This is a genomic window from Aeromonas sp. ASNIH7, from assembly GCF_002903485.1.
Lineage (GTDB): Bacteria > Pseudomonadota > Gammaproteobacteria > Enterobacterales > Aeromonadaceae > Aeromonas > Aeromonas caviae.
The window spans coordinates 2747850-2802124 of sequence record NZ_CP026226.1 but is presented as its reverse complement, the minus strand read 5'-3'; the positions used below and the strand labels follow the sequence as shown (position 1 = coordinate 2802124).

At 62.0% G+C, this 54275-nt stretch carries 59 protein-coding genes and 2 pseudogenes (2 of these 61 cut by a window edge); 19 read left to right on the top strand and 42 right to left on the bottom strand.

The features are described from left to right. The 5 genes from mdh to C2U47_RS13145 form a co-directional block, all read right to left on the bottom strand. Window positions 1-761: the 5' portion of a malate dehydrogenase gene (gene mdh, locus C2U47_RS13165; protein ID WP_010673076.1), read on the bottom strand. It extends 175 nt beyond the left edge of the window; 761 of the gene's 936 nt are visible here — the first part of the coding sequence; it begins with the start codon at window positions 759-761; its stop codon lies beyond the left edge, outside the window. Between the two features lie 242 nt (window positions 762-1003). Beyond that, a complete protein-coding gene (gene artM, locus C2U47_RS13160) occupies window positions 1004-1666 on the bottom strand; it encodes an arginine ABC transporter permease ArtM (RefSeq protein WP_010673075.1) in 663 nt (220 codons plus the stop codon). 2 nt (window positions 1667-1668) lie between these two features. Beyond that, window positions 1669-2319 carry an arginine ABC transporter permease ArtQ gene (gene artQ, locus C2U47_RS13155; RefSeq protein WP_042014905.1) on the bottom strand — a complete coding sequence of 217 codons (651 nt, stop codon included), beginning with the start codon at window positions 2317-2319 and terminating at the stop codon, window positions 1669-1671. A 3-nt stretch (window positions 2320-2322) separates the two neighbouring features. After that, the gene (locus C2U47_RS13150) at window positions 2323-3060 is read right to left on the bottom strand and encodes an arginine ABC transporter substrate-binding protein (RefSeq protein ID WP_010673073.1); all 738 of its coding nucleotides are present in this window, start codon (window positions 3058-3060) and stop codon (window positions 2323-2325) included. A gap of 24 nt (window positions 3061-3084) precedes the next feature. Beyond that, entirely contained in the window at window positions 3085-3825 is a 741-nt protein-coding gene (locus C2U47_RS13145; protein ID WP_041214472.1) for an ATP-binding cassette domain-containing protein, read from the bottom strand. A gap of 200 nt (window positions 3826-4025) precedes the next feature. Here C2U47_RS13145 and argR point away from each other — a divergent pair, with 200 nt between their 5' ends. Beyond that, on the top strand, window positions 4026-4496 hold the full coding sequence (argR, locus tag C2U47_RS13140; protein WP_005308670.1) for a transcriptional regulator ArgR: 471 nt from the start codon (window positions 4026-4028) through the stop codon (window positions 4494-4496). A gap of 79 nt (window positions 4497-4575) precedes the next feature. On the opposite strand, the gene C2U47_RS13135 is transcribed toward argR, so the two are convergent. The 5 genes from C2U47_RS13135 to glnK all read right to left on the bottom strand — a co-directional run bounded on the left by C2U47_RS13135 (window position 4576) and on the right by glnK (window position 9885). After that, window positions 4576-5481 (bottom strand): Dyp-type peroxidase, encoded by a 906-nt coding sequence (locus tag C2U47_RS13135; protein ID WP_042864452.1) that lies wholly within the window; start codon window positions 5479-5481, stop codon window positions 4576-4578. Between the two features lie 89 nt (window positions 5482-5570). Beyond that, on the bottom strand, window positions 5571-6605 hold the full coding sequence (locus C2U47_RS13130; protein WP_069784308.1) for an ABC transporter ATP-binding protein: 1035 nt from the start codon (window positions 6603-6605) through the stop codon (window positions 5571-5573). Window positions 6606-6645: 40 nt separating this feature from the next. Beyond that, entirely contained in the window at window positions 6646-8271 is a 1626-nt protein-coding gene (locus tag C2U47_RS13125) for an ABC transporter permease (RefSeq protein WP_069784309.1), read from the bottom strand. 39 nt (window positions 8272-8310) lie between these two features. Then, on the bottom strand, window positions 8311-9318 hold the full coding sequence (locus C2U47_RS13120) for a Fe(3+) ABC transporter substrate-binding protein (protein WP_042864454.1): 1008 nt from the start codon (window positions 9316-9318) through the stop codon (window positions 8311-8313). A 228-nt stretch (window positions 9319-9546) separates the two neighbouring features. Then, window positions 9547-9885, bottom strand: coding sequence for a P-II family nitrogen regulator (glnK, locus tag C2U47_RS13115; protein ID WP_005332325.1), 339 nt, complete (start codon window positions 9883-9885; stop codon window positions 9547-9549). A gap of 201 nt (window positions 9886-10086) precedes the next feature. On the opposite strand from glnK, the gene arfB reads away from it, so the two are divergent. Together arfB and C2U47_RS13105 are read left to right on the top strand one after the other, a co-directional pair. Further along, window positions 10087-10503, top strand: coding sequence for an alternative ribosome rescue aminoacyl-tRNA hydrolase ArfB (gene arfB / locus C2U47_RS13110; RefSeq protein ID WP_010673067.1), 417 nt, complete (start codon window positions 10087-10089; stop codon window positions 10501-10503). A gap of 26 nt (window positions 10504-10529) precedes the next feature. After that, window positions 10530-11021: pseudogene (locus tag C2U47_RS13105) on the top strand (methylated-DNA--[protein]-cysteine S-methyltransferase); the annotation flags it as partial. A gap of 611 nt (window positions 11022-11632) precedes the next feature. Here the strand turns inward: C2U47_RS13105 and C2U47_RS13100 are convergent. The 7 genes from C2U47_RS13100 to C2U47_RS13070 form a co-directional block, all read right to left on the bottom strand. After that, window positions 11633-12829, bottom strand: coding sequence for a NupC/NupG family nucleoside CNT transporter (locus C2U47_RS13100; RefSeq protein WP_041214468.1), 1197 nt, complete (start codon window positions 12827-12829; stop codon window positions 11633-11635). A gap of 182 nt (window positions 12830-13011) precedes the next feature. Further along, complete coding sequence (locus C2U47_RS13095; protein ID WP_010673064.1) at window positions 13012-13947, bottom strand: LysR family transcriptional regulator; 936 nt, start codon at window positions 13945-13947, stop codon at window positions 13012-13014. Between the two features lie 82 nt (window positions 13948-14029). Then, window positions 14030-14566 carry a glutathione peroxidase gene (locus tag C2U47_RS13090; protein ID WP_010673063.1) on the bottom strand — a complete coding sequence of 179 codons (537 nt, stop codon included), beginning with the start codon at window positions 14564-14566 and terminating at the stop codon, window positions 14030-14032. A 59-nt stretch (window positions 14567-14625) separates the two neighbouring features. After that, entirely contained in the window at window positions 14626-15189 is a 564-nt protein-coding gene (locus tag C2U47_RS13085; protein WP_042864457.1) for an NnrU family protein, read from the bottom strand. 261 nt (window positions 15190-15450) lie between these two features. Beyond that, window positions 15451-16584, bottom strand: coding sequence for a glycerate kinase (locus C2U47_RS13080; protein WP_103261677.1), 1134 nt, complete (start codon window positions 16582-16584; stop codon window positions 15451-15453). A gap of 9 nt (window positions 16585-16593) precedes the next feature. Beyond that, window positions 16594-17856 carry a GntP family permease gene (locus tag C2U47_RS13075; protein WP_103261676.1) on the bottom strand — a complete coding sequence of 421 codons (1263 nt, stop codon included), beginning with the start codon at window positions 17854-17856 and terminating at the stop codon, window positions 16594-16596. Window positions 17857-17975: 119 nt separating this feature from the next. Further along, the gene (locus C2U47_RS13070; protein WP_039039965.1) at window positions 17976-19091 is read right to left on the bottom strand and encodes a sugar diacid recognition domain-containing protein; all 1116 of its coding nucleotides are present in this window, start codon (window positions 19089-19091) and stop codon (window positions 17976-17978) included. Window positions 19092-19297: 206 nt separating this feature from the next. On the opposite strand from C2U47_RS13070, the pseudogene C2U47_RS13065 reads away from it, so the two are divergent. The 3 genes and pseudogenes from C2U47_RS13065 to C2U47_RS13055 all read left to right on the top strand — a co-directional run bounded on the left by C2U47_RS13065 (window position 19298) and on the right by C2U47_RS13055 (window position 21003). Then, window positions 19298-19671, top strand: a pseudogene (locus C2U47_RS13065) (YacL family protein). Window positions 19672-19720: 49 nt separating this feature from the next. Then, window positions 19721-20011: a hypothetical protein gene (locus tag C2U47_RS13060; RefSeq protein WP_039039963.1), complete on the top strand. Its 291-nt coding sequence runs from the start codon at window positions 19721-19723 to the stop codon at window positions 20009-20011. Window positions 20012-20172: 161 nt separating this feature from the next. Continuing rightward, a complete protein-coding gene (locus C2U47_RS13055) occupies window positions 20173-21003 on the top strand; it encodes a CPBP family intramembrane glutamic endopeptidase (RefSeq protein WP_069784312.1) in 831 nt (276 codons plus the stop codon). Window positions 21004-21078: 75 nt separating this feature from the next. On the opposite strand, the gene C2U47_RS13050 is transcribed toward C2U47_RS13055, so the two are convergent. From C2U47_RS13050 to C2U47_RS13030, 5 genes are all read right to left on the bottom strand, one after another. After that, window positions 21079-21498 carry a DUF4426 domain-containing protein gene (locus tag C2U47_RS13050; RefSeq protein WP_029313762.1) on the bottom strand — a complete coding sequence of 140 codons (420 nt, stop codon included), beginning with the start codon at window positions 21496-21498 and terminating at the stop codon, window positions 21079-21081. 18 nt (window positions 21499-21516) lie between these two features. Next, window positions 21517-21816 (bottom strand): DUF167 family protein YggU, encoded by a 300-nt coding sequence (yggU, locus tag C2U47_RS13045; protein WP_010673054.1) that lies wholly within the window; start codon window positions 21814-21816, stop codon window positions 21517-21519. After that, window positions 21816-22367: a YggT family protein gene (locus C2U47_RS13040; RefSeq protein WP_010673053.1), complete on the bottom strand. Its 552-nt coding sequence runs from the start codon at window positions 22365-22367 to the stop codon at window positions 21816-21818. The genes yggU and C2U47_RS13040 overlap by 1 nt, the downstream gene beginning before the upstream one ends. Window positions 22368-22390: 23 nt before the next feature. Then, window positions 22391-23215: a pyrroline-5-carboxylate reductase gene (gene proC / locus C2U47_RS13035; RefSeq protein WP_069784313.1), complete on the bottom strand. Its 825-nt coding sequence runs from the start codon at window positions 23213-23215 to the stop codon at window positions 22391-22393. Window positions 23216-23339: 124 nt separating this feature from the next. Beyond that, entirely contained in the window at window positions 23340-24041 is a 702-nt protein-coding gene (locus C2U47_RS13030) for a YggS family pyridoxal phosphate-dependent enzyme (RefSeq protein WP_042864460.1), read from the bottom strand. A 39-nt stretch (window positions 24042-24080) separates the two neighbouring features. On the opposite strand from C2U47_RS13030, the gene tapT reads away from it, so the two are divergent. Genes tapT through yaaA form a run of 3 tightly spaced genes read left to right on the top strand, consistent with a single transcriptional unit; the run spans window position 24081 to window position 27054 of the window. Next, entirely contained in the window at window positions 24081-25115 is a 1035-nt protein-coding gene (tapT, locus tag C2U47_RS13025; protein WP_010673050.1) for a type IVa pilus ATPase TapT, read from the top strand. Between the two features lie 23 nt (window positions 25116-25138). Next, complete coding sequence (locus C2U47_RS13020; RefSeq protein ID WP_042882153.1) at window positions 25139-26248, top strand: PilT/PilU family type 4a pilus ATPase; 1110 nt, start codon at window positions 25139-25141, stop codon at window positions 26246-26248. A 32-nt stretch (window positions 26249-26280) separates the two neighbouring features. Then, the gene (yaaA, locus tag C2U47_RS13015) at window positions 26281-27054 is read left to right on the top strand and encodes a peroxide stress protein YaaA (protein WP_042014926.1); all 774 of its coding nucleotides are present in this window, start codon (window positions 26281-26283) and stop codon (window positions 27052-27054) included. A 186-nt stretch (window positions 27055-27240) separates the two neighbouring features. Here yaaA and srmB read toward each other — a convergent pair whose 3' ends face one another. Then, window positions 27241-28461: an ATP-dependent RNA helicase SrmB gene (gene srmB, locus C2U47_RS13010; protein WP_041210934.1), complete on the bottom strand. Its 1221-nt coding sequence runs from the start codon at window positions 28459-28461 to the stop codon at window positions 27241-27243. Between the two features lie 127 nt (window positions 28462-28588). Here srmB and C2U47_RS13005 point away from each other — a divergent pair, with 127 nt between their 5' ends. Continuing rightward, on the top strand, window positions 28589-29299 hold the full coding sequence (locus C2U47_RS13005) for a tRNA1(Val) (adenine(37)-N6)-methyltransferase (protein ID WP_069784314.1): 711 nt from the start codon (window positions 28589-28591) through the stop codon (window positions 29297-29299). 190 nt (window positions 29300-29489) lie between these two features. Beyond that, window positions 29490-30797 carry a branched-chain amino acid transport system II carrier protein gene (brnQ, locus tag C2U47_RS13000; RefSeq protein ID WP_039040015.1) on the top strand — a complete coding sequence of 436 codons (1308 nt, stop codon included), beginning with the start codon at window positions 29490-29492 and terminating at the stop codon, window positions 30795-30797. 89 nt (window positions 30798-30886) lie between these two features. On the opposite strand, the gene C2U47_RS12995 is transcribed toward brnQ, so the two are convergent. Genes C2U47_RS12995 through zur form a run of 3 tightly spaced genes read right to left on the bottom strand, consistent with a single transcriptional unit; the run spans window position 30887 to window position 32029 of the window. After that, complete coding sequence (locus C2U47_RS12995; RefSeq protein WP_069784315.1) at window positions 30887-31114, bottom strand: hypothetical protein; 228 nt, start codon at window positions 31112-31114, stop codon at window positions 30887-30889. A gap of 5 nt (window positions 31115-31119) precedes the next feature. Continuing rightward, window positions 31120-31581, bottom strand: a complete 462-nt coding sequence (locus C2U47_RS12990; RefSeq protein ID WP_010673043.1) for a chemotaxis protein CheX — start codon at window positions 31579-31581, stop codon at window positions 31120-31122. Next, a complete protein-coding gene (zur, locus tag C2U47_RS12985; RefSeq protein WP_010673042.1) occupies window positions 31571-32029 on the bottom strand; it encodes a zinc uptake transcriptional repressor Zur in 459 nt (152 codons plus the stop codon). Before zur ends, C2U47_RS12990 begins: the two co-directional genes overlap by 11 nt. Window positions 32030-32165: 136 nt before the next feature. Here zur and dusA point away from each other — a divergent pair, with 136 nt between their 5' ends. Further along, the gene (dusA, locus tag C2U47_RS12980) at window positions 32166-33152 is read left to right on the top strand and encodes a tRNA dihydrouridine(20/20a) synthase DusA (RefSeq protein ID WP_010673041.1); all 987 of its coding nucleotides are present in this window, start codon (window positions 32166-32168) and stop codon (window positions 33150-33152) included. Window positions 33153-33154: 2 nt separating this feature from the next. Further along, the gene (locus C2U47_RS12975) at window positions 33155-33304 is read left to right on the top strand and encodes a hypothetical protein (protein ID WP_010673040.1); all 150 of its coding nucleotides are present in this window, start codon (window positions 33155-33157) and stop codon (window positions 33302-33304) included. Window positions 33305-33386: 82 nt separating this feature from the next. Here the strand turns inward: C2U47_RS12975 and C2U47_RS12970 are convergent, their stop codons facing one another. After that, complete coding sequence (locus tag C2U47_RS12970; RefSeq protein ID WP_029313758.1) at window positions 33387-33812, bottom strand: hypothetical protein; 426 nt, start codon at window positions 33810-33812, stop codon at window positions 33387-33389. A 113-nt stretch (window positions 33813-33925) separates the two neighbouring features. After that, window positions 33926-34198, bottom strand: coding sequence for a nucleoid-associated protein HU-alpha (gene hupA, locus C2U47_RS12965; RefSeq protein ID WP_005305063.1), 273 nt, complete (start codon window positions 34196-34198; stop codon window positions 33926-33928). A gap of 338 nt (window positions 34199-34536) precedes the next feature. Between hupA and C2U47_RS12960 the strand changes: the two genes are divergently transcribed. Continuing rightward, the gene (locus C2U47_RS12960) at window positions 34537-35019 is read left to right on the top strand and encodes an Rsd/AlgQ family anti-sigma factor (RefSeq protein ID WP_029313757.1); all 483 of its coding nucleotides are present in this window, start codon (window positions 34537-34539) and stop codon (window positions 35017-35019) included. A gap of 102 nt (window positions 35020-35121) precedes the next feature. Further along, the gene (locus tag C2U47_RS12955; RefSeq protein WP_029313755.1) at window positions 35122-35508 is read left to right on the top strand and encodes a PilZ domain-containing protein; all 387 of its coding nucleotides are present in this window, start codon (window positions 35122-35124) and stop codon (window positions 35506-35508) included. Window positions 35509-35560: 52 nt separating this feature from the next. Here C2U47_RS12955 and radA read toward each other — a convergent pair whose 3' ends face one another. Next, window positions 35561-36925, bottom strand: coding sequence for a DNA repair protein RadA (radA, locus tag C2U47_RS12950; RefSeq protein WP_069785006.1), 1365 nt, complete (start codon window positions 36923-36925; stop codon window positions 35561-35563). 100 nt (window positions 36926-37025) lie between these two features. Between radA and C2U47_RS12945 the strand changes: the two genes are divergently transcribed. After that, entirely contained in the window at window positions 37026-39401 is a 2376-nt protein-coding gene (locus tag C2U47_RS12945; protein WP_069785007.1) for a PilZ domain-containing protein, read from the top strand. 56 nt (window positions 39402-39457) lie between these two features. On the opposite strand, the gene C2U47_RS12940 is transcribed toward C2U47_RS12945, so the two are convergent. Then, window positions 39458-40363: an alpha/beta hydrolase family protein gene (locus C2U47_RS12940; protein WP_048209037.1), complete on the bottom strand. Its 906-nt coding sequence runs from the start codon at window positions 40361-40363 to the stop codon at window positions 39458-39460. Between the two features lie 28 nt (window positions 40364-40391). Further along, the gene (gene serB, locus C2U47_RS12935) at window positions 40392-41396 is read right to left on the bottom strand and encodes a phosphoserine phosphatase SerB (RefSeq protein WP_103261675.1); all 1005 of its coding nucleotides are present in this window, start codon (window positions 41394-41396) and stop codon (window positions 40392-40394) included. Window positions 41397-41589: 193 nt separating this feature from the next. Here serB and C2U47_RS12930 point away from each other — a divergent pair, with 193 nt between their 5' ends. Both C2U47_RS12930 and C2U47_RS12925 read left to right on the top strand, forming a co-directional pair. Continuing rightward, a complete protein-coding gene (locus C2U47_RS12930) occupies window positions 41590-42198 on the top strand; it encodes an AhpA/YtjB family protein (protein ID WP_010673032.1) in 609 nt (202 codons plus the stop codon). A gap of 65 nt (window positions 42199-42263) precedes the next feature. Further along, window positions 42264-44519: a sensor domain-containing diguanylate cyclase gene (locus C2U47_RS12925; protein ID WP_103261674.1), complete on the top strand. Its 2256-nt coding sequence runs from the start codon at window positions 42264-42266 to the stop codon at window positions 44517-44519. 118 nt (window positions 44520-44637) lie between these two features. On the opposite strand, the gene C2U47_RS12920 is transcribed toward C2U47_RS12925, so the two are convergent. The 8 genes from C2U47_RS12920 to C2U47_RS12885 form a co-directional block, all read right to left on the bottom strand. Next, complete coding sequence (locus C2U47_RS12920; RefSeq protein ID WP_232091556.1) at window positions 44638-45423, bottom strand: RT0821/Lpp0805 family surface protein; 786 nt, start codon at window positions 45421-45423, stop codon at window positions 44638-44640. 132 nt (window positions 45424-45555) lie between these two features. Continuing rightward, window positions 45556-46269, bottom strand: a complete 714-nt coding sequence (deoD, locus tag C2U47_RS12915) for a purine-nucleoside phosphorylase (RefSeq protein WP_039039949.1) — start codon at window positions 46267-46269, stop codon at window positions 45556-45558. 133 nt (window positions 46270-46402) lie between these two features. Continuing rightward, window positions 46403-47611, bottom strand: coding sequence for a phosphopentomutase (locus C2U47_RS12910; RefSeq protein WP_010673030.1), 1209 nt, complete (start codon window positions 47609-47611; stop codon window positions 46403-46405). Window positions 47612-47625: 14 nt separating this feature from the next. Continuing rightward, the gene (gene deoA, locus C2U47_RS12905; RefSeq protein WP_069785010.1) at window positions 47626-48957 is read right to left on the bottom strand and encodes a thymidine phosphorylase; all 1332 of its coding nucleotides are present in this window, start codon (window positions 48955-48957) and stop codon (window positions 47626-47628) included. Between the two features lie 82 nt (window positions 48958-49039). Continuing rightward, window positions 49040-49813, bottom strand: coding sequence for a deoxyribose-phosphate aldolase (deoC, locus tag C2U47_RS12900; RefSeq protein WP_039039946.1), 774 nt, complete (start codon window positions 49811-49813; stop codon window positions 49040-49042). Between the two features lie 387 nt (window positions 49814-50200). Further along, window positions 50201-50371 carry a XapX domain-containing protein gene (locus tag C2U47_RS12895; RefSeq protein WP_010673027.1) on the bottom strand — a complete coding sequence of 57 codons (171 nt, stop codon included), beginning with the start codon at window positions 50369-50371 and terminating at the stop codon, window positions 50201-50203. Between the two features lie 123 nt (window positions 50372-50494). Beyond that, window positions 50495-51769: a NupC/NupG family nucleoside CNT transporter gene (locus C2U47_RS12890; RefSeq protein WP_010673026.1), complete on the bottom strand. Its 1275-nt coding sequence runs from the start codon at window positions 51767-51769 to the stop codon at window positions 50495-50497. Between the two features lie 213 nt (window positions 51770-51982). After that, window positions 51983-52771, bottom strand: coding sequence for a TatD family hydrolase (locus C2U47_RS12885; RefSeq protein WP_069785011.1), 789 nt, complete (start codon window positions 52769-52771; stop codon window positions 51983-51985). 40 nt (window positions 52772-52811) lie between these two features. On the opposite strand from C2U47_RS12885, the gene tppF reads away from it, so the two are divergent. Further along, on the top strand, window positions 52812-53426 hold the full coding sequence (tppF, locus tag C2U47_RS12880) for a type IVa pilus pseudopilin TppF (RefSeq protein ID WP_103261673.1): 615 nt from the start codon (window positions 52812-52814) through the stop codon (window positions 53424-53426). Here the strand turns inward: tppF and C2U47_RS23080 are convergent. From C2U47_RS23080 to rlmD, 3 genes are all read right to left on the bottom strand, one after another. Beyond that, window positions 53395-53565, bottom strand: coding sequence for a DUF5363 family protein (locus tag C2U47_RS23080; RefSeq protein WP_164915510.1), 171 nt, complete (start codon window positions 53563-53565; stop codon window positions 53395-53397). The two genes, tppF and C2U47_RS23080, sit on opposite strands and share 32 nt — an antisense overlap. A gap of 81 nt (window positions 53566-53646) precedes the next feature. Continuing rightward, window positions 53647-54156 carry a GNAT family N-acetyltransferase gene (locus tag C2U47_RS12875; RefSeq protein ID WP_174218580.1) on the bottom strand — a complete coding sequence of 170 codons (510 nt, stop codon included), beginning with the start codon at window positions 54154-54156 and terminating at the stop codon, window positions 53647-53649. Window positions 54157-54268: 112 nt separating this feature from the next. After that, a protein-coding gene (rlmD, locus tag C2U47_RS12870; protein ID WP_069785013.1) for a 23S rRNA (uracil(1939)-C(5))-methyltransferase RlmD crosses the window boundary here: on the bottom strand, window positions 54269-54275 show its end. The gene runs 1346 nt beyond the window's last position; only the last 7 of its 1353 coding nucleotides appear in the window; its start codon lies beyond the right edge, outside the window; its stop codon occupies window positions 54269-54271.

Sequence of the window (54275 nt, the reverse complement as noted above, 5' to 3'; positions counted from 1 at the left end):
ACATAGGCACACTCGATGACGTTGGCTTCCCCTTGCAGACCCTTGATGAGCGACAGACCGAAACGGCAGGCTGCCTGACCCATGGAGAGAGTGGCGGAACCGCCACCGGCCTTGGCTTCCACCACTTCGGTACCGGCATTCTGGATGCGCTTGGTCATGGCAGCCACTTCCTCAGCGGTGAAGCTGGCGCCTTCAACCTGGGAGAGCAGCGGCAGAATGGTCACGCCACTGTGGCCGCCGATGACGTTGACACGTACCTTGTCAACGTTCAGGCCCTTGGCTTCGGCCACGAAGGTCTCGCCACGGATCACATCCAGGGTGGTCACGCCGAACAGGCGACGCTTGTCATAGACACCGGCTTTCTTCAGCACTTCGGCGGCGATGGCGACCGTGGTGTTGACCGGGTTGGTGATGATGCCGATCAGTGCTTTCGGGCAGGAAGCAGCACACTTTTCCACCAGATTCTTGACGATACCGGCATTGATGTTGAACAGGTCGGAACGGTCCATGCCGGGCTTGCGCGCCACGCCGGCAGAGATCAGCACGACATCGGCGCCGACCAGAGCCGGGCTCGGATCTTCACCGCAGAAACCTTTTACTTTCACGTCAGTCGGGATATGGCTCAGGTCCGCCGCCACGCCCGGAGTGACCGGGGCAATGTCATACAGGCTCAGTTCGGAACCGGCAGGCAGGCGGTTTTTCAACAGCAGAGCGAGGGCTTGGCCGATGCCACCGGCGGCACCCAGAACGGCAACTTTCATGATCAACTCCATGTCTAAGCGTAGGTTTAAGGTTGTTTCTAGTTGGGTTAATGCTGATTCTTATTGTGCGCCTCACCTTAAAGGATCCCCTCCTAAAAAACAATCTGATAACAGTTGTAATCACGGGTTCTGTGAGCCAGGGAACAAGCGGCGATGAAATCGGAGAGGAATATGCGATAAATGAGAGGAAAGACACAGATTTCCTGTGTCCTCCTCACCATTAAGAGGTAAATGTGACTGCTTCAGGACTGGAAAGCCAGTGCCCGACGCTCACACCAGCGGAAACCAATTGTTAACAATCCATTCATGGTCAGATAGAGCGCTCCGGCCACGGTGAACACAGCCAGGGTGTCATAGGTCTGGGCATTGAGACGCTGGGCCAGCCCCATGATGTCCATGATGGTAATGGTACTGGCGAGCGAACTCCCCTTGAGCACCAGGATCACCTCGTTGGAATAGGCGGGGACCAGCCGACGGGCGGCATGGCGGGTCTTCATCCACAGGGTCTGTCCAGCCGAGAAGCCGAGCGCACGGCAGGCCTCCACTTCACCGGCGGGGATGGCGTCGAGCGCCCCCTTGAACAACCGGGTGGAGTAGGCTGCGGTATTGAAACCGAGCGCCAGCACGGCGCAGAACCAGGGTTGCTTGAGCAGCGGCCAGAGCGGCCCCGCCTTGAGCCATTCAAACTGGCCAGGCCCGTAGTAAATGAGAAAGATCTGGATGAGCAGCGGCGTACCGGTAAAGACCAGTACCCAGAGCTGCACCAGCTGGGTCGCCACCGGAATGCGGCGCTCCAGCACCCAGGTCATGCCGGCCGCCATCAGCACGCCCAGCAGCAAGCTGAATGCGGTGAGCTGCAAGGTGATCGCCAGCCCTCCCAGCAGGGTCATCAGGTAATCCTGCATGATCAGCCTCCGTAACGGCGGGTATAGCGGGACGCCTGCTTCAAGCCGAATTCACTCACCAGACTGATGGCCAGGTAGATGAGGGCGGCAGCGGCGTACCAGGTGAAGGGTTGATAGGTGCTGGCCGACGCCATCTGTGCCTGACGCATCATCTCGTTCACCCCGATGAGGGAGACCAGGGCGGTGTCTTTCAGCAGCACCAGCCACTGGTTGCCGAGCCCGGGCAGGGCGTGACGCCAGGCCTGGGGCAGCACGATGCGAAAGAAGGTGTGCCCCTTGCCCAGGCCGAGCGCCTGCGCCGCCAGCCGCTGCCCAGGGGGCACCGCATTGAGGGCGGCACGCAGGGTCTGGGTGGCGTAGCTCGCAAACAGCAGGGAGAGCGCCAGCACACCGCAGGCGAACGGGCTGAACTCCACATACTCCCCGGTGATGAGGAACAGCACCTGGGTCGAGCCGAAGTAGATGAAGAGCACCACCAGCAACTCGGGCAGACCACGGATCAAGGTGGTCAGGGTGGCCACGGGCCACACCAACGCACGCTGCTTGCTCAACTCAGCCGCACTGAATGCCAGTGCCAGCACCATGCCACCGACCAGGGATGCCAGGGCCAGCCCGAGGGTCATCCAGGCTGCATCCAACAACAGGCTCAACATGGCTTACTGCGCGAAGTACTTGTCATAGATCTTCTGATAGGTGCCGTTGGCCTTGATCTCGGCTAGCCCCTTGTTCAGCTGGGTCAGCAGTTCCTGGTTGCCCTTGGCCACCGCGATGCCAAAACCGGTACCGAAGTACTTGGCGTCGGTCACCGGGGTACCGACCACGGCGTATTCCTTGTGCTGCTTGAGCCAGTCTGCGGCCACCGCCGTATCGGCAAACACGCCGTCAGTGCGGCCATTCATCATGTCCAGGAAGGCGCTCTGGTAGCTGGCGTAGGGCACGGTCAGCAGACCCTTGCTCACCCAGTTGTCCACCAGATAGGACTGGTGAGAGGTGCCGTTCTGCACGCCGACTGTCTTGTCCACCAGATCGTCCGGCCCCTTGAAGGTCTCTTTCTTGGCGACGAATACCGCGGAGTTCTCGTAATAGATGTCGGAGAAGTCGACCTGGGCGGCCCGCTCCGGCGTCACGTCCATGGCGGCGATGACGGCATCATAGCGACGGAACTTGAGGCTGGGGATCAGGCTGTCGAAGGCCTGGTTGTGGAAGCTGCACTCCAGCTTGGCCTGCTCGCAGACCGCGCGGGCCAGATCGATGTCAAAGCCCTGGAACTCGTTCTTGTCATCCAGGTATTCGAACGGCGCATAGGTTGCCTCGGTGGCGAACTTGATCTCTTTGGCCAGCACAGAAGTGCTCAGCAGACCCATGGCGGCGATCAGCAACAGACTCTTTTTCATGACAGCTTCCTTATCGACTCAATATCAATGCATCAAGAATTCGGCAAACCGGCTGGTTTGCGGGGACTGGAAGATGGCGGCGGTGCCGGATTCGATGATCCGCCCCTTCTCCAGATAGATCACCTGACTGGCCACCTTGCGGGCGAACTCCACCTCGTGGGTCACCACCACCTGAGTGATGCCGGTCTGGCTCAGGGTGCGGATGATCTCCGCCACCTCTTTGGTAATTTCGGGATCCAGGGCAGCCGTCGGTTCGTCAAACAGCAGCACCTGGGGATCCATCATCAGGGTCCGGGCAATGGCGACCCGCTGCTGCTGGCCACCGGAAAGCCGTGCGGGCCAGGCGTCCCGTTTGTCGGCCAGTTGCAGCTGGGCCAGCAGATAGGCCCCTTTCTCGATGGCCGCCTCGCGGCTCATGCCGAGCACCTTGACGGGCGCTTCAATCAGATTCTCCATCACGGTGAGGTGCGGCCACAGATTGTACTGCTGGAACACCATGCCCACCTTGCGGCGCAGCGCCTGTGCCTGACGGTTGAATTCGGCAGTAGAGAGGCTGGACGGGAAAGAAAATTCACTGTCTGCGATGCGCAACACACCGGCATCCGGCGTGTCCAGCAAGTTCATCATGCGCAGCAGAGAGCTCTTGCCTGCCCCGCTCGGGCCCAGCAATACCAAGGTCTCGCCGGGAGCAGTCCGAAAGCTCACCTGCTGCAGTACCGGCACCTTGTGCCAGGATTTTTCGATGCCGATTAATTCGATACCCATACAGCCCAATTGAATAAGTTTTCAAAATTTCGTCCTGATTCTAGCGCCAGCATAAGTTGATGCAAGCTATATTTGAATCAATATGCAGAACAAGCGCCGCTTCCTTGCCAAAACAGGCATATGAATGCAAAATAGCAGCGCTGTTCGTATCTGCCGCCTGAGCGTGACAGGCGGTCACTCCCCTCATTCGTGAGTCCAAGATGAAACATAACGACAAGCAAGAAAAACTGGCCAAGGCCTTTAAAGCCTTGCTGAAAGAGGAGCGTTTCGGCTCCCAGGCAGAGATAGTGACTGCCCTGCAAGAGATGGGCTTCGAGAACATCAACCAATCCAAGGTCTCGCGCATGCTGAGCCGCTTCGGCGCCGTTCGCACCCGCAATGCCAAGATGGAGATGGTCTACTGTCTGCCGGTGGAACTGGGCGTGCCCACCACCTCCAGCCCCCTCAAGAACCTGGTGCTGGATGTCGACCACAACGGCGCTCTGGTGGTGATCCACACCAGCCCCGGCGCAGCCCAGCTGATCGCCCGCCTGCTTGACTCCCTCGGCAAGGCCGAAGGGATCCTCGGCACCATCGCCGGTGATGACACCATCTTCATCACCCCGACCAGCGATACCGACATCGAGGAGCTCTACCTCTCCGCCCTCGAGCTGTTCGAGCAGACGCCCTGATCCGGTCGCCTTGGGCGATCCGCACAAAAATCCCGGCCTTGGCCGGGATTTTTTGTTTTGAGCGGTCGGCAGGCCGGGTTTATTTGCCCTCGGCCACCAGAAAATCGACGGAAGGGGCGAAGAAGGCCGCCCCGGTCACCGCCCGAGTGAAGCGCAGCAGGTGGTCGAAGTGGCTGCCTTCCCCTTTGTACATGCTGGCCAGCATGGCGTTGAAGTGCAGCGGCGTGCGGCAGCAGGAGATGAAGTAGAGCCCCTGCTCGCTCATGGTGCCCCAGGGCATGCTCTGGCGCAGGATCTCCATGGACTCCCCCTTCGGGGTCTTGAGGTTGACCCGCTTGATGTGGGAAGTGAGCGGCTTGTCGGCGGACTCGTATTCGATGTTGTCGACCTTGGTGCGGCCTATGATGTCTTCCTGCTCCTTCAGGGCCAGCTTCTCCCAGTCGCTCATGGCGTGGACCCAGCGCTGCACATGGATGTAGGAACCACCGGCGAACTCGCCGCCGTCCAGCAACGCCACCTCGGCGCGGTGCTCATCCTGCGGGTTCTCGGTGCCGTCGACGAAACCGGTCAGATCCCGGCAATCCTGGTTGCGAAAACCGCGGACTTCCTCGGCCAATTCAACAAGCCCGGCCAGCAGGGCCATGACGCGATGACCGGCATGATGCAGCACGTCCACCCGATCAGCACGCAACTGCACGAACAGATCGAACGGGGTATTGGGGGCCTCCTGACCGTTGGCGGATTGCGCCATAAAGCCTCGGAACTGGGGCGGCCGGGCGGCAGGATAGAGATCATCCCAGGCGTCGGCCCCGACGGCGACCAGACCGCTGAAGGCCGCATCGGGGAAGTCGGCGCTCACCGCCTCCCAGAGTGCTGGCAGGCTGGCTAGGCGGGAGGTCAGAGCAGCGGCGTCACCGGTGCGATTGAACATCAGATAGAGGGCGTGCAGATTCGGTTCTGCGCAGATCCCGGCTTGGGCTTTCATGTCTCTCTCCAAGTGCGTTGGCTATGGGCGTGGCGCGATTATAAACCAGCGCGCTTCCAGTTCATTGATTTCACGACAATACCACGCACTCAGGGCAAGGGGTCAAACAACACCAGGGCATGAGGCGCCACGGCCACCCGCGCGCGCTCCCCTTCCAGGGGCTCACCGATACTGGCTTCCAGTTGCTGGCCGCCACACTCGACCAGTACCCGGCAGTGATGGCCCAGGAACTGTTGCTCACGCACCCGGAGCTCACCGTCATCCGCCGCCGTCAGCGCCAACTGCTGGGGTCTGAGCATGAGCTGCAACCGCTCCCCCACCGCGCGGCCATGGGGCTCCTGACCGCAGATGGTCCCAAGGAGGGTCTGCACGCAGTGGCTGTCCACCACCTCGGCCGCCAGATAATTGACCCCGCCGAGAAACTCCGCCACGAAGCGGTTCCCGGGGCGGCGATAGAGCTGCTCCGGCTCCCCCACCTGCTCGATGCGACCGGCGCGAAACAGGGCCAGCCGGTCGGCGAAGGCGAAGGCCTCTTCCTTGCTGTGGCTGACGAAGATGGCACCAATGCCCTGCTGTTTGAGCAGGGCGCGGATCTCGAGGATCAGTTTCATCCGCACCTGGGTGTCGATGTTGGAGAAGGGCTCGTCCAGCAGCATCAGGCGCGGCTTGCACACCAGGGCGCGGGCGATGGCCACCCGCTGCTGCTGGCCGCCGGAGAGCTGATGGGGATAGCGCTCCCCCAGCCCCTGCAGGTTGACCAGCGCCAGCGCCTCGTCCACCTGCTGCTGGCGGTGGCCGCGATCCTGCCCGGTCAGGCCGAAGCCGACGTTCTCGGCCACCGTCAGGTGAGGAAAGAGAGCGTAATCCTGGAAGATCATGCCGATATGGCGGGCCTCCGGCGGCACACTCACGCCGGGGGCATCGAGCAGGGTCTCTCCCAGCCGGATCTCCCCCTGGGCCAGGGGCAGCAGACCGGCCACTGCCTTGAGCAGCGTGGTCTTGCCACAGCCGCTGGCCCCCAGCAGACAGACAATCTCGTTGTCGGCCACCTGCAGGGAGAGCTGCTCCAGCACGGGGCGGCCATTGTAGTGACAGCTGACCTTCTCGATATTCAGGCAGGACAAGGTTCTTTTCCTCTCGCGTAGTGATGCCGGACGGGGCCGCTCAATGGCTTGGACCATCCAGGGTACGATTGATCCACAGCAGGGGAACCAGCCCCACCAGCACGATGACGATGGCACCGAGCGCCCCCCGCTCCAGCATCTCGTCCGAGACGAACTGATAGACGTAGGTCGCCAGGGTTTCGAAGTTGAACGGCCGCAGCAGCAGGGCGGCGGGCAGCTCCTTCATGGATTCGATGAACACCAGCATGGCGCCGGCAAAGAGGCCGCGCCGTACCAGCGGCAGGTGAATGCGACGCAGCATGCCGCCCGCCCCCTGCCCCAGAGAGCGGGCAGCCATGTCGAGGCTGGGGGAGATCTTGCTCATGCTGCTCTCCACCGACCCGATGGCGATGGCCACGAAGCGCACCAGATAGCCGAACACGATGGCGGTGAGGGTGCCGGTCAGGAGCAGACCGGGGCCCGGCATCCCGAGCCACTCGGCCAGATCATTGATGCCAAAATCCAGGGCCGTGAGCGGCACCAGCACGCCGATGGCCAGCACGGTCCCCGGCATGGCATAGCCCATGGCGGCGAGGCGCAGGGGCAGCAGGCTGCGAGTCCCCCCATCGAGGCGACGGAAGAAGCCGAGCAGCAGGGCAATGGCCATGGCCAGCAGGGCGGTCAGGGCCGAGATGGCGAGGCTGTTGCCCGCAAAGCGCACGAATTCGGGCGTCCACGACAGCGCGAAGTAACGCACCCCGTAATCGAGCAGGATGACGAACGGCAGGGCGAACCCCGCCAGCACCAGGCCCCAGCACCAGAGCCCGGCCAGCACGCCCCTCAGGCCCCCGAGGGGGTAACGCAGGGGCTGCTCGAAGCCCATGGACTTCTGGAACACCTGCTGGCGCTGGCGGGAGCGGCGCTCCAGCGCGATGAGCAGCACCACCGCCAGCAGCATCAGACAGGAGAGCTTGGCGGCGGTCGCCAGGCTGCCGTAGCCGAGCCAGGTGTCGTAGATGGCGGTGGTCAGGGTGTTGATGGCAAAGAAGTGGACGGTGGCAAAGTCCGCCAGAGTTTCCATCGCGACCAGAGATGCCCCCACCATGATGGCCGGGCGGGCCAGGGGGAGGCTCAGGCGGCGAAAGCTCTGCCAGGGGGTGCAGCCGAGCAGACGGCTGGAGTGAATGAGGCTGACCGACTGCTCTAGGAAGGAGGCCCGTGCCAGCAGATAGACATAGGGGAAGAGCACCAGCGCCAGCACCCAGGCGGCGCCCCCGAGGGAGCGAATGGCCGGGAACCAGTAGTCGGCCGGTCCCTGCCAGCCAAACAGGGCACGCAGCCCCGCCTGCAGCGGGCCCGAGTAGTCGAGCAGGTCGGTATAGACGTAGGCAACGATATAGGAGGGCATCGCCATGGGCAGCATCAGCGCCCATTGCAGGGCGCGGCGCCCCGGCACCTCGCACATGGCCACCAGCCAGGCGGTGGGCACCCCGAACAGCAGGCTGAGGCAGACCACCCCCAGCACCAGACCGGACGTGTTTCGCAGATAGTCGGTCAGTACGGTATCGGCGAGGTGGGCAAACAGTTCCCCATCAGCCGAGAAGGCGGAGAAGACCAGGGCGAGTACCGGCAAACCCAGCAGCAGAGCGGTGGCCCAGCTGCTGGCAATCCATCCAAAATGTTTCATGAGTCCACAGAAGTTGATGGGGCCGTTGGCCCCATCTGATTACAAGTCGAATTTCACTTCATCCAGCAGTTGCAAGGCGTCCTTGCGGTGCTTGGCATAATCGCTGACCGGCATGGGGTCAGACTTGAACGTGCCCCAGGACTTGACCATGGCAGAAGGCTCGACCCCCGCCTTGACCGGGTACTCGGCATTCACATCCGCATACATGTGCTGGGCGGTATCCCCGGAGAGGAACTCCATCAGCTTCTGGGCGGCTTCCTTGTTCTTGGCATACTTGGTCATGGCCACGCCGCTCACGTTGACGTGGGCACCGCGATCACCCTGGTTCGGGAAGTTGATTTCCACCGCGTCGGCCCAGGACTTCTGCGCCGGATCCTTCAACATGGCACCCAGGTAGTAGCTGTTGCCCAGGGAGACATCACAGATGCCGTCCTTGATCGCCTTGACCTGATCACGGTCGTTGCCCTGGGGCTTGCGCGCCAGGTTGGCCTTGACCCCTTCCAGCCAGGTCTTGGTATCCGCCATGCCGTGATGGGCAATCATGGACGAAACCAGCGCCACATTGTACTCGTGCTTGCCGCTACGGGTACAAATTTTTCCTTTGAATTCAGGCTTGACCAGATCTTCGTAGCGGATGGTGTCGAGCTTGCCAAGACGCTCCTTGCTGGAGTAGATGGCACGCACCCGGGTGGTCAGGGCGAACCAGCGGTTGTCCGGATCGCGATAGATGGAGGGGATGTTCTCCTGCAGCGTCTTGCTGTCCACAGGCTGCACCAGGTCCTTGTCCACCAGCTCGGTCAGACGGCTGATGTCCACGGTCAGCATCAGATCGGCCGGAGAGAGCTTGCCTTCCCGTTCCAGACGCTCGTTCAGCCCCTCTTTGGCAAACACCACATTGACCTTGATCCCGGTCTCCTTCTCGAACTGCTGGATGATGGGCTTGATCAGCTCATCCTGACGGTTCGAATAGACGTTTACCTCCTGGGCGGCGAACGCCGACTGGGCGACAAGCGTGGAGAAAGCCAGTGCCAACATCTTCATTTTCATCATCCGTTCCTTGTCTGCGTAAAGAGTGATAACCATTTTCGTTTGCATTCTGCATGAATCGGGAGGAGAGGATCAAGGCGGTTTGCTGGGTTGGAACGATCTATTTAATCAGCGGCCAAACAAAAAGACCGGATGGAATCCCATCCGGTCTTTCGACGACCACCCATTCACACTGTCGGCAGAACCTGCCCGGACCTTTGCCCGACCCGGCCGGGCAAAGGAGCGTACTCAGAGCGCCTCGTCGTCGCTCTCACCAGTACGAATACGCACCGCTTGCAGCAGGTCATAGACGAAAATCTTGCCGTCACCGATCTTGCCGGTATAGGCCGCCTTGCAAATGGCCTCGATCACCCCTTCGACGTTCTCGTCTGCGGTGGCAATCTCCAGCTTCACCTTCGGCAGAAAGTCGACCTGGTACTCGGCCCCCCGGTATAATTCGGTGTGCCCCTTCTGGCGACCAAAACCCTTCACTTCGGAGACGGTCAGGCCTTCCACCCCCAGGTTGGCGATGGCCTCGCGCACGTCGTCCAACTTGAAAGGTTTGATAATCGCAGTAATCAGCTTCATCTGGTTGCTCCCAATCCATGGTATGTCACGAATGGGTCATCAATTCTTGTGCCAAGTATTTTTATCGTTTATTTTCATATAGATAGATATGACACTCTGAGCCAGAAAGGCTCAGGATCACCAAGGAAGCGCATCTCGCCCCATAATGAGGCACCAAGCTGCACCAGACTCCCTTGATGCACCAAATGAGAGCATCACCCCATGTTAGTCATCTCCAACAGCGTGATCATCCCCTGGCATGAACTGCAATTCCAGACCATGCGGGCCCAGGGCAATGGCGGGCAGCACGTCAACAAGACCGACTCCGCCGTCTGGCTGCGCTTCGATTATCGCGACTCCCCCAGCCTGCCGCCGCTCTACAAGGAGGGACTGGAGCGGCTCAGCGACAGCCGGGTTCACGACGGCTTCATCCAGATCAGGGTCGAGACCCATCGCAGCCAGGACATGAATCGCAAGGAGGCCATGAGCCGCCTGACCGAGCTGCTGAAAAAAGCCGCCTGGCGCCCCAAGGCCCGCCACGCCACCAAGCCGACCCGCAGCTCCCAACGCAAGCGGGTCGATGCCAAGAAACGCAAGGGCGAGATCAAATCCACCCGCGGCAAGCCCGTGCTGGAGTGACCTGCCACAAGCCCGAGGACAAGAGAATGCAGTACAGCTTTTGTGAGTGCGCCAAGGGGCCCCTGCTCATCGCCATCGATGGGGCCGGGCTGCGCCACGTGGAATTCATGCAAGGGGAGCGCCCCATCCTGCCGCAACCGGAGTGGCAGCGGGATGATGCCGCCCTGGCCCCCTTCGTCGAGCAGTTTTCCGCCTACTTTGCCGGCCGCCTGCGGCGCTTCGATCTCCCCCTGGCCGCCACGGGCACACCATTCCAGCAGGCCGTGTGGCAGGCACTGTGCGACATTCCCTACGGCGAGACCGTCAGCTACCTCCACATTGCAGAGGCCATCGGCAACCCCAGGGCGGTGCGGGCGGTGGGCGCCGCCAACGGCCGCAATCCCCTCAGCATCATAGTGCCCTGCCACAGGGTCATAGGGCGCAGCGGTGAACTGACCGGCTACGGGGGAGGCATCCCCATCAAGCGCTGGTTGCTGGCACTGGAGCAGGAGACCGCAGACCACTTCGCGCTGACCCCCATGAAAGGGTGCGCCTCCTGTCAAATGCGGGTTGCGGGTACAGGCACCACAGACCGCAGGCCACTCGCGCGGATCCTCTGACGAGCGGCATCTCCATCACATACGAGTTGCTGGTCCCAACAACAGACCGCAGGCGGCGTTGCACTGCCCATGACGGACAGCATCCCCATCACATGCTGTTTGTTTGCCATCTGGCAGTATGGTTGCGTGATGCGTTGAGCCGGCGCCGGGATAATCTGCCGCCGGATCCGCCCCATGGCAGGAGCATGCCCACCGCCCCGATTCATCTTTCCTTTGAGCCGCATAACAAAATAAATCACTGATTATTTATTTTATTTTAGCATCAATCATTTAAAAATCACATTTCGGCAGCATTTTGAAAATGAACACAGTATGAAGAATCGCCTCAGAAGCGCTTCAGAGAGCATCAGGCATCATGGCTTCACACTTGGATGGGACGGCTCATCCCTCATTCAGGTGGCACCCATGTGACGCTTCCAATCTGTCTTTTCCCCGCGCCTCCCCAGAGGCGCTTTTTTTTGCCTGCAAGCGGGTGCAAAAAAGCCCGCCGAAGCGGGCAATGACCGGAAGGTGCTGACTTCCAGGGTCTATCAGAGGGCGAGGAACAAGCCTGCCAGGGAGGCGCTCATCAGGTTTGCCAGCACCCCCGCCAGGATGGCGCGCATGCCGTAGCGGGCGATGAAGGACTTGCGCTCCGGCACCATGGCCCCCAGGCCGCCGATGAGGATCGCCATGGAAGAGATATTGGCGAAACCGCACAGGGCGAAGGTGACGATGGCCTTGCTCGACTCGTTCAGGGTCTGATCCTGCACCAGGGCGATGAAGGCGACGAACTCGTTGATGACGATCTTGGTGCCGATCAGGGCACCAGCCGCCTGGGCCTGATCCCAGGGAACGCCGATGAGCCAGGAGACGGGGGCAAACAGCCAGCCCAGGATGATCTGGAAGCTCAGCTCCAGCCCCACCAGGTCGCCGGCCCAGCCCAGCAGGCCGTTGAGCAGGGCGATCACGCCGACGAAGGCCAGCAGGGTCGCCCCCACGGCGACGGCGATGTTGAGACCCGCCATGGCGCCATCGGCGGCCGCTTCAATGACGTTGGTGGCGCGGGGGATCTCCACGTCTTCGTGGTGATCTTCCTCTTGCGCGGCGGGCGGCACCAGGATCTTGGCCATGGCAAGCCCGGCAGGGGCGGACATGAAGGCCGCCGCAATCAGGTATTTCAGCTCGACCCCGATGCTGGCGTAGCCCACCAGGGTGCCGCCAGCTACCGAGGCCAACCCGCAGCTCATCACCGCAAAGAACTGGGAATCGGACATCCTGGAGAGATAGGGTTTGACCACCAGCGGCGCTTCCACCATGCCGACGAAGATGTTGGCGGTGGCAGAGAGGCTCTCGGCGCGGCCGGTGCCCAGCAATTTCTGCAGGCCGCCGCCGAGCAGGGCGATCACTTTGGGCATCAGGCCGATGTGATAGAGGATGGCGATCAGCGCGGAGAAGAAGATGATCACCGGCAGCACGTTGAAGGCGAAGATGAAGCCCAGCTTGAACTTGGCCAGATCCCCGAACAGGAAGGCAATCCCCTCCTGGCCGTAGCCGATGACGCTGCTGACGCTCTCGCTGACACCGTTCAATACCTGCTGACCGGCGGGCAGCCAGAGCACCAGGGCGGCGAAGAGCACTTGCAGGCAGAGGGCAAAGCCCACTGTTCGCAACGGGATACGACGACGATTATCAGAGCAGAGTGCGGCCAGGGCCAGGATGCTCAGGATACCAAGCAGGGCAATCATGGGGATTCCATCCAGTGAGGCTGAAGATGGGCGCGGATTCTGCTCCCCTCCCCTCACCGCCGCAACCCCGCCGGGTTACAACCCTGTTAGCAAAAACGTTTGCACGATATCGGTTGCGCCAACTGACTGATTTGACACAACTTTGAAACCGCACTCACGCCAGTGTTCTTGTATGGAAACGATTATTCCTCGGTGCCGGACAATTTCCCCCCGAGCCAGGGTGCGAGTCGCTGCGCCCAGTAGGGCCCGGGTCCGAAGCTCTCCTTGAGGAAGTCGATGAAGAGGCGGATCTTGGGATCCAGATGCTCTCGCCTGGCATAGACGGCGTGCACCGCCATCTTCTGGTTCGGTTGCCACTGGGGCAGCAGAGGGATGAGCTGACCAGATTGCAGCTCCTTGTCCAGCAGGTAGTTGGCCACATAGGCGATGCCGAGCCCGGCCAGGGCGGCGTCCCGCACCGCTTCCGCCAGATCCACCCGATAGTTGCCCGCCACTTGCACCGTCTGGCGCTCCTTGCCCTGGCGAAATGACCACTCGTGGTAGCGCCGCTCCCGGCTTTGGTAGGTGATGCAATTGTGATGGGCCAGATCCCTGGGGTGCAGTGGCGTGCCGTGACTCAGCAGATAATCCGGCGAGGCCACCAGCACGAAGCCGATGTCTGCCAGTCGCTGCCCTACCAGGGACTCGGGTTTGTCCTCGTAGGTGGTGATCCAGAGATCCAGCCCCTCATCCACCAGATTGGTGCGGTGATCGAACAGGGACACCTCCAGCTCCAGATCCGGATAACGTGCCTGAAACGCCTTGAGGCGCGGGATCACGTGCAACCGCCCGAAGGATTGACCCACCCCCAGATGGAGCACGCCGCTCACCTTGCCACGGCGCTCCGCCACCATGGATTCCGCTTCCAGTGCCACCGCCACCAGAGCGCGGCAGTGGCGGGCATACTCCTGACCCAGTTCGGTGAGCCCGAAACGGCGGGTTGTGCGCTGTACCAGCTGGGCGCCGAGCGCGGTTTCCAGCAGGGCGAGCTGCTTGCTGATGTGGGATTTGGAGACCCCGAGGCGGCGCGCAGCCGCCGAGATGCCCTGTTCACGAACCAGGGCATCGAAGATCACCATTTGGGGAAGACGTTGCAGCACGGAGTCACCGGAGTGGATGGCGGGGCCGCATTATTCCAGAGCGGCCCGCCATGGGGTAGGGTCAGTGCCCCAGGGCATCGATGATCTGCTGTTTGAGAGGATCATCCGACGGATTCTGGTTGGCGCCATAGCTCGCAATCAGCTTGCCGTCCCGCCCGACCAGGTACTTGTGGAAGTTCCAGTTGGGCGCATCACCGTCGGCAGCCGCGGCCAGCCCCTTGAACAGCGGCACCGCATCCGAACCCCGCACCGCCACCCGGTTGAACATGGGGAAGGTCACCCCGTAGTCCCGGCGGCACACCTCGGCGGTTTTGTTCTCGTTGCCCGCCTCCTGCCAGAAATCGTTGGAGGGGAAGCCCAGCACCATCAGTCCCTTCTCCTTGTAGCCCTGATAGAGGGCTTCCAGATCCCGGAACTGACCGCTGTAACCGCAGTAGGAGGCGGTGTTGACCACCAGCACCACCTTGCCCTCGGTCAACTGGCAGAGGTTGTGGCGCTGGGTGCTGTTGAGCTCCCGCATCTCCACGTTGAAGTAATCGGGGCAGGCGGCAGAGACCGCGCCCGAGCCGAGCATCAGCAGCAGGGTGAACCATTTCATCGACGTGACTCCCATTGTTTTGTCCATCATACGCAAGACCCCGGAATCTGGTTCAGGGATCAGTGCAGGGGGATCCCGGTCAGCCAGCCGTGTCCCCAGAAGATAAGCAGAGCCGTGAGGGCCAGCCCCGCCCCCAGACTGATCCCCGTCCCCTGCCAGGTGGCGGCGGCACGGGGGTGACGACCCCACTCCCGCATCGAAATCCAGACGATGCTGATGAGAGCCCAGAGACCGAGCCCGCCAAACAGCACCAGGGAACGCGCCTCGCTGTTCACCGCCAGATGGGCCCCCGACCAGAGCAGCACCCCGAGCAGCTGGGGATGCACCAGCCAACGGCGGAAATGGTTCGCCCCCTGCCCCGCACACAGCAGGACAAGGGCGATCGGCATGATCCCCATCACCAGGGTGGGGCCCCAGACAGGCAGAAAATAGAGGGGCATGGGGCTGGCACTGCGCCAGCCTGCGAGGATGCAGCCGATGGCGACGAACACCAGCAGCGAGAAGAGCCCCTTGTAGCGGTTCTCCCCCAGCCGCTCCCGCAGACGGGCGCGGTGCTGTGCCGCAAAACAGGGGTAAAGATGAGTCAGGGTGAACAACACCACCCCCAGGGTCAGCAGGATCATGGCTCGCACCTCGCATATTGCCCCCCGGAATGGGAAGCCCTCCCTCAGGCGGGCCTTGTTTCTCGTGGCTCCCTCACTGTCGGGAGATCACTATGCCGCAAAGCCCCTTCTCAGAATACAAAAACCATATGAAAGACAGCAGGATAATAAAAAAAGCCGACCCAAGGATCGGCAAGTGCGTCAGAGGTGCCACGCCGGGCCGCTCACTCTGCTGCACGGGGCAGGGTCAGGCCGATGCACCGCATCGGCCAGGAGAGAGGGTCATTTGCGCAGCAGGTAGAGAGCCGCCACGTTGCGGGCCGTGAGCTGCAGGTTGGTGGTGGCGGTGGCCAGCGCCTCCGGCAGGGACATGGTCCGATTGACCACGGCGAACACCGCATCCAGCCCATGCTCGTGCACCACGCCGCAGTCATCGGTGAGGCATCCGGCGATGCCGATCACCGGCTTGCCGAACTGCTTGGCACAGCGAGCTACCCCGATGGGCGTCTTGCCATGGATGGTCTGGCTGTCGATGCGGCCCTCGCCGGTGATGACCAGATCCGCATCGGCCACCGCCTCGGCCAGGTTCAGCGCCTCGATGACGATCCGGATGCCGGGTTTGAGCTCGGCGCCGAGCAGCCCCACCAGGGCTGCCCCCATGCCGCCTGCGGCCCCCGTTCCCGGGATCTCCTTCACCTGCTTGCCAAGCGCCTGCTCGATGCAGTCCGCGTAACGGGCCAGATTGGCATCCAGTTCGGCCACCATCTCGGGAGTTGCCCCCTTCTGCGGACCGAACACGGCGGACGCCCCTTTCGGGCCGCACAGCGGATTGTCCACGTCGCAGGCCACCTCGATGGTGAGTCCGGTCAGACGGGGATCCAGCCCGCTCAGGTCGATGGTGGCCAGCTCGGCCAGACCGGCACCGCCCGGCGCAATGGGGGTACCATCTGCTTTCAGGAGCTTGCCGCCAAGTGCCTGGATCATGCCGGCACCGCCATCATTGGTGGCGCTGCCGCCGATGCCGAGGATGAGGTGGTTCACCCCCATCTCCAGCGCGGCCAGGATCAGCTCCCCGGTGCCGACACTGGAGGTGAGCCGCGGATTGCGCAGCTCGGGCGCCACCAGATGGAGGCCGGAGGCCGCCGCCATCTCGATGACGGCGCGCTTGCCATCCCCCAGCAGGCCCACGAAGCCCTGCACCCTGTTGCCGAGGGGGGCGGTCACCTCGACCGGCAGGATGCGACCACCGGTGGCATCCACCAGAGACTGCACCGTCCCCTCGCCGCCATCGGCCATGGGCAGCTTGACGTAGGTGGCATCCGGCAGCAGCTGCTTGAAACCGGCCTCGATGGCATCGGCCACCGCCATGGCGCTCAGGCTCTCCTTGAATGAGTCGGGGGCGATCACAATTTTCATATCAGTTCCTTAGGCGAGGCCAAACACGCCAAACATCAGGGTGGAGACAACGGCGATGGTCAGACCGACCGCGGTTTCGTAGGGGATGAGCTTGAGTCGCTCGCCGACGCCCATGTGGACGCTGCCGCCGGTGGCATGGAAGAAGGAGCCGTGGGGCATGTGGTCAAACACGGTGGCGCCGGCGTGGATCATGGCGGCCCCTGCCAGGCTGCTGATCCCCAGTTCAATCAGAGTGGCGCTGAACACGTTGGAGGCCACCACGGTCCCGGCCGTGGTCGAGGCGGTCGCCAGCGACATCAGGGCACCGGAGATGGGGGCCAGCAGATAGGAGGGCAGACCGGAAGCGGTCAGGCCGCTGATGAGCACATCTTTCAGGCCGGAGTTGGCGATGATGCCCGCCAGGGTACCCGTCCCCAGCAGCATGATGGCAACCGGCGCCATGCGGGCCAGGCCCGAGACGGCAAACTGGTTCACCTTGGTGAACTTGCCCATCATCATAGCCCCCACCAGGCCGCCGAGAGGCAGCGCAATGAGCGGGTCCACCACGATGCCGGCGATGGGACGCAGGGCCAGCAGCAGGATGGCGACCAGGGGCGCACTGATGGCGGCGGCAAAGCCGGGCAACTTGGCACCGTCAAAGCTCACCACCTCGTCGGCGGCCACCTTGCTGCCCCGGTTGTTGAGGCGCTTGGCGAGCCAGTAGGCCATCACCAGACCGAACAGGCCGGGAATGATGCCCGCCGCCATCACCGAGGTGAGAGGCAGGTGGAAGGCATCGGCTGCCGCGATGGCGTTGGGATTGGGAGACATGACGTTGCCCGCCTTGCCACCGCCGATCATCGCCAGCAGGATGGCCGCCTTGGAGAGATCGGCGCGGCGGGCGATGGCCAGCGCAATGGGGGCGACCGTGATGACGGCCACGTCCACGAAGACGCCGACCGCGGTCAGGATCAGGGTGGCCAGCGCCAGGGCCAGCAGGGCGCGGGTTTCGCCGAGTTTCTTGACGATGGTCTCGGCGATGGTGGTGGCGGCGCCCGATTCGATGAGCACCCCGGCCAGCACACCCGCCGCCAGGATCCGCATCACCGCCGTGGTGATCCCCTGGGCGCCGCCGATCATCAGAGCGACGGTCTGGGTCAGGTCGGCGCCACCGATCAGGCCACCGGCCAGGGCACCGACAATCATGCCGTAAGCGGGCGGCACCTTCTTCAGGATGAGGAAGATGGCGATGGAGAGCGCGGCGAGCGCGCCGAGCGCGGAGACTGGGATCATGACGGGCACCTTGTTGTTGTAATGAGTGGCGCCATTATGGGGATCCCCGCCTGGAATGCTTTGGCCATAAAACCAAAAAAAGCATTTACCGGCCTTGTATTTTTGTTGAAAAAGACAAATCAGCTATCGAGACTGAGCCCGAGATAGAGCAAAAACTTGTCATCTAACTTGTTGAAATTCAAGCCGGTTATCTGCTCTATCCGGGTCAGTCGATAACGCAGGGTGTTGGGGTGAATGAACAGGGCTTCGGCACAGGGATGCAGATCACAATCCTGCAAGAAATATTGGCGCAGCGTCTTTTGCAGCGTTCCCTTTGTGTCCTCCTGCGCCAGCTTTTGCAGCGGAGCCCGTAGCTGATCCGCCTGCCAGGAGTCCGCCAGGGTGCCGAGCAGCACTGAGAGCCGGTAATCCTCGAAGAAATAGACCTGCTTGCGGGGCGACTGGCGCATGCCACGGCGCAAGGTGTCTCGCGCCGTCTGGTAGGAGAGCGCCAGCCCGGGGATGCCGGCGAAGTAATCACCCACCCCGATGCGAACCTTGAAATGGGGAATACGGGAGAGCAGCTGCCGGATCCGGCTGCGCTCCTGCGCCGACTGCCAGACGCCGTCGCTGAGCTGGGCGGGTTTGAGCACCACTATCTCGTCCAGGCCGTTGATGGCCACCAGGTTGTCCCGCTCCGGGTTTTCCAGCAGGTGAACCAGCTCCCTCACCTGGGCGGGCTCGGCCTCCTCCAGCGCCAGCACGGCCACCACCCGGGGCTGGGCGAGATCCAGCTCGAGGAAGCGGGCCACCTGTTGCAATTGATCGGCCCGCCCTTCGCCGCGAATGAGCTGCAACACCAGCTCCTCCTTGTGGCGCTTGTCCCACTGCAACTGCTCGGTGAGCGCCGCCTGTTCCAGGATGAGCTCGGCGGTCATGCGCACCAGCTCGGCGTAAGCACGCACGATGTCCGGATCCCCAGAGATGCCGATGACACCGAGCAGCTCCCCCTGATAGGCGATGGGCAGGTTGATGCCGGGCCTCACCCCCTTGAGCTCCCGGGCGGTGGCCTCGCTTATCTCCACCACCCGGTTCTCGGTCAGGGCCAGCACGGCCCCCTCGTGGCGCTGGTGCAGCCGCTCCGGATTGCCGGACGCAATGATGAGTCCCCGTTCATCCATGACGTTGACCGAGAACGAGAGGATCTTCATCGCCCGGCTGACTATCTGATGCGCGAGCGCGTCGTTGAGCTGCATTGCCTCTCCATACCATTCGTTGACAGGGTCCCCGGCGTGCGCCATCACCGGGATCACCCGTTAAAGATCCCACATCATCAAGACAAGCGCGGGGGGGATCGCTAGAATAGGCCACTTTACGCTATCAGTGCCCCACCATGGATCAAGGATCCGGCATCATGCCGCTTTGCGCCGTGGTGGTTTCACCCTCCGATATGGACTCCGCTATGGATTATGAATTTCGCCGCGACCCGTTCGGTGGCTATCGCGCCCGGTTCTCCATGGGCCATGAAGCCATCGGCCAGTGGTTGATCGACGAGGTGGGCAAGGACGAGGAGAAGCTCGACGAGCTGTTCGCCATCATCGACCAGCTCTCCAGCCGGGCCCGCACCGAATACCGGCTGCTGGGGGCGACTACTCCCTGCTGCTGACCCACGAGGAAGCCGAGGTGAAGGCCAATGTCCTCAATATCGAGCAGGATGAGGATCTCGACGATCTCGCCTACTACGATGATGAACAGCTGGCCATGTGCGGGCTGGAAGATTTTGCCCAGGTACTCGGCTCCTGGCGCGCCTTTATCCGCAACGAGGATATGGGCTGATTACCCCCATTCGGGCGAGCATGCCCCTTGCAACCCAACAGGATTGACTATGTCCATTTACGATTTTGATGACGAACTGCCGGAAGACGAGCTGGATCAACCGAAGAAACCCGCCCAGCCCAAGAAGAAGGGCAAGCAGGTGCTGAACACCCAGGTCAACCTGAGCCCGCGCGATGCCAGCCGCCTGAACGGCATGCACGTCGAGGCCATCACCACCCTGGATGACGTCAGTCTGCCGAAGAACGTCATCTTCAAGGCCGGTCTCATCGCCCTGGGCGAGCTGGAAGCCAGCAAACGCGCCGACATCATCGCCCGGGTCATCGCCGAGTCAGGTCGCTGATACGGGAAGGCCATCACCTCTCTCGGTGACATCTTGCCGCCGCCCAAGCCGGAGCCCAGCTCCGGCTTTTCATTGCGCGTCTTCTGCCGGCCAGTCCCTTTTCCTTGAACCAGACCATGGGGATCGTTAAGGTGCGCCCTTCATTCATACAAGGAGACTCGATGTTACCACACCCCGATATCCTCATCTGGCTCGTCCTGGGGCTCGCCGTACTCTGCTGCCTCGCCCGCCGGACCAGGCCCGGCATGCTCCTGCTGGGACTTGCCCTGCTTACCGCCCTCTGGCTTGAGCGACTCGCGCCCCTCGCCGCTCTTGTCAGCCTCGCCGGTCTGCTGCTGGCCTGGCGCACCCCCACCCTGCCCCCACCCTGGCGCGGCGTCGCACTGACGCTGGTCCTGCTGTGGTCCCTCGCCCTGACGCTGCATCTGGTGCCCGGCTTTGACAATCTCAGGGTGCTCGACAAGGTACAGGCGGGCCCGGCCAGCGTGCCCTTCACCCTCTACCTCAATCTGGACAAGCCGCTCATTTTCTTCGCCCTGCTGCTGGCCGTCCCCGGCCTGCTCGGCCCGGGTGGAACGATGCGCTGGCGGCCGCTGGCCCTGCTCATCCTGCCGCTCGCGGCCCTGCTCATCACCGCCTGGCAACTGGGCGCCCTCAAACCCGAAGCGGGACTGCCCCACTGGTGGTGGCTGTTCGCATTCAACAACCTGCTGTTCACCTGTGTGGCGGAAGAAGCGCTGTTCCGGGGATGCATCCAGCAAGGGGTGGCAAGCCGAAGCACGCCCTGGGCAGGTCTCCTGGTCGCCAGCCTGCTGTTCGGCGCAGCCCATCTTGCCGGTGGCCCGTTGCTGGTGTTGTTCGCCGCGCTGGCGGGGGCCTGCTATGGCCTGGCGTTCCAACTGAGCGGGCGCCTCAGTATCGCCATCCTGTTCCACTTCCTGTTCAACTTCGCCCACCTGGCCCTGTTTACCTATCCCCTGGCCAGCCACTGACGTCGAGCACAGGTTCACCGGGCAAAAAAATGCCCCGCCCCCGTGGGGGCAGGGCATCTGCATTCACCCTGCAATCTAGTCGACGTAGAAGGTCTGCTGGAAGGTCAGCGTCTGCTGCTGCCCCTCCCCCATGATCTTCAGGGTGAACTGGTAGGTGTCCTCATTGCGATAGGGCAGGACTGCCAGGTAATAGATGGCATTCCCCTCTTTCACCTCCTGAAAATTCAGGGTGCGAAGGGTGCCGGTCAGATTGCGGGCTTCGCCGCTGATCCCCACCGCCTGTGCCACCCCCTGCTTGTTCTGCACCGCGATATTGACGATGCCGTTATAGCGGCTGCGCTCCAGGCCATAGGTCCTGGCTACCTCGGGGGTGAGGAAGCTGGAGTTGAACGCGCTGTAGTGCACTTTCCAGGGGCCCAGCTCCTGCATCTGCTCAGCCCGCAGCGGCAGCGTCATCAGGAGTGCCAGCAGGCAACTCATCCAGGCAGTTTTCATGATGTCATCCCTCTCGTATCAACCCTGATTATCGAGCAGAGCGGCAATCTCGGCGGGGATCTGCTTTGGCGCGTCGATGGCGACCGTCTTGTGCCGACCCAGCTCTCCCCGCAGGATGCGAACCTGCCCCTTGGCCACCTTGCACTGCTTGGCCAGGTACTTGATCAGGTGACTGTTGGCCTGACCATCCACCGGCGGTGCCGTGATGGCCACTTTCAACTCGTCACCGTGCAATCCGATGATCTGATCCCGGCTCGCCTTGGGCTGGATCATCAGATGCAACACCAGCTCGTCCCCTTCCAGCAGGACGGCGGGCATCAGATCATCCACCACAACTGGCCGAACAGATCCCCCATCAGGTAGTTGATGGCCTGCAGCGCGATGAAGGCGACCAGCACGGAGAGATCCAGCCCGCCCAATGCAGGCAGGATGCGGCGAATGGGGGCCAGGAAGGGTTCAGTGAGCTGGTGCATCACGTATTCAATGGGGTTGCGACCCTGGCTGACCCAGCTCAGGATGGCGCGGATCAGCAGGATCCAGAAGATCATGGAACCCGCCTTCTTCAACACGGTGAGCGTCGCAAACAGACAGAGAGTGAGCCAGTCCGCCTGCAGCACATTCATGCTCTTGAGCAGGACCAATTTGCCAAAGGCGATCAGCAGCGCCAGCAGCACAGAGGCCATGTCCAGCCCGCCAAAACCCGGGATGACGCGGCGTAGGGGCACCACCAGCGGGTTGGTCAGCTTGACCACCATCTGGCTCATGGGGTTGTAGAAGTCGGCCCGCGCCCACTGCAGCCAGACCCGCAGCAGCACCACCATAAGGTAGAGATCAAAGACAGTGTTAATCAAAAAGTAAGCCGTGTTCATCCGGGCTCCTTGCTAAAAGGGATTCAGAAAAGGGTTTCCATTTCGCCGGCCCGGGTAACGGCCGCCTGCATGGCTCTTGCGGTCAGCGGCATCAGCCCCTGCTCCTGGAATGTCTTGACGGCCTCGGCCGTGGTCCCGCCCTTGCTGGTCACCTGCTCGCGCAGGGTCTGCAGCGACAGCTCGGGATTCTGCTCCACCATGGCGGCCGCTCCCAGGGCGGTTTGCTGCACCAGCAGGCGGGCCTGCTCCGGCGTAAAGCCCATGGCCTCGGCCTCCTCGGCAATCGCCTGCATGAACAGGAAGAAGTAGGCCGGGGCACTGCCCGCCGCCGCAATGACGCCGTTGATGCCGGCCTCCTGATCCACCCAGAGGGTCTTGCCCACGGATTGCATCATCTGTTCGGCCACCGCCCGATCGGCCTGCCCGATGGCGGGCGGTGCATAGAGCCCGGTCATCCCCAGCCCCAGCAAGGAGGGGGTGTTGGGCATGGTGCGAATGATGCGATCGTGACCACCCGCCATCTCCTGCAAGCGCGCGACGCGAATGCCGGCAGCGATGGAGATGAGCAACTTGCCATCCAGCGAGCCAAGCTCGGCCACCAGCGCCGTCAGCATGCCCGCCATCAGCTGGGGCTTGACCGCCAGCACGATCACCTCGGCCTCACGGGCCGCCTCGGCGTTGTCCTGGGTGATACGGATGCCGAACTGGCTGGCCAGTTCGTCCAGCTTGGGGCGGCTCGGATTGGCGGCGATGATACGCTCTGCCGGGTAACCCGCCTGGATGAGGCCGGCAATGATACTGCGGCTCATGTTGCCTGCCCCGATGAAGGCGAGGGTTCTCTGCTGCATCAAACACTCCTGTTACTGACATCGCAGCGGATGCCGACCCAGCCTGTGCGGGCTGACAGCATCACACGCGCCTGTTTACCTGAAAAAAAAGCACGACCGGGGTGTTTCTCGCCCCGGCTCTTGCTCATGAATAGTCACGGGCCCCGAAGATGGCGGTCCCGACCCGCACCATGGTGCTGCCATGGGCAATGGCCGGCTCAAGATCCTCGGTCATTCCCATCGAAAGGGTGTCGACGCTCGGGTATTGTTGCGCAAGCTCGGTGAACAGAGCCTGCATGCGCGCCATCTGGGCCGCCAGCACTCCCTCGTCGCGGGTATGCTCGGGGATGGCCATCAGGCCGCGCAACCGCAGCCGCTCGCTTTGGGCCACCAGGGAGGCCAGGCGGAAAATCTCTTGCTCCGACGTACCGGATTTGCTGCTCTCTCCGCTAATATTGATTTGCAGACAGATATTTAGCGGCGCGAGCCCACTCGGTCTCTGGTTGTTGAGGCGTTCGATGAGCTTGTCGCGATCGACACTTTGAACCCAGTCGAACCGCTCCGCCACCAGCTTGGACTTGTTCGATTGCAGCGGGCCGATAAAGTGCCACTCTATGTCTGTACAGGCGTTCTGCTCGCGCAAGGCATCAATCTTGAGCGCGGCCTCCTGGGCGTAGGATTCGCCAAAGCGCCGCTGGCCGGCGGCATAGGCAGCCTGAATGTCCCCCAGCGGCTTGGTTTTACTGACAGCAAGCAACTGGATGTGATCTGGGCTGCGGCCAACACGCCGGGCAGCCTCTACAATACGTTCCTTTACCTGAAGCAGGTGCTGGGCAATCTGGCTCATATTTCGTTCGTAATCTTGTGATGGGAGAATAACAAATCTATGGATATCACAGAGTTATTGGCATTCAGTGTAAAGCATAAGGCATCGGATCTACACCTCTCGGCCGGGGTCCCCCCGATGATCAGGGTTGATGGGGAGGTTCGCAAGATCAATTTGCCCGCCCTGGATCACCGGGAAGTCCATGCCCTCATTTACGACATCATGAATGACCACCAGCGCAAGGAGCTGGAGGAGAACTTCGAAGTGGACTTCTCCTTCGAAGTGCCCGGCATGGCACGCTTTCGGGTCAACGCCTTCCAGCAGGCGCGCGGCTCGGGCGCGGTGTTTCGTACCATCCCGAGTACCGTTCTGACCCTGGACGATCTGGGGGCGCCGGAGATATTTCGCAAGATAGCGGAGTACCCTCGCGGCCTGGTACTGGTGACTGGGCCCACCGGCTCGGGCAAATCCACCACCCTGGCCGCCATGGTCGATTACATCAATGACAACTTCCACCACCACATCCTCACCATCGAGGACCCCATCGAATTCGTGCACGAGAACAAGCGCTGCCTGGTGAACCAGCGGGAAGTACACCGCGACACCAAGAGCTTCAGCAACGCCCTGCGCTCGGCCCTGCGGGAAGACCCGGATATCATCTTGGTAGGTGAAATGCGGGACCTCGAAACCATCCGTCTCGCCATGACCGCCGCCGAAACCGGTCACCTGGTGTTTGGCACCCTGCACACCTCCTCGGCTGCCAAGACCATCGACCGAATCATCGACGTCTTCCCCGGCTCGGAGAAGGACATGGTGCGATCCATGCTCTCCGAATCCCTGCGGGCGGTCATCTCCCAGACCCTGCTCAAGCGTATCGGTGGCGGCCGGGTGGCTGCCCACGAGATCATGCTGGGGATCCCGGCGGTGCGAAACCTCATCCGGGAAGACAAGGTGGCCCAGCTCTATTCCGTCATCCAGACCGGGATGACCCACGGCATGCAGACCATGGACCAGAGCCTCAAGCAGCTGGTCAACCGGGGGGTCGTCGCATCCCTCGATGCCAAGGCCAAGGCGGTCGATCCCAATACCATTTAAGCTCGCACACCCAAGGAGTCGCCATGAACATGGATGTTCTGCTCGCCGCACTGGTTGAACAAAAGGGCTCGGATCTCTTCATCACGGTCGATGCTCCCCCGACCCTCAAGGTCAACGGGCGTCTGGTGTCGCTCGGACCAGCCCCCCTCGACAAGACGACGGCGCTGGCGTTGATCAGGGAGAGCCTGGACGAGACCCACTTCGAACGCTTCCTGCACACCCGCGAGGCCAACTACGCCATCCAGCGAGGCTCGCTGGGGCGCTTTCGGGTCAGCGCCTTCTGGCAACAGGATATGCCGGGCATGGTGCTGCGCCGCATCGAGACCCGCATCCCCACCTTTGACGAGCTGGTGCTGCCTCCCATCCTGCAGGAGGTCGCCATGGCCAAACGCGGGCTGGTGCTCTTCGTCGGCGCCACTGGCGCCGGCAAGTCCACCACCCAGGCGGCCATGATAGGCTTTCGCAACCAGCACGGTGACGGCCACATCCTGACGGTGGAGGATCCGGTGGAGTTCGTCCATCAGCACGATCGCTGTCTGGTGACCCAGCGGGAGGTGGGGATCGACACCGCATCCTTCGATGTCGCCCTCAAAAACTCCCTGCGCCAGGCCCCGGATGTCATCCTCATTGGTGAAATCCGCTCCCAGGAGACCATGGAGTTCGCCATCCAGTTCGCCGAGACGGGACACCTCTGCCTCGCCACCTTGCACGCCAACAATGCCAACCAGGCGCTGGATCGCATCCTGCATCTGGTCCCCCAGGAGAAGCACCGCCAGTTCCTGTTCGATCTCTCCTTCAACCTGCGCGCCATCGTCGCCCAGCAGCTGCTCCCCTCCGCTCACGGGCAGCGCCGGGTCGCCGCCTTCGAGATCCTGCTCAACACCCCGCTCGTCACCGACATCATTCGCAAGGGAGAGATGCACAGACTCAAGGAGGTGATGACCAAATCCGGCGAGCTCGGCATGCAGACCTTCGATCAGGCACTGTTCACCCTGTTCTGCGCCGGCCAAATTGGCTACAGTGAGGCCCTTGCCCATGCCGACTCCGCCAACGACCTGCGACTGCTCATCAAGCTGTCGGGTCGCGAGCAGCTGGGCGCAGGCACTCTCGACAACGTGACCCTGGATGAATGAGGGGCGTGCGTCACCGCTAGTAAAGGACAGTTATGCTGATTGTGGTTTCCCCGGCCAAGACGCTGGATTACGAGTCACCCCTGGTGACCTCCCGTTTCACCCAACCCGAACTGCTGGACCACTCCGCAGCACTGATCACCCGGGCTCGTCAACTGAGCCCGGACCAGATCGCCAGCCTGATGAAGATCAGCGACAAGCTCGCCGGCCTCAACGCCGCCCGCTTTGCCGAGTGGCAGCCTGACTTCACGCCGGCCAACGCCCGCCAGGCGCTGCTGGCCTTCAAGGGGGACGTCTACACCGGTCTGGCCGTAGAAGATTTCAGCGAGGCCGACCTCGACTTTGCCCAGGCCCACCTGCGCATGCTCTCCGGCCTCTACGGGGTGCTGCGGCCGCTCGATCTGATGATGCCCTACCGCCTGGAGATGGGGATTAGGCTGGAGAACCCGCGCGGCAAGGACCTCTACCAGTTCTGGGGCGACATCATCACGGAGCACCTGAACAAGGCGCTGGCGGCCCAGGGGGACGACGTACTGATCAACCTCGCCTCCGACGAGTATTTCAAGTCGGTGCGCCCGAAAGCCCTGCAGGGGCGCATCATCACCCCGGTCTTCAAGGACGAGAAGAACGGCCAGTTCAAGATCATCAGCTTCTACGCCAAGAAGGCCCGCGGCATGATGGCACGCCACATCATCAAGCATCGGCTCACCCGGGTGGAACAGCTGACCGGTTTCGATGCCGACGGCTACTACTTCGTACCGGAAGAGTCCGACGCCAATACCCTGATGTTCAAGCGCGCTGAAAATTAATTACACATTCAAGGGAACCAAGTCGGAGATCCTCGGGTCTGACTCTGTGAATCCTCTGTTGTAAGCACTTTTTGTTGGCCGACGTCCTTGCGTCGGCTTTTTTCTGCGCCCCTTCAGGCCACTCCCCAGGCAGCAGACAGCAAAACGGCCATCCTGGGATGGCCGTTTCAACTGTGCTCAGGGGCATTACTTCTTTTTCTTCTTTGCCGACTTCTTGGCATCCTTCGGCTTTTTCTTCTTCACCGGCACCCGTGCTTCCTTGTGTCTGGGGCGCAGCTCATCGATCACCCGGCGCTTGAGGCGCTCCTCGGTGTAGCGTTCGATCTTGGCGACCATGGCCATGTCGTGGGCTTCCACCAGGCTGATGGCGCAGCCGCGGTTGCCGGCACGACCGGTACGACCGATGCGGTGCACATAGACATCCGCGCCGTAGGGCATGTCGTAGTTGATGACATGGCTGACGTTCGGCAGGTCGATGCCGCGGGCGGCCACGTCGGTGGCGATGAGGAAGGGCACCTCCCCTTCGTGGAACTTGCGGATAGACTCGATGCGCTTGGCCTGCTCCATCTCGCCACGGATCCAGGCGCAGGGCACGCCTGCCGCCTGCAACTGGCCGGAAAGCTCCGCCAGTCGCTCACGGGTCTTGACGAAGATAATGGCCTTCTGGGTCTCCGGGTTTTTCAGGATGTGCACCAGCAGAGCCAGCTTGTGGGCGGCATCATCGGCCAGGTGGATCCACTGGGTGATGGGGCGGCGCTCGCTGCGGGGCGGCTCGGCGTGCAGCTCAACCGGGTCTTTGAGGATCTCGCTCGCAAACTTCTCGAGGCCGGCCCCTTCCAGCGTGGCGGAGAAGAGCATGGTGTGCTTGCGGTAGCGCGCCTCTTCCACGATGCGGTTCACGTCCTTGATGAAGCCCATGTCCAGCATCCGGTCCGCTTCATCCAGCACCAGCACCTCGATATCGTGGCTCTCGAACTCCTCTTTCTCGATGTACTCGAGCAGACGGCCAGGGGTGGCCACCACGATGTCGGTGGTCTTGGTCAGGGCAGGCAGCTGCTCTTCATGGCTGACACCACCGATGATGGTCTCGATGCTGAGATGGGTGTGCACCGCCAGGGCCTTGGCGTGAGCACTCACCTGCAGCGCGAGCTCGCGGGTCGGAGTCAGGATCAGCATGCGGCACGGACCCGGCTTGCGGCGCGGGAAGTCCAGCAGGTGCTGCATCGCGGGCAGCAGGAAGGCGGCGGTCTTGCCGGTTCCGGTCGGCGCAGAGGCTAGAATATCGCGGCCGTCCAGGGCTGGCTCCAGCACCATCTGCTGGATGGTGGTGGGGCGGGTGAATCCCATCTCGGCCAAGGCCCGACTGAGGGCTGGATTCAGGTCGAAATCATCAAAGGACTGGCTCATGGCAATACTCGGTCATTAAGGAAGCGGCAGATTATAGGCGATTATGCCGCCGGCTCCTATGGTGACTGTGGCTTAGCCGCTATAATCGCCGGCCATTTTCCGCGGGCAAGTACAGGAGGAGGGCCGAATGGGGCGCAACAACGGTTTCACGTTCAAGCAATTTCACATCGATCACGACCGCTGCGCCATGAAGGTCGGTACGGACGGCATTCTGCTGGGAGCCTGGGCGCCGGTCGACAGCGCCCGCCGGGTGCTGGACATCGGCACCGGCAGCGGCCTCATCGCCCTGATGCTGGCCCAGCGCAGCACGAACGGCTGCCACATAGACGGGGTGGAGCTGGATAAGGACGCAGCCATGCAGGCCAAGGAGAATGTGGCGGCCTCCCCCTGGCGTGAGCGGGTCACCATCATAGAGAGCGCCATTCAGGATCACCTCGCCCCCCCTTACGATCTCATCGTCTCCAACCCGCCCTATTTCCCGGCAGGCCAGACACTCCGCGATCCGGCCAGGGCTCTGGCCCGTCATACCGGGGGGCTCGACCCCAAGGGATTGCTGGCCGCCAGCGATCGCCTGCTGAGCCGTACCGGGCAACTGGCCCTGGTGCTGCCCACGGCGATGGCGGATGAAATTTTATGCATTTCGTCGAGTTATGATCTGTATGAGCGCTGTTATCTGGCTGTTACTACCAGAGAGGGGAAAGAGGCAAATCGTGTTTTATTGCTGCTTGGCAGAGGATTAAACAAGTGTGATAGGGGTGAAATTGTGATCCATTCTGCCACAGGAGGCTATTCCGACAGATATATCCAACTGACCAGCCCCTTCTATTTGAAGATGTAAATTTTGCCTTGAACTATTTTTTCACATCATTATGCTGACTGCTAAATGAGCGCCCGCTCAAGACCAGTTCAAACCACTGGTCGCGATGAAAAAACCAGCGGGGCTCTTTTTTTTACCCCCGGAAAGTGCCGGTCACTGACAAATAAAAAACTATAACAAGCAATAGTTTACAAGACAGACGAGGTTGAACTTGACGAAATCACTCACATTGTCCGATGTACTCGGATTGGGCTTCATGACCTTTGCGTTCTATCTGGGCGCAGGCAACATCATCTTCCCGCCCCTGGCCGGCTTCATGGCGGGTGAGCACCTCTCCCTGGCCATGCTGGGCTTCCTGGTCACCGCCGTGGGCCTGCCCCTCATCACCATCATCGCCGTCGCCAAGGCTGGCAACGGCTGGGCCGGCATGACCAAGCTGCTGCCGACCGGCGTGGCCACCGCACTGGCCGTCGCCATCTACATCATCATCGGCCCGGCCTTCGCCGCCCCCCGTACCGGCCTGGTGGCCTACGAGATGGGCCTCAAGCCCTTCCTTGGCGACATGGGACCATCCGGTCTGGCTGCCTACACAGTACTGTTCTTCGGCGTGGCCATCCTGGTCTCCCTGAACCAGGGCAAGCTGATGGATGCCATCGGCAAGTACCTGACCCCGCTGCTGATGCTGCTGCTGCTGACCCTGGCCATCGGTGTCTTCGTCGCACCGCAAGGAAGCATGCCTGCCGCATCCGGTGACTACCAAAGCACCCCCTTCGTGAAGGGCATTCTGGAAGGCTACAACACCATGGACACCCTGGCGTCCCTGATGTTCGGCGCCCTGATCGTCGACCTGCTGCGCCAGAAAGGCATCCATGACTACCAGAGCCAGTTCAAGTACCTGGCCATCGCTGGCATCATCTCCGCCATCGGTCTCTCCGTGGTCTATGTCTCCCTGTTCCAGCTGGGTAACACCGCTGCCGGCGTCGCCACCGACGTGAGCAACGGCGGTGCCATCGTCAACGCCTACGTGCTGAGCCTGTTCGGCCAACCGGGTCAGTTCATCCTGGCTGCCATCATCACCCTGGCCTGCTTCACCACGGCCGTCGGCCTCATCTCCGCCTGCTCCGACTTCTTCCACAACCTGACCGGCATGAGCTACAAGAAGCTGGTCGTGCTGCTGGGTGTCATCTGCGGCGTCGTGGCCAACGTGGGCCTGAGCCAGCTCATCAGCCTCTCCATTCCGGTGCTGGTCGCCATCTACCCGGTTGCCGTGGCGCTGGTGCTGGTCACCTTCCTGAAGGGTTACTTCGGTCGCCCCCGCCTGGTGTTCCGCTCCGTGCTGCTGGTCGCCTTCCTGTTCGGCTGCCTGGACGGCCTGGGCGCCGCCGGCATGAAGATGGATGCGTTCGCCTTCCTGCCGCTGTTTGACAAGGGCCTGGCCTGGTTGCTGCCGACCCTGCTGGCCTGTGGCCTCGGTGTCATGGTGCGTGGCAATGGCAAGCTGGCAGCAGAAGCAGCCTGATAACAGATCTTGACCAAATAAAGAGGCCAGCATTCGCTGGCCTCTTTTTTGTTGGTGCAATCTGGTTCATCCGTTGTGGAGAGCGCTCCTCAGAGTACGGTTGCTGGCTTGGGTTTGCCTGCAAGACCGTACCAGTGATGCTCAAACCGGCCCGCATGCCAGCGCAGGGTGCCCCAGGGCTGGTCAGCCTGCCAGCGCGGGAAGTGGATCTCCACGCGGTTGTCTTCGTACTTGTAGAGAGAGGTGCTGATCTCGATATCCGACAGGATAAGCAGCACCACCCCACCGATGACACTCCATTTCAGCATCTTCCACATGGCGATTACTCGAAGCAGATCTCGATGGTGGCACGGCCATACTCCGATTCGAACGGCATCATGATCTTGGCGCCGTCGGCCCGGTGAGTGATGGTGTGATTGGGACCGGAGACGATGACCGGGGTCGCCATGTCGAACTCATAGCCCTTCTCCCCCAGCATGCGTTTGGCGCCGCCCGTCACCATGTTGGTGATCTCGCCCACCATGTCGGTCACTTCCTCGTTGATGGTGGCCGGCGCCTCCCCCAGCATGCGGCGCATGATCTCCAGTGCCAGCCCCTTCTCGAAGCTGATGGAAAGGGAACCCCGGGTCTGCGGACCCACCATGCCAATCAGGCCGGAGACATCTCCCCGAGCCAGCTCGTCCGTCTTGCGCTTGGGCGCGCCCGGTTTGAGTTCCAGCTGTGCCATGGTGGAGAGCACGTTGAGCAGGGAGAGCAGGAACGGGTTTACAAAATCAGCCTTCATCTTGACTTCCTACGGTAGCGGAACAGCGGGCACATTGACCATGGGCTTCTATGGTCTTGTTGGTAATAGTAAAACCATGCTGATGAGCCTGCTCGGAAAAGGCGCCGTCGATGGCGGGATCGTGCAGCTCCACTACCTCACCGCAACGATCGCAGATCAGCAGTTGCATCGGGTGGGCATGGTCGAAGTGGCAGCAGAAGATGAAGGCGTTGAGCGACTCCACCTTGTGGGCAAAGCCCTGTTCGAGCAGGAAGTCGAGCGCCCGATAGACGGTAGGCGGTTTGGCATGAGCCTCGGTCTGCTGCAACTGGGCCAGCAAATCATAGGCACTAATGGCATTGCCGTGGGCGGCAAGCAGCCGGAGCACCTGGCGCCGTGTCGGGGTGAAACGGATCCCGCGCTGCTCGCAGAGGCGTTCCGCTCGTTGTAGAAGTTGGTCTTGATTCATGTTCACGCAGATACCCTGTCAATTAGCCGGATACTATCACAGGGCCCCCAGTGCGCGGCGACAAAATTCATTTTCTGGGGCTGTCTCACGTTGTGATAGAATCCCGCCCCTTGTTTGGCCAACCCGGATGATTTTTATGCAGGCGCAGCGCTTTTCCATCGCCCCCATGCTGGACTGGACCGATCGGCATTGCCGTTATTTCCACCGTCTGATGACCCGCCAGACCCTGCTCTATACCGAGATGGTGACCACGGGCGCCATCATCCACGGCAAGGGCGACTATCTGGGTTACAGCGAGCAGGAACACCCTCTCGCCCTGCAACTGGGTGGCAGCAACCCGGCAGACCTGGCCCGCTGCGCCAGGCTCGCCGAGGAGCGCGGGTATGACGAGGTCAACCTCAACGTCGGCTGCCCTTCCGATCGGGTGCAAAACGGCCGCTTCGGCGCCTGCCTCATGGGCGAACCCGCGCTGGTGGCTGATTGCGTCAAGGCGATGCGCGACGTAGTCGACATTCCGGTCACCGTGAAGACCCGTATCGGCATCGACGAGCAAGACTCCTACGAGTTCTTGCAGGCCTTCATCGAGCAGGTAAGGGACGCCGGTTGCGATACCTTCATCGTCCATGCCCGCAAGGCCTGGCTGAGCGGCCTGAGTCCGAAAGAGAACCGCGAGATCCCGCCCCTCGATTATCCTCGCGTCTACCGGGTCAAGCAGGATTACCCGGATCTGACCATTGCCATCAACGGCGGGGTGACCAGTCTGGAGCAGACTCTTGAACATCTGCAGCACCTCGACGGGGTCATGATGGGCCGCGAAGCCTACCAGAACCCCTACATTCTGGCCCAGGTGGACAATCTGGTGTTCGGCGAGAACCGTGCCGTGCCGAGCCGCCACGAGGTGGTGCGGATGATGCTGCCTTACATCGAACAAGAGCTGGCCAAGGGCAACTACCTCTCCCACATGACCCGCCACATGCTGGGGTTGTTCCAGAACATGCAGGGCGCGCGCGCCTGGCGTCGCCATCTGAGCGAGAATGCCTGCAAGCCGGGGGCCGACATTCAAGTGGTGCTGGACGCCATGGCCAAGGTGCCGGAGTTCGCGCCGGCCGACGCGGTGGAGTGATCATGTACCGCTTCACCGGATCCTGGCTGCACAAGGCCCTAGTGCGTCTGTGCGCCGGCCTGCTCACCATTCTCGGCATCAAGCTCAGCGCCTTCTATTTCATCGGGCTGCTGATCGTGCTGGGGCTGCACCGGGACCAACTCCTGGGCTGAACGCCACCTCTCCCGAACAAGAAAAAGCCGGCGCCCCTGCGCCGGCTTTTTTGTCACCACGGAGGCGACCCGACAGTCTGGCTTACTCCTCCTGAACCATGAACTGGAGTTCAGGGGGAGAAGAGGTCAGCACATCGGCGCAGTAATCCCAGGTCGAGATGCGGTAGTGCTGCAAATCTTCATCCAGGTGCAGCCCATCGGATTCCTGATGGAACCAGCTGGCGAAACGGGACGGGGTGATGAGCTGGATCTGCTCTTCGATGACGTGGCTGTCACGCCCCTCCGCCAGATCGCAATCCTCCATCACCCGCACCGCGAAGATGTGGCGAAAACTCACCCGGCACAGGGGCAACGGAGGCAGATCGATGCTGCGAGCACGCCCGAGCATGACGGTCAGGGTGTCGCTCCAGATATCCTGATGCAGTTCGGCCACGACCAGGCCGGGAGGGAGTTGACGAGAGGGAGCCCAGGGGACGGCTACCTGCCGAATGGCATTTTTCTGTTCCATATCCACCTCGCTACAGCGCATGCCATATCCTGAGTGTATCTGAAACAAATCTTGACGAAGATGGCAAGAAAAAACCCGGCACAAGCCGGGTTTCATTTGATTACAAGACGATCTTATTTGACAGCGTCTTTCAGCGCCTTGCCAGCCACGAAGGACGGCACATTGGCGGCTGCAATCTGGATCTCTTTACCGGTTTGCGGGTTGCGACCGGTACGGCCCGCGCGATGGTTGACCTTGAAGGTACCAAAACCCACCAACTGAACGGCATCGCCCTCTTTCAGGCTCTGGGTAATACCATTGATGATCTCTTCCAGAGCGACTTTGGCCTGAGCTTTGCTCAGGTCTGCTTTGGCGGCAATTGCATCGACAAGTTGAGCTTTGTTCATAACATTTCCTTTATGATCGGGCATTTAGCACCGGGCCACTCTATTCAAAAAAAAACACTCAGGCAAAGGCTTTATCAGCCGGATTGGCTTGAATGCTGGGGTTTTCATCAAGATCTGCGGAAATAGTCACATATATCGCCCCCTTGTCCCCTGGATGGGCGACAGGATGCGAAGTACCGGTGGGGAGAGGCATGCAAATCCCCGCCTGATGTAACAATATCCCTACACTCCTATTGACGGTCAACTGGATTTTCCCTAGTTATAGGAGTGTCGTCAGTCGATGAGAATGACCGAAGGCATGCGACCCGAGAGCCGCATGCCATGCCCATGGAGGGACTATGTTAACTGAACTGGAAAAAACCAAGCGCGCACTGGCAGGCAAGCACAGAGCAATAGATGACTGGCTGGATGCCAGACAGGCGTTGCTGGTCGAGTACATGCGACTGGCAGGCCTCATGCCCGCCAAGTGCAAGCAACGCACCCTCCCAGGCCATGTAGAACTGCAACGTTTTTGCGAACAACTGGTCGACTACGTCAGCGCAGGCCATTTCGAGATCTACAACCACGTCGTCACCGCCTTTGAGCAAGCCAGCGGCGACAAACTGGAGCTGGCCAAGCGCATCTACCCCCATATCCGTGCCTGTACCGAATTCGCGCTGGAGTTCAACGACAAGTACAGCAACGCCGACGAAGCCCAGTTGCTACAACTGGACGAGGATCTGAACCAACTCGGCCCCGTGCTGGAAGACAGGTTCAAACAGGAGGATCGGCTGGTCAAGGCGCTGCAGGTGGTGGAATCCCTCAGCCATCAGCAGGTCTGATATTCAATATCGGAGCCAGTTCAATATCCTGGCGTGCCAGCTGGATTACACTCTGCAACATGAAGAATGAGCATCTTGCTCGCACGCAGACCGGAGACGACCATGGCCGAGCGCCGCCACTTTACTCGGATTTTCTATTTGACCGCCGCCAAGCTCACCCAGGGTGAACACCAGTGGCGCACCCAGCTGGTCGATGTCTCCCTGCAGGGAGCCCTGCTGCTCAGACCCGAGGATTGGGTCGCCAGCGAGGACAAGGAGTACGAAATCTGCTTCGTGCTCGGGGGCAGCGACATCGAGATCAAGATGCAGGTCGAGCTGACCCACGAAGCCAGCAAGAAGCTGGGGTTTTACTGCCACCACATCGACATCGACAGCGCCACTCACCTCAAGCGGATGATCGAGCTGAACATCGGAGAGGAGCAACTGCTCCATCGCGAGCTGGAGCAGTTGCTGCAAGAGCACCGAGACCACGTCCCCCCCGAATCCTGAGCGGGCGGGCAGAAAAAAAAGGAGCGTCCATACGCTCCTTTTTCATGGTCGGTTACAGGGCCTCGAGGGCATCGGAGAGTTTCTTCACCGGCACCACCTCCATCCCCTCGATGGGATGTTTGGGCGCATTGGCATGTGGGACGATGGCTCGGCGGAAACCGTGCTTGGCCGCCTCCTGCAGTCGCTCCTGACCCGAGGGCACGGGCCGTATCTCGCCGGAGAGTCCCACCTCGCCAAAGACCACCAGATCCTTGGGCAGGGCCTGATCCCGGAAGCTCGACACCATGGCCAGCAGCAGCGCCAGATCCGCGCTGGTCTCCTCGACTTTGACGCCACCCACCACGTTGATGAACACATCCTGATCCGCCATCTGCAACCCGCCGTGACGATGCAGCACCGCCAGCAGCATGGCGAGACGGTTGTGGTCCATCCCCACCGCCACCCGGCGCGGATTGGAGAGCTGGGAGTAATCCACCAGCGCCTGCAACTCCACCAGCAGGGGGCGCGTGCCTTCCCAGATCACCATGACGATGGAGCCCGGAGCCTGCTCCTCCCCGCGACTGAGGAAAATCGCGGAAGGGTTGCTCACCTCCTTCATTCCCTGCCCGGTCATGGCGAAGACCCCCAGTTCGTTAACCGCACCGAAGCGGTTCTTGTGGGATCGCAGGGTGCGAAAACGCGAGTCGTGCCCGCCATCCAGCAGCACGGAGCAGTCGATGCAGTGCTCCAGCACCTTGGGGCCCGCCAGGGTGCCGTCCTTGGTGACGTGGCCCACCATGAAGATGGCCACATGATTCTGCTTGGCATAGCGTGTCAGCAGCGCCGCCGACTCCCGCACCTGGGAGACGGAACCCGGCGCGGACTGCACATCCGCCACGTGCATCACCTGGATGGAGTCGATGACCATGATCTGAGGCTGCTCCTGCTGGGCGATGAGACAGATCTGCTCGACGCTGGTCTCGGACAACATGCGCAGCTTGTCCGTGGGCAGACCCAGCCGACCGGCCCGCATCGCCACCTGTTGCAGTGACTCCTCACCGGTCACATAGAGGGTCTTCATGCGCTGCGCCAGGCCGCACATGGTCTGCAGCAACAGGGTCGACTTGCCGGCCCCGGGGTTGCCGCCGATAAGAATGGCCGAACCGGGGACCACGCCGCCACCGAGTACGCGGTCCAGCTCCTTGAAGCCCGAGCTGAAACGGGGGATCTCCGTGGTGGCGATCTCCGCCAGGGTCTGCACCTGGCTGCCGACGGAGCCCGCATAACCGGTATAGCGAGCACTCTTGCCGGGTGTCGTCACCCCCAGTCGCACCTCGGTGATGGTGTTCCACTCCTTGCACTCGCTGCACTGACCTTGCCAGCGGGTGAAGTCGGCTCCACATTCGGAACAAACATAGGCGGTTTTGTTTTTGGCCATGGATAACTCGGGGACAGGATGAATTCCTGCTTGATATACTTGTTTGCGACCGGCAGATCAAACCCAGAATCGGAAAAGTGACTTTCCGCGGCAGGAATACATGGATTCAGAACAACCACTACATCTGATAGAACAACTTGTCCCCCTGCTCCGGGAAAAGGACTTCGACGAAATCTTCAACCGTCTGACCCAGAACGAAAATACCAACAGCCGGTTCCTGCTGAAGATGGAACTCAAGCGCAAGTGCACCCCCTGCCGGCGCGTCATCGACATGCGCAACGAGCTGGGCGCCCTCTGTCAGGTGCATGAGTTCGACGGGGTGACGCACTTCATGCCCGCCGAGGCCATCGAGCTGTTTCAATCCCAGTGCTACCTCTACCGGGACAGCTACACCCTGGGGGTCTACGAGGCGCTGCAAGCCTGGTACAAACTCAACCAAGGGCGCAGCGACAATCTGGCGCTGCCCATCAGCCCGTTTCGTCCGTTCGATGTCAGCGCCATCCCCTTCGCCAGCCATTACGGGCGGCAGGAAGAGCGCATGCACTTCAGCTCTCCCATGGTGCTCCAGCTCGCCAACGGCGAGAAGATCCTCGCCAAGAGCTCCGACATCTCCCTCGGCGGCATCCGGGTATCCGTGCCCTATCTGCCCGACTACCAGACAGGCGACCTGATAGCCGTCTTCTTCACCGGACTGGAACGCGATCATCCCCATCCCCTGCTGCGTGACCCGGTCAGCTACCAGATCCTGGGGGAGGAGAGAAAAGAGGACAAATTCTGGCTCAGGCTGCTCAAGAACGGCGAGCATCCGGTGTTTGACGAGTTCCTGCGCGACTTCATCGAGCGCAACCGCAGCCGCTATCGCGTCAGCGTCGACTACCTGCTCTCCGCCGCCGTCATCAAGGGGTATGAGCAGTTCTATCTGCCGCGCATGACCGGCATGCCCCTCTATTTCGGCAAGGGCAGCATCCCCGCCCTCGAGATCGCCCTGCGCACCGAGAACAACCAGCACATTCTCGAATACTGGCGCGATGCCAAGAACCGCGACATGCTCGCCAGCCTCTTCACCGCTGCCCGCATGCCCTCGTTGCTCCCGGGCAAGGAGGGGCTGCGCGAGACGCTGATCTACAGCTTTACCCATGCGGTACGCAGCCACCTCTACTTCTTCTCCGCGACCCGGGAGGAGCTGGAACAGAGCGGACTGACCGCGCTCTTCTTCCAGATCGGCGCCCGCCGCCCCAGCTGGCGGGTATACAAGTTCAGCATGGAAGCCTGCACCCTGCGGGAGGCCGACCTCGACAACCCCCAGGGCGGGGCGAGCCCGTTGCAGGACAGGCTGCTGCGCGAGCGCCTGGCCCAGCTCGGATACGTAGGCATGCTGCAGGAGATAAACCTGGACAACCAGCGCGACGAGTTCCAGCGAGAGACGGGTCAGGATCCGCTCAACGCCAACGCCTTGCAGCGCTTTGGCCATGACATCCATGCCGCCCCCTTCGAGATAGAGACGCTGCACTATGTGCAACTGCGCAAGGAGGCGCGCTACATGCACAAGACGGCCATCGTCTTGCATCACAAGGAGCGATCCTGGGTCGGCTGGACCCGAGACATCTCGGCCCACGGTATGCAAATCGAGCTGGAGGAGCCGTTCGACGGGGAGAAGGGAGACATCATCACGGTGGCTCTGCCCCGTTTGCAGGAGCTCGCCAGAAACATGGACCTGCAACGCCTGCCCTATCGGCTGGTCAGCCTCAACCTGAGCAGAACCGTGCTGCATCTGTGCATCGAGGGGACGGCTGAGCGCCATACCGGCCACCAGTTCTTCAGCCTGCTTATCGAAAGCAACCAGAACAAGCTCAAGACCACCCGGGAGTTCAATCGCTATCGCGGCATGGCCAGGGCGCTGCGCAACCTCTACACCCACCACCTGTTCAACACCCCCGTCTATGTGAACAAGCTCAAGGCCGCCCCGAAACTGGCCGCGGCCGGCCTCTCGCCACAGCCACGCAGCCTTTCCCGTCTGCTGCGCATCTGTGCCGAGCAGGATCAGCAGTTGAACCTGTATCCCCTGTTCCAGGGGGCACTGCTCAAGGCCCTGCTGCTCAATCCCCTGCGCGCCATCGAGCGGGAAGACAAGCCGGAAGAGGAGGAGGTCTACATCGCCGCCCTCCACTCCCAGGGGGGAACCCCCCTGTTTCGCAGCCACATGGCCAGCAGCTTCAGCTCACCGGATCAAAAGCGCCGTTTCATCGAGCTGGCCCGGCAACAGGGCGAGTTCTATTCGGTACTGGTGGGTATTTCGCGCACCGGCCGCCCGGACACCAGCTTCATCGCGGGTGAACTGGACTACATCGCCAAGTTCGCCATTCACAAGGCCAAGAAGCTGGAAGAGGAGCTCTGGAGTGTCGTGGGCGTGGGTGAACTGACCGATACCACCGAGGCGACCCTGTTCCGCCTTGGCATACCATCCGGGCCCCGCTAGCCAGCAGGGCCGGGAGACAACAAAAAACGGGCACGCAAGTGCCCGTTTTTTGTCTATCAGGCAGCCTGGGGGTTACGCAGCCAGGCGAGGATGTCGGGGAAGTGATCCTCCTGTGCCTGGGGGGCCGTCAGCATGTTGATGTGGTCGTAATCGAGGCGGTTGCCGTTGTCCCGCCCAAGGCGGGTGTGGCGGGCGGCCGAGCCCATCTCGTCGCTGAAGCGGCGCACGTCGACGGGGTGGCCAAGTACCTTGTCCGCCTTGGCGGAGATCATCCAGAGCGGGGGCCAGTTGACCCGGCTCGCCGCCTCGTCATAGGCGAAGCCGTCAAAGGGGTCCAACCAGGGCCCGCACTTGACCCAGGGGATGGTCTCCTGCAAGTAGCGCAGGGGCTCATCATCGGCCCCTATCTTCAACCGGCGGGCGGCCAGAAACCCCTGGCGGCGCGCCAGCCAGGGGGCAAGCCGGTTCCAGATCAGATCCACCTTCAACCAGCGCTCCGGGTTCTGCACCGAGACCCCCCGCTTGGTGCCGAAGAACACCAGGCTGGCAACCTGCTCCGCCAGCTCGGGGAAGCGCACCAGGGTCGAGGCCATGATGACGCCGCCCCAGGAGTGGGCCATCCAGTGCACCCGGGCACCGGCATGGCGGGTCGATACCCAGCGCTGCAGGGCGGGCAGATCCTCGGTGATCAGCTCATGCTGACCGTGGCCGGCCCGCTCGGCGATGGTCGGTGTGCTCAGACCCCGACCACGCAGATCCGCCACATAGACCTGATACCCGTGGCGAGCCAGAAAGCAGGCCAGCCCCTTGCCCGATTCGGTGTAGAAGATGCGGCCGTTCTCGATGGCCCCGTGCACCATCAGGATGGGGTCGGCATGCACCGCGACACCGGGCTGGATATGGCGCACATGGAGTCGATGCTCACCGCAGGGGACAAACAGGGATTGCTGTAACAGTTCCATCTCGTGATCGGCTCCTCCTTGAGCGGGATCAGCACCAGCGTCGGTCGCGACAAGCCAGGGCGCCGAGCAGGCAGAGCACCCCTTCCAGATCGTGGTGATTGAGGGTCGCCGCCGCCTGGGCACGAACCAGGGGTTTGGCATGAATGGCAATGCCAAGCCCCGCCACCCCCATCATCTTGAGATCGTTGGCACCATCGCCGACCGCGACCGTCTGGGATGCAACCACCCCGTACTCCGAGGCCAGCTGTTGCAGTGCCTCGGCCTTGGCGGCGGCATCGACGATGGGGCCGCTCACCTTGCCGGTCAGCAAGCCCCCTTCCACCGCCAGCTCGTTGGCGAAAATGGCATCCAGACCCAGGGCACGCTGCAACTCGCCGGCAAAACGGGTGAAGCCACCGGAGGCGATCGCCACCTTCCAGCCAGCCTGCCTGAGGGTATCGACCATGAGTGGCAGGCCCGGCATCCAGGGCATGTCGGCCGCCACCTCGTCGAGGATGGTGACCGGCGCCCCTTCCAGCAGCGCCACCCGGGCACGCAGACTGTCGGCAAACTCCAGCTTGCCCTGCATGGCTGCCGCGGTAACGGCCGCCACCTGCTCACCGACCCCGGCCAGCCGCGCGATTTCGTCGATGCACTCTATCCTGATCGCGGTGGAATCCATGTCCATCACCAGCAGACCGGGCTCACTCAGGGTGGGCAGGGCAGCCAGATGACACAGGTCGATGTCCCACTCCTGGGCTTTGAGCGCCTGCACCAGCTCGGGGGAGAAACGGTTGGTGCCAAGCAGCAGCAGCGGAATACCGGCCTGCTCCCCTGCGGGATAGAGGCTGGCCTCCAGCCCCAGGGCATCCAGCTGCTGGGCCAGGCGGGCCAGATGACCGGCCTCCAGCCCCTTGCCAAACAGGACAATCCAGGCGCTGTCGTGGGCGTTGGCCGCGGGCAGCAAGGCTTCGTTGGTGAGCTGCCAGCAGGGGGCACAGCTCAGGGCCCCGGACCAGTCGTGCAGGGAGCGGGGAAGTTGGGACAACAACATAAGAGAGACGCCTTCCTTGGAAATCATGGGGTTCATCATGCGGGCCCAGAGTAGCGTATTGCTTTTTGTACAGGCAAGCGCCAAGATCCCGCCTGCGGTGCGGGCAGACATGGAAACAGACCACCCTGTTTCCCGCTTCGCGGCACCGGGGCACCAGCCAGCCCCGCTCATCCATTACCAGAGGCCCGGTTCTGTGCGTCATCTTCCCATCAAACGTGTTGTCAGTCTGGCGGCGGGAGTCCTGCTCGGTCTCTGGGTGCTGGTGCTGCTCATCCACATGCAGGGAGAGAGCCAGGCCGCCCTGCACGCGGCGGCACGGGACAGGGCACAGGCGCTGGTCGCCTATGCCGCCCGGGACATGCGCCGCTGGATCAAGGAGGACAAGGAGAGCGAGCTGGAGAGACTGGCGCAGGATCTGGCCGCCGAGCCTGACATTCTGGATGTCACCCTCTACGACGCCCGCGGTATTCCCCTCGCCCAGTCGGACAACGCCCTGCCGCTGGACAGCCTGCTGCCCATCGGCAGCGACAACAAATCCCTGCCGGAGCAGGGCAAGGGGCGCATCCAGTTTGTCCAGGAGATCCAGGACGGAAACCTGACCCTGGGCTATCTGAGGATCACCCTGGAAGAGCAGAAACTGCTGGCCGCACAAGATACCCATCTCAAGGTCAACCAGGAGAAACAGCGCCTGATGTTGCTGGTGATGCTGCTGGCCGGCCTGCTCATCTCCTACGGGGTGCGTCGCAACTACATGCGGGTGCGCAAGCACAAGAAACAGAGCAAACCCGCCGCTCCGCAATAAGCGGGAGTGGATCACATCCTCCGGCTTGTATATAACACTGGCAAGATCACTGGCAGGAGAGCCACATGATTGCCCCCCCCTTGCCGCTGGATGAACACAGTCGACTGGAACGACTGCGCATCCTCGGCCTGCTCGACCACGAGCCCATCGATCAGCTGGATCGCCTCACCCGGCTCATCACCCGGCATTTCGCACTCCCCATCGCCATGGTCTCCCTGACCGACGTGAACAGGCAGTGGTTTCTCGCCCGCACCGGGGTCGATATGTGCGAGATCAACCGGGAGCACTCCTTCTGCGGTCATGCCATTTTGCGCCCCGACATCATGCAGGTACCGGATGCCAGACGGGATCTCCGCTTTGCCGACAATCCGCTGGTGACCGATGATCCCGGCGTGGTCTTCTACGCCGGTCGGCCCCTGCGGGCGCTGGATGGCGTGGTGCTCGGCACCCTCTGCCTGGTGGACCATGTGCCGCGCCATCTCGACGAAGATGCCTGCCGGGATCTCGACGACTTCGGCCGCCTGGTGGAGAACACCCTGCACGATCTGGAGCGGCGCCACCAGGTGCGTACCCTCAACCAGGTGCTGGAAGACAAGGAGCATCTCTTCACCCTGACCTTCAACCAGTCGTCGGTGGGCATGGCCCTCTCCTCCCTCGAGGGGAAATGGCTGAGAGCCAACCCGGGGCTGGAGCGGCTGCTCGGTTACAGCGAGCACGAGATGCTGAGCAGGACCTGGCTCGCCATGACCCATCCCGAAGATCTGCAGCGGGAGCAGCCCCTGTTCGATGCCCTGATCGCGGGGCAACGGCAGGATTACCGGCTGGAGAAGCGGATGATCCGGGCCGATGGCACCCAGTGCTGGGTCCAGCTCAGCGTGACCCTCTGCCAGAGCCGCACCATGGTCCCCCACATGATCGCCGTGTTTGCCGACCTCACCGAGCGCAAACAGGCCGAAGCCGAACTCGTGCGGCTGCAGCAAGGGCTCGAGCAGCAGGTGCAGTCACGGACCAGTGAGCTCTCCCGCACGGTGGAACAGCTGCATCAGGAGATGCGCGAGCGCGGCGCCATGCAGCAGCAGCTGTGGCAGGAGCAGCGCCGCTTGCAGCACATGCTGGAGCACACCAGCAATGCCTTCCTCGAGCTCGATGCCGATTTCATCATCACAGGCTGGAACCCGGCCTCCACCACCCTGCTCGGCTGGCACGCCGACGAGATGCTGGGCCGTCCCCTCTTCGGGCTGCTCGGCGCCGATCACCCCCTGCTGAGCCTGTCAGGCAACCCGCAGAGTCCGCCACGGCGGCTGGAGTGCGACATCATCACCCGCGCAGGCCGGCACATCCCGGTCGAGGTGATCGCCGAGCGTTACCAGTTCGACGGCAAGGTGCGCCTCGCCCTCTTCCTGCACGACATCTCCGCCCGCCGCCAGGTGTTCGCGGAGATCGAGCGTGGCCGTGCCCGACTGCGGGCCATCACCGATGGCCTGCCGGTCACCATCAGCATGGTGTCGCCCGAGGGGCGTTACTTGTTCGCCAACCAGGCCTATTGCCGCTACTTCGGGCTCGATACCGAACAGATGCGGGAAATGAGCGTGCGGGACGTCATCGGCGAGGAGGCCCACGGCAGGGCCATGGCCTATGTGGCAAAGGCCCTCGCCGGTGAACAGGTGAGTTTCGAGCGCCGCTTCGATCTGCCCATAGGTCAGCGTGACCTCAGGATCACCATGATCCCGAGCCGGGGCGACGAGCCCGGGGTCTACATCCTCGGCAGCGACATCACCGAGTTCAAGGCGCTGCAAAGCCAGCTGGAACACGAGGCGGCTCACGACCCCCTCACCGGCCTGCCCAACCGGCGCGCCTTCACCCTGCGCCTCTCCCGGGAGCTGGAGCGGGTGCGCCAGAATGCCGAACCCCTGGGCCTGCTGTTCCTCGATCTCGACGGCTTCAAGGGGATCAACGACAGGCTGGGCCACCATGTCGGCGATGCCCTGTTGCAACGCTTCGCCCAGGTGCTGAGTGCCGAGGTGCGCCCGGGGGACATGGTGGCGCGCCTGGCCGGCGACGAGTTCACCATCATACTGCCTGCCCTGCGCCAACCCGCGCAGGAGCTGCCTGCCCTGTGCGAGCGGCTGCTGGCGGCCATGGCGGTTCCTGGAGACGTGGCCGGTCATCGGCTGCCCCTTGCCGGCAGCATAGGGGGCGCCCTCTGCCACTCGGGCCAGTATTGTCACATCGACGATCTGCTGCACCGGGCCGATGCCGCCATGTACCAGGCCAAACAGGCGGGCAAGGGGCGCTTCGCCCTCGATCTCAGCACGGCATAAGGGACTGTCAGCCCCCCAAAGCAACGGGGAAGCCTCATGCCTCCCCGTTTCTTGACCCACTCCCAGTTCCCCGCAGCTTGGCAGATCGGGAGTCAACGCCCCTCTCACCTGCTGGCTTTCAATCCGAAACGATCTCCCAGGAGCCGTCAGGCTTCTGGCAAGCGGTACCGAAGGCATCCTCCTTCTTGCCCCCCACCGTGATGGTCTGCTGGAATTCGCGGCAGTAGCGGCCACTGCTGCTGGTCCCTTCCCGCACCGCAGTCACCGAGCCGGAGGCGTCACCATTACTCCAGGTGACGGGATCGTTCAGGGGTGCCGTGGTCGCCTTGACCTGGGCAGCCTCGTGCTCCCGCTGCTGCTCCTCATTGATGTTGTCGAGGAGCTTCAGGGTAATGGCGGTGAAGGCCAGCCACTTCCAGGCATCGTTGTCGTCGTAATAACTGCCATAGCCCCCATACCAGTGGCCATAGGGACGAACCACCACCACGTCGTGATAGACACGGCGCCGATTCGGTGGCACGACGATATTGTTGTGGTGATTGTCGATGACCAGGTTGTTGCCCCTGATGTCACGACTATTGTCGATGTGGCGGTTGTCCAGCTGATGGTTGCCCTCGACATGGCGATCCTGTATCTGACGCTGGTTGACATGAACCGGCCGGGTCGCCTTGTCCCGCGCCCTCACATTGCCCCACCCCTCGTTGAATTTTACCGACTCCCGATTGGCCTGACGGGGCACGGCCCTGTGCTGCACCGCGTGGGGCTGGGATACCCGCTGCGGCGCCGACCTGTGCTGGGGCATGTGCTGGCCCCTGCCCTCCAGCGCCAGCGCCTCCTGCCAGAGCGTCGGGACTATCAACATCATGGCAAGCAGCAGCGGAGGCAGGATATATATTCGTTTCATGGTGTTAGCCTCATGAGGAGTTGCCCGAAAGTATAGACAGCGCAACTCGCCAGCTGAGTTTTCCATCCCGATGAGGCATAAAAAAACGGCGACCCCTGGGTCGCCGTTTTTGCGTGGAGCCGAAGCCTGGGATCAGTCACCCAGCAGGACGGAGTCCAGCGCGATTTCGATCATGTCGTTGAAGGTCAGCTGACGCTCTTCGGAGGTGGTCTGCTCACCAGTACGGATATGGTCGGAGACGGTGCAGATGGTCAGCGCCTTGGCACCGTACTCGGCGGCCACGCCATAGATACCGGCGGCTTCCATCTCGACACCCAGGATGCCGTATTTTTCCATGACGTCGAACATGGAGGGGTCGGGGGTGTAGAACAGATCGGCGGAGAAGATATTGCCCACGCGCACGGCCACACCCTTGTTCTTGGCGGCCTGAACGGCATTGGCCACCAGGTCGAAGTCGGCGATGGCGGCGAAGTCGTGGTCCTTGAAGCGCAGACGGTTCACTTTGGAGTCGGTGCAGGCACCCATGCCGATCACCACGTCACGCAGTTTCACGTCTTCACGCACGGCGCCGCAGGAGCCCACGCGGATCAGGGTCTTCACGCCGTAGTCGGTGATCAGCTCTTTTGCGTAGATGGAGCAGGACGGGATGCCCATGCCGTGACCCATGACGGAGATGCGACGACCCTTGTAGGTGCCGGTGAAACCGAACATGTTGCGCACGTCGCACACCTGCTCGACGTTCTCCAGGAAGGTTTCGGCGATGTACTTGGCACGCAGGGGGTCGCCCGGCATCAGCACGGTATCAGCAAAGGCGCCATCTTTCGCATTGATATGAGGAGTTGCCATTCTCTTTATTCCTTCACACTAGGTTGAGTTTTATTGTCTTTATGGATTGTCCGCTGCCTGCGCGGCGGCGGTACATTAAAGGAAACCGGGGCCCTGTGGCACCCCGGGCAGGCGAACCGGCCCGGGGTCACCATCACAGGAAGCTGGTACCGTATTGCAGCTTGGGCAGGCCGTGGTAGGCCGCGATGCTCTGGCCGATGTCGGCGAAGGTCTCGCGACGACCGACGGAGCCCGCCTTGACCGGCTTGCCGTAGAACAGTACCGGAATGTATTCGCGGGTGTGGTCGGTACCGCTCCAGGTCGGGTCACAGCCGTGGTCGGCGGTCAGCACCACCACGTCGCCATCCTGCAGCAGGTCGAACAGCTCCGGCAGGCGGGAGTCGAAGTACTCCAGCGCATCGGCGTAGCCCTTCACGTCGCGACGGTGACCGTAGGAGGAGTCGAAGTCGACGAAGTTGGTGAAGACGATGGTCTGATCACCGGCCGCTTTGACCTCTTCCAGAGTCCTGTCCCACAGCTCGGTCAGACCGGTCCCCTTCACCTGCTTGGTGATGCCCTGCTGGGCATAGATGTCGGCGATCTTGCCGATGGAGACCACCTGGCCACCCGCTTCCTTCATGTAGTCCAGCACGGTCGGCGCCGGCGGCAGCACGGAGTAGTCGTGGCGGTTGCCGGTGCGCTTGAAGTTGCCCTTGCCGCTGCCCACGAACGGACGCGCGATGACGCGGCCGATGTTGTAGGGCTCCAGCAGCTCGCGCACGATGTGGCACAGCTCATAGAGCTTCTCGAGGCCATAGGTCTCTTCGTGGCAGGCGATCTGGAACACGGAGTCGGCAGAGGTGTAGAGGATCGGCTTGCCGGTGCGCATGTGCTCTTCGCCCAGATCGTCCAGCACCTGAGTACCGGAGGCGTGGCAGTTGCCCAGATACCCGGGCAGACCGGCCTTCTCGACGATGGCATCCAGCAGCTCCTGCGGGAAGCTGTTGTGATGGTCGTGGAAATAACCCCACTCGAACAAGACGGGCACGCCGGCAATCTCCCAGTGACCGGACGGGGTGTCCTTGCCGGAGGAGAGCTCCTGGGCAAAGCCGTAGGCGCCGACCACTTCGATGTCCTTGTTCAGTCCGGCCGGGAAGGTGCCGCTGGCGAGTTCGCCCGCGTGGCCCAGACCCAGCTTGCTGAGGTTTGGCAGGTTGAGAGCGCCACGGCCCTCGATCTCACCGGCGGCGCACGCCTTGGCGATATGGCCAAGGGTATTGGCACCCACGTCGCCGAACTTGTCGGCATCGGCGGCAGCACCAATACCGAAAGAGTCCATCATCAGAATAAAGGTACGTTTCATGGGACTTCCCCTTGTTACAAATCAGCCAGACCGATGCGACGGTAAACCTCGGGCAGCGCCTCTGGTCGGGTGTCGCCGATCTTCACGGCAGCCTGCACCATGCGGGCAGCCTCGGCAAATTGAGCTTCTGTCTGAGCGTGGATCAGGGCGAGCGGCTTGTCAGCATCGACGCTCTGACCCAGGCGGATAAAGTCGGTCAGACCGACGGCATAATCGAGTTTGTCGGCGGCGGCGCGGCGACCGCCCCCCATGGCGACCACCGCCAGGCCTAGTTCACGGGTATCCATCGCGGTGACGAATCCGCTGTGGGCCGCGTAGACGGGGCGCACGATGGCGGCTTTGGGCAGGTAGTCGTCGTAGCGCTCCATGAAGTCGGCGGGACCGCCGAGGCCGGTCACCATGCGCCCGAAGATCTCGGCTGCCTTGCCGTTGTCCAGCACCGCCTGCAGCTTGGTGCGGGCATCGCCGTCATCGCTGGCAAGACCGGCGGAGATCAGCATCTCGGCGCACAGGGCCATGGTCACTTCGTGGATGCGCGGGTTGCAATACTCACCGGTCAGGTAGCGCACCGCTTCGCGCACTTCCACGGCGTTGCCGGCGCTGGAGGCCAGCACCTGGTTCATGTCGGTCAGGAGTGCTGAAGTACGGCAGCCGGCACCGTTGGCCACGGCGACGATGCTCTTGGCCAGCTCTTCAGAGGCTTCAAAGGTCGGCATGAAGGCGCCGGAGCCCACCTTCACATCCATCACCAGGGCTTCGAGACCGGAGGCAAGCTTCTTGGAGAGGATGGAGCCGGTGATCATGGCAATGGACTCGACGGTGGCGGTGATATCCCGTACTGCATAGATACGCTTGTCCGCCGGGGCGAGATCGCCGGTCTGGCCGATGATGGCGACACCCGCCTCTTTCACCACTTTCAGGAAGCGGTCGTTGTCGACCGAGGTCTGGTAGCCTGGGATGGCATCCAGCTTGTCGAGGGTACCGCCGGTGTGGCCGAGACCCCGGCCGGAGATCATCGGCACGAAACCGCCGCACGCAGCGACCATGGGGCCAAGCATCAGGGAGACGACGTCACCCACACCGCCGGTGGAGTGCTTGTCGACGATGGGGCCGCCCAGGTTGAGGTGGTCCCAGGTCAATACCATGCCGGAGTCGCGCATGGCGCAGGTCAGGGCGACCCGCTCATCCATGGTCATGTCCTTGAAGTAGACCGCCATGGCCAGGGCCGCAATCTGCCCCTCGCCGATGGTGTTGTTGGTTATGCCCTGGACGAAGAATTGAATCTCTTGGGTACTGAGCGCTTCACCGTTGCGCTTCTTGCGAATAATTTCTTGAGGCAAAAACATCTTTCATTCCCTCCGTGCGCCGTGCACGAACACAGACCGAACCAGATCCGGAAGGGGGCAGCGCACCGCCCCCTGCCACCGCTTAGTAACCGCTGGTATTGGCAGGCTTGTCGCCATGCCCCAGGGTCGCCAGCAGGCTGGCCAGCAGGCTGGAGGCGCCGAAGCGGAAGGTGCGGGCGGATACCCAGTCCTTGCCCAGGATCTCTTCGGCCATGGCCAGGTACTGACCCGCCACGGCGGCGTCTTTCACGCCACCGGCCGGCTTGAAGCCCACTTTCGGGTTCTTGGCCTTGATCACTTCCATCATGATGCGGGCCGCTTCAGGGGTCGCGTTCACCGGCACCTTGCCGGTGGAGGTCTTGATGAAATCGGCACCGGCGTCGATGGAGATCTCGGAGGCGCGACGGATCAGCGCCTCTTCCTTCAACTCGCCGGTCTCGATGATCACTTTCAGCAGTACCTTGGCGCCGCAGGCTTCCTTACATGCTTTGACCAGATCGAAGCCGACCTGTTCATTGCCGGCCATGAAGGCGCGGTACGGGAAGACCACGTCCACCTCGTCGGCACCGTAGGCCACGGCGGCACGGGTCTCGGCCACGGCGATCTCGATGTCGTCGTTGCCGTGGGGGAAGTTGGTCACGGTCGCGATGCGCACGTCGGCTGCGCCGATGTCACGCAGGGTCTTGCGCGCGATGGGGATGAAACGGGGGTAGATGCAGACGGCGGCGGTCAGGCCGGCCGGAGACTTGGCCTTGTGGCACAGGTCGATCACCTTCTGATCGGTGTCGTCATCGTTCAGGGTGGTCAGGTCCATCAGGTTCAGGGCGCGTTGGGCGGCCACTTTCAGATCAGTCATGCTATGTCTCCAAAGTCTTGTTAAGCCCCATCACCCGCGATCGGCTTCACCGAACACCAAGGGTCGGCAGAGACGTTCCCGGAGCAACGGGATATGGAATTGCAGCGCAAATGCACAGGCAATACGGCTGCAAATAAGGCAAGAGCCCTGTCACTTTCTTACAAAAGTGCGGACTTGGTTCCATGAAGACTTGAGAAAGGCCGACTACGCAGACCCGACTTCCCAATCAATTCCATTTGACCGCCAACACCCGGATTAACCGGGCATTAGTCAATGCCAGCACCCTGCTGGCATCGCCTATTTCAGCCGAGATACCCCGTGTTTGCAAGCCGGATTTGCCAATTTCAGAGGTACCTCACACCCGGCAAATCCAGCGCTGGAAGGCGCTTAAGAGAAGAAGCGGGTCAGGATCCAGGAGTAGGCAATGCCCCCCAGATAGACCCCCACGATCCCCATGACGCCGGAGAGGACGGGCGGCGCCGGTATCGGCAACTTGAGGAAAGAAAACAACACCCCAACGATAAAGCCGGCCGCCATTGCCAGTAGCACTTCATTCATAGAACCTCCGATTTGACTCACTTTATTATTAGTCTTGACAGGAAAACGGTTGTCACCACCCCAAACGAGAACGCCACAGCAAATCGCTGTGGCGTTCGTCTTTATCCTGTCAGTCAGGCGATGTTACATGCCGGACAGCGCCAGGAAGAAGCCTGCGATGGTCGCAGACATCAGGTTGGACAGGGAACCTGCCAGCACGGCCTTCAGACCGAACTTGGCGATGGTGCCGCGACGGTTCGGTGCCATGGAGCCCAGACCACCCAGCAGGATGGCGACGGAGGACAGGTTGGCGAAGCCGCACAGGGCGAAGGAGATGATCGCCTTGGTGTGCTCGGACATGGCCACACCGTTGATCAGCACTTCATCCTTCAGGTAGGGAGCGAAGTTCAGGTAGGCCACGAACTCGTTGACCACCAGCTTCTGACCGATGAAGGAACCGGCCACGACCGCTTCGCTCCAGGGCACGCCGATCAGGAAGGCCAGCGGGGAGAACAGCCAGCCCAGCAGCAGCTCCAGGGAGAGTTGCGGGTAACCGAACCAGCCGCCCACACCGGAGAAGATGCCGTTGATCATGGCGATGAGGCCGATGAAGGCCAGCAGCATGGCACCCACGTTCAGGGCCAGTTGCAGACCGGCGGAGGCACCGGCGGCAGCGGCGTCGATCACGTTGGCCGGCTTGTCGTCCAGCTCACCTTCTGCGGTGTTCTCGTCGTAGCTCGGGGTCTCGGTTTCCGGTACCAGCAACTTGGCGAACAACAGACCACCCGGGGCAGCCATGAAGGAGGCGGCGATCAGGTATTCCATCTTGACGCCCATGGAGGCGTAACCGGCCAGCACGGAGCCGGCAACGGAAGCCAGACCACCACACATGACGGCAAACAGCTCGGAGTCAGTCATCTTGGAGATGAAGGGACGTACCACCAGCGGGGCTTCGGTCTGACCGACGAAGATGTTGGCAGTGGCGGAGAGGGATTCGGTACGGGAGGTGCCCAGCACCTTCTGCAGACCGCCGCCCAGCAGCTTGATCACCCACTGCATGATGCCGAGGTAGTAGAGTACCGCGATCAGGGAAGAGAAGAAGATGATGACGGGCAGGACGCGGAAGGCGAAGACGAAGCCACCGCCACCGAACACTTCGAACATCTTGTTGCCAACCAGACCACCGAACAGGAATTCGATGCCGTTCTGGCCATAACCGATGACGCTGGAGACGGCGTCGGACACGCCCACCAGGATGTCACGACCGACCGGTACGTAGAGCACGAAGGCCCCCAGACCGGCCTGGATGGCAAAGGCGCCACCTACGGTACGAATTTTGATTGCCTTGCGGTTGCTGGAGAACAGCACCGCAATCAGGATGAGCGTCGCCATCCCTACCAGACCCATTATCAGATTCATTATTAACACTTCCTCTTTAGTAGCACCTGCCAGCTTGTTAACGATTTGTGTATTGAAGCCGCTAATCAAGGGTGCGCATTATACTAATTACGGTGCGACAAAATAGAATACTGGTCACATTTTATAAGCCACAAACGGCCTGAACATCGTTTAATTAGACCGCAAACGATTTTTATGGGCCCTGTTTTTTATCACTCGGTCATCATTTGATAATCAAATGTTAATTTCATGATTTCCTGGGGGGAACAGCCGCCGGGTGGAGTCATGTAACACCGAAATAACATCCTCCAGCGGTTGCTGCCGCAATTGTGCCAACAAGCGGGCTATGGTCGGCAGGCTGGCCGGCGTGTTCACCTCCCCCTGCTGGCCCTGCAGCGGCATGTCGGGAGCGTCGGTTTCCAGCAGCAAGGCCTCCAGCGGCATCTGGCGTATCGCCTCCCGGGTCTTGTTGGCCCGCTCATAGCTGATGACCCCCCCGATCCCCAGCCTGAAACCCAGTTGCCAGAACACCTCCGCCTGATGCAGGGAACCGCTGAAGGCGTGAATGACCCCCCCTTGTGGCGGAGTGAAGCGCCGCAGGATCTTGGCGACCGTGTCGTTGGCACGCACCGAGTGGACGATGAGGGGCAGCGCATGCGCCATGGCCAGCCGCACCTGCGCCTCGAACATCTCGACCTGCCCCTCCTGCGGCACATGGGAGCGCAGATCCAGCCCGCACTCCCCCACGGCCACCAGCCCACGGGGCCGACTCGCCAGCAGGGTCTCCAGCCGGGTCAGTGCATCCCGGGGCTGCTTGCCCACATACCAGGGATGGATCCCCAGGCCATAGCGGATGTCGTCGTGGCGCCCGGCCAGCGCCACCACCCGCCCCCAGTTTTCCTCTCCCACGGCGGGGATGATATACTCGCCCACCCCCAGCTGGCGCCACCGGGTCAGCAGCGCCTCCCTATCGGCGTCAAAGACCGGAAAATCGAGGTGGCAGTGGGTGTCTATCAATTCCATGTCGCGCTTACCTGTCTGTCGTACTCAATGGATTCATTCCATGCCAACACACGTTTCCCGAGGCTTTACCCTGATAGAACTGGTGCTGGTCATCATCGTGCTGGGGATCCTGGCCGTGACCGCCCTGCCCCGCTTCATCAACATCCAGGACGACGGGCTCAAGAGCAGCGTCTCGGCCACGGCGGGCAGCTTTGCCAGTGCCGCCCGGCTCGCCCACGCCGGCTGGGCGGTCAAGGTTAAGGGGGAGCCCCTGGCACTCTACAACTTTAGCGGCATGGGCAGGCAGGATCTCGACATCAACAGCCATGGCTGGCCGGTTGGCACCAAGGAGGACCAGGGAGGTCAGGGGCCCGATACCGTCTTCCCCGGTGGCGACAGCGATCAGATCTCTGTCAGCAGCCGGAACGACTGCGAGAGCCTGTTTGGTGCCCTGCTCGATACCGATCTGACGGTGGCCGATGAGTTGCACCAGGATTCGGACAGTGACTACATCTCCCGGCTCATCCCGGCAGACGCTCAGGCTGACGGCGCCCTTCGTCACGACAACTGCCGCTATACCCTGCGCAGCTCCGTGGGCCGCTTCCCGGCATACCCCGACGGGCTATCGTTCGACTACAACAGCGTCACTGGCGCCGTGACTCGCCAGTTCCAGTGAGGTCGTCGCCCTTCTCCGGGCGCTTCTCCTCTTCATCATGGCGTACCGGCGCGCAGCAGCGCCGGTTCTCCGGTGTGAGTCCCCACTCCTGGCACCAGGCATCGTAGCGAGCCAGCCAACGCAGCAATATCCCCTTCATGGGCGCCTCCTTGTCTCGATGGTTTCCCCACAAGCCTGCCCCAATCCAACTCCCCAGACCAGCATCTCGGGGCCAGCGGCGTCATGGCCTGTCCAGCGGCAGCAACAGCCCCATGGAAATCTCGTCCACATAGCCCTCGTCCAGCCGATAGGCCTGCCGTCTCACCCCTTCCTCCACGAACCCGCACTTGCGATACAAGGCGTGGGCCACCTCGTTGTGGGTCATCACTCCCAGCTCCAGCCGGTGGATACCGAGATCCCTCGCGGTCGCGATCAGGGTACGCAGCAACCGTTCTCCCCATCCCTGCCCGCGCGCCCCCGAACGCAGCCCCATCACCACCAGGGCGCAGTGGCGGTTGCGTGCCAGGCCGCCACCAAGGAGCGCGGCAAACCCTTGCACCTCCCCCGCCAGCTCCAGCAGCCACATGGCCTGATTGGGAGCCGCGGCCATGGCCTCGAGCCGCCTGCGCTGCCCCTCGATGTCCGAGGGGCGCTCTCCCGCTTCATACAGCATGAAGCGGGTCTCCCTGTCCAGTTGCCCGAAGAAGCGATCCAGCACCGCCGCATCCTCCACCCCTGCCATACGAATCATCACGCCGACCTCCCTGCCTGGTGGTTCTGCCGACCACGACCATAAAAAAAACGACTCCCTCAGGAGTCGTTTTTATCAGAGCCATCTGGCTAACGCCACGCCCTCGGCCCGATCAGGCT

Bases quoted from the DNA above. Each gene is read 5' to 3' on its own strand.
- C2U47_RS12990 (WP_010673043.1), bottom strand. From the start codon at position 31,581: ATGAAGGCTGATTTTGTAAACCCGTTCCTGCTCTCCCTGCTCAACGTG.
- argR (WP_005308670.1), top strand. From the start codon at position 4,026: ATGAAACATAACGACAAGCAAGAAAAACTGGCCAAGGCCTTTAAAGCC.
- C2U47_RS13090 (WP_010673063.1), bottom strand. From the start codon at position 14,566: ATGAAATGGTTCACCCTGCTGCTGATGCTCGGCTCGGGCGCGGTCTCT.
- zur (WP_010673042.1), bottom strand. From the start codon at position 32,029: ATGAATCAAGACCAACTTCTACAACGAGCGGAACGCCTCTGCGAGCAG.
- C2U47_RS13040 (WP_010673053.1), bottom strand. From the start codon at position 22,367: ATGAACACGGCTTACTTTTTGATTAACACTGTCTTTGATCTCTACCTT.
- C2U47_RS13030 (WP_042864460.1), bottom strand. From the start codon at position 24,041: ATGAGCCAGATTGCCCAGCACCTGCTTCAGGTAAAGGAACGTATTGTA.
- deoA (WP_069785010.1), bottom strand. From the start codon at position 48,957: ATGTTTTTGCCTCAAGAAATTATTCGCAAGAAGCGCAACGGTGAAGCG.
- glnK (WP_005332325.1), bottom strand. From the start codon at position 9,885: ATGAAGCTGATTACTGCGATTATCAAACCTTTCAAGTTGGACGACGTG.
- C2U47_RS12895 (WP_010673027.1), bottom strand. From the start codon at position 50,371: ATGAATGAAGTGCTACTGGCAATGGCGGCCGGCTTTATCGTTGGGGTG.
- C2U47_RS12920 (WP_232091556.1), bottom strand. From the start codon at position 45,423: ATGAAACGAATATATATCCTGCCTCCGCTGCTGCTTGCCATGATGTTG.
- C2U47_RS12970 (WP_029313758.1), bottom strand. From the start codon at position 33,812: ATGGAACAGAAAAATGCCATTCGGCAGGTAGCCGTCCCCTGGGCTCCC.
- srmB (WP_041210934.1), bottom strand. From the start codon at position 28,461: ATGAGCCAGTCCTTTGATGATTTCGACCTGAATCCAGCCCTCAGTCGG.
- C2U47_RS12975 (WP_010673040.1), top strand. From the start codon at position 33,155: ATGTACCGCTTCACCGGATCCTGGCTGCACAAGGCCCTAGTGCGTCTG.
- radA (WP_069785006.1), bottom strand. From the start codon at position 36,925: ATGGCCAAAAACAAAACCGCCTATGTTTGTTCCGAATGTGGAGCCGAC.
- C2U47_RS12925 (WP_103261674.1), top strand. From the start codon at position 42,264: ATGATTGCCCCCCCCTTGCCGCTGGATGAACACAGTCGACTGGAACGA.
- C2U47_RS13145 (WP_041214472.1), bottom strand. From the start codon at position 3,825: ATGGGTATCGAATTAATCGGCATCGAAAAATCCTGGCACAAGGTGCCG.
- C2U47_RS13080 (WP_103261677.1), bottom strand. From the start codon at position 16,584: ATGAAAATTGTGATCGCCCCCGACTCATTCAAGGAGAGCCTGAGCGCC.
- C2U47_RS12885 (WP_069785011.1), bottom strand. From the start codon at position 52,771: ATGGAATTGATAGACACCCACTGCCACCTCGATTTTCCGGTCTTTGAC.
- proC (WP_069784313.1), bottom strand. From the start codon at position 23,215: ATGCAGCAGAGAACCCTCGCCTTCATCGGGGCAGGCAACATGAGCCGC.
- C2U47_RS12995 (WP_069784315.1), bottom strand. From the start codon at position 31,114: ATGTGGAAGATGCTGAAATGGAGTGTCATCGGTGGGGTGGTGCTGCTT.
- C2U47_RS12910 (WP_010673030.1), bottom strand. From the start codon at position 47,611: ATGAAACGTACCTTTATTCTGATGATGGACTCTTTCGGTATTGGTGCT.
- artQ (WP_042014905.1), bottom strand. From the start codon at position 2,319: ATGTTGAGCCTGTTGTTGGATGCAGCCTGGATGACCCTCGGGCTGGCC.
- artM (WP_010673075.1), bottom strand. From the start codon at position 1,666: ATGCAGGATTACCTGATGACCCTGCTGGGAGGGCTGGCGATCACCTTG.
- dusA (WP_010673041.1), top strand. From the start codon at position 32,166: ATGCAGGCGCAGCGCTTTTCCATCGCCCCCATGCTGGACTGGACCGAT.
- C2U47_RS13050 (WP_029313762.1), bottom strand. From the start codon at position 21,498: ATGAAAACTGCCTGGATGAGTTGCCTGCTGGCACTCCTGATGACGCTG.
- yggU (WP_010673054.1), bottom strand. From the start codon at position 21,816: ATGCCCGCCGTCCTGCTGGAAGGGGACGAGCTGGTGTTGCATCTGATG.
- C2U47_RS13060 (WP_039039963.1), top strand. From the start codon at position 19,721: ATGTCCATTTACGATTTTGATGACGAACTGCCGGAAGACGAGCTGGAT.
- C2U47_RS13150 (WP_010673073.1), bottom strand. From the start codon at position 3,060: ATGAAAAAGAGTCTGTTGCTGATCGCCGCCATGGGTCTGCTGAGCACT.
- serB (WP_103261675.1), bottom strand. From the start codon at position 41,396: ATGTTGTTGTCCCAACTTCCCCGCTCCCTGCACGACTGGTCCGGGGCC.
- C2U47_RS13020 (WP_042882153.1), top strand. From the start codon at position 25,139: ATGAACATGGATGTTCTGCTCGCCGCACTGGTTGAACAAAAGGGCTCG.
- C2U47_RS13085 (WP_042864457.1), bottom strand. From the start codon at position 15,189: ATGATCCTGCTGACCCTGGGGGTGGTGTTGTTCACCCTGACTCATCTT.
- C2U47_RS13095 (WP_010673064.1), bottom strand. From the start codon at position 13,947: ATGGTGATCTTCGATGCCCTGGTTCGTGAACAGGGCATCTCGGCGGCT.
- C2U47_RS13070 (WP_039039965.1), bottom strand. From the start codon at position 19,091: ATGCAGCTCAACGACGCGCTCGCGCATCAGATAGTCAGCCGGGCGATG.
- C2U47_RS23080 (WP_164915510.1), bottom strand. From the start codon at position 53,565: ATGAAGGGGATATTGCTGCGTTGGCTGGCTCGCTACGATGCCTGGTGC.
- C2U47_RS13075 (WP_103261676.1), bottom strand. From the start codon at position 17,856: ATGATCCCAGTCTCCGCGCTCGGCGCGCTCGCCGCGCTCTCCATCGCC.
- tapT (WP_010673050.1), top strand. From the start codon at position 24,081: ATGGATATCACAGAGTTATTGGCATTCAGTGTAAAGCATAAGGCATCG.
- C2U47_RS13100 (WP_041214468.1), bottom strand. From the start codon at position 12,829: ATGATTGCCCTGCTTGGTATCCTGAGCATCCTGGCCCTGGCCGCACTC.
- C2U47_RS12945 (WP_069785007.1), top strand. From the start codon at position 37,026: ATGGATTCAGAACAACCACTACATCTGATAGAACAACTTGTCCCCCTG.
- C2U47_RS13120 (WP_042864454.1), bottom strand. From the start codon at position 9,318: ATGAAAATGAAGATGTTGGCACTGGCTTTCTCCACGCTTGTCGCCCAG.
- C2U47_RS12955 (WP_029313755.1), top strand. From the start codon at position 35,122: ATGGCCGAGCGCCGCCACTTTACTCGGATTTTCTATTTGACCGCCGCC.
- yaaA (WP_042014926.1), top strand. From the start codon at position 26,281: ATGCTGATTGTGGTTTCCCCGGCCAAGACGCTGGATTACGAGTCACCC.
- tppF (WP_103261673.1), top strand. From the start codon at position 52,812: ATGCCAACACACGTTTCCCGAGGCTTTACCCTGATAGAACTGGTGCTG.
- arfB (WP_010673067.1), top strand. From the start codon at position 10,087: ATGTTAGTCATCTCCAACAGCGTGATCATCCCCTGGCATGAACTGCAA.
- C2U47_RS13055 (WP_069784312.1), top strand. From the start codon at position 20,173: ATGTTACCACACCCCGATATCCTCATCTGGCTCGTCCTGGGGCTCGCC.
- C2U47_RS12890 (WP_010673026.1), bottom strand. From the start codon at position 51,769: ATGAATCTGATAATGGGTCTGGTAGGGATGGCGACGCTCATCCTGATT.
- C2U47_RS12875 (WP_174218580.1), bottom strand. From the start codon at position 54,156: ATGATTCGTATGGCAGGGGTGGAGGATGCGGCGGTGCTGGATCGCTTC.
- deoC (WP_039039946.1), bottom strand. From the start codon at position 49,813: ATGACTGATCTGAAAGTGGCCGCCCAACGCGCCCTGAACCTGATGGAC.
- hupA (WP_005305063.1), bottom strand. From the start codon at position 34,198: ATGAACAAAGCTCAACTTGTCGATGCAATTGCCGCCAAAGCAGACCTG.
- C2U47_RS13005 (WP_069784314.1), top strand. From the start codon at position 28,589: ATGGGGCGCAACAACGGTTTCACGTTCAAGCAATTTCACATCGATCAC.
- C2U47_RS13135 (WP_042864452.1), bottom strand. From the start codon at position 5,481: ATGAAAGCCCAAGCCGGGATCTGCGCAGAACCGAATCTGCACGCCCTC.
- C2U47_RS13125 (WP_069784309.1), bottom strand. From the start codon at position 8,271: ATGAAACATTTTGGATGGATTGCCAGCAGCTGGGCCACCGCTCTGCTG.
- deoD (WP_039039949.1), bottom strand. From the start codon at position 46,269: ATGGCAACTCCTCATATCAATGCGAAAGATGGCGCCTTTGCTGATACC.
- C2U47_RS12940 (WP_048209037.1), bottom strand. From the start codon at position 40,363: ATGGAACTGTTACAGCAATCCCTGTTTGTCCCCTGCGGTGAGCATCGA.
- C2U47_RS12960 (WP_029313757.1), top strand. From the start codon at position 34,537: ATGTTAACTGAACTGGAAAAAACCAAGCGCGCACTGGCAGGCAAGCAC.